Genomic DNA, 48,608 nt, shown 5'->3' on the forward strand with positions numbered 1-48,608 from the left:
CGTCGGGGCCGACCTCGGCGCGGTGGTGGTCGCCGAGACCTACATCACCCTCGCCGTGCTCGCCGCGCTGGTCAGCACGTTCGCCGTCGTCCGGCACACCCGCCAGAACGAGGAGACCGGGCGTGCGGAGCTGCTCGGCGCCGCCGTCGTCGGCCGGTACGCGCTGCTCACCGCCGCCCTGCTCGTCGTCGTCGGGGCGAACGTGGCATCCGGCGTACTCCTGGGGTTGGCCTTCGCCGCGACCGGCCTGCCGCTCGCCGGGTCGCTCGCCGCCGCCGGGGCGGTCGCCGGGGTCGGTGTCGCCTTCACCGCCGTCGCCGCCGTCACCGCCCAGCTGTCGGTCACCTCGCGGGGCGCCAACGCGCTCGCCGCCGCCACCGTCGGCGTGGCGTTCCTGCTCCGTGCCGCCGGGGACGTCCTCGGCGAGCGGGTCGGGCTGCGGGTGGAGAGCGCCTGGCCGTCCTGGCTGTCCCCGCTCGGCTGGGGCAACCAGGTGCGGGCGTTCGGCGGGGAGCGCTGGTGGGTGCTGGCGCTACCGGTCGCGCTCCTCGTCGCCGGCACGGCGCTCGCCTTCACGCTCGCCAGCCGGCGGGACGTCGGCGCCGGACTGCTCGCCGCCCGCCGGGGGCCGGCTCGCGCCGCCGCCGGGCTGCTCAGCCCCACCGGCCTGCTCTGGCGGCTGCACCGCGGCGCCCTGCTCGGCTGGGCGGTCGCGGTGGTGATCCTCGGGTTCTCGATGGGTGTCGCCGCCGACGAGGTCAACGACATGATCGTCGAGAATGCCGCCGCCGCCGAGGCGATCGCCGCGCTGGGCGGCGGGACCGACCTCGTTGACGCGTTCCTCGCCGCGATGCTCGGGCTGTTCGCACTGACCCTCGGCGCGTACGTCGTGCAGGCGCTGCTGCGGACGCGGGCCGACGAGTCCGACGGGATCCTGGAGGCGGTACTGGCGACCGCCGTCAGCCGGCACCGGTGGCTGCTGACCCAGATCTCCGGTGCGGTGCTCGGCGCGGTGGCGCTCATGCTGCTGGCCGGCGTGTCCACCGGTCTGGGCTACGGGCTCGTGGCCGGCGACGCCCTCGGCCACGCCCTGGAGCTGGGCGGGGCCGCAGTGCTGCGGCTGCCGGCGCTGCTCGTCGTCGCCGGGGTGGTCACCGCGCTGTTCGGGTTGGCGCCCCGCTGGTCGGTGGCGCTGTCCTGGGCGGTGCTGATGGTGTTCCTGCTGCTCGGGCAGCTCGGCGCGGTGCTGGACCTGCCGCAGGCGGTGCTCAACCTGTCCCCGTACACGCATGTGCCGTCGGTGCCGGCGGTGGATCCGGCGGTACTGCCCCTGGTGCTGCTCACCGGCGTCGGTGCGGTGCTGCTCGCCGCCGGCCTGGCCGGCTTCCGCCACCGGGACGTCCCGAGCTGAGGGGAAAGGAAGGGCCCCCTGTTAACGCCTCCGGTAGGCAAGGGGGCCCCTCTTAACGCGGGTGGCACGCGGGCGGCGCGCCCCTACCGCTGCTCGGCGGCTAGGTCAGGGCGGGCGGGAGCTGGCCGGGGCGGGCGAGCGGGTCGACACCGGTGACGGGTGAGCCGGTGCCTGCGAGGGCGGCGGCCAGGTCGCGGCCGAGGTGCTCGTCGAGGCGGCTCGCCTGGCCGCGCAGCGAGTACCAGGACTCGGCGGCGGCCAGCCAGAGCAACTGCGGCACCAGGTCGGTGCAGCGGTCCCGCACCCACCGGGTGCCCTTCACGGCCAGCCAGGTGAGCTGGGCCGCCCGGGTCGGCGGCGGGTTGCCCGGTCGCGGGTCGGGGCGGCGGTGCACCGGCAGGCCCCGATCCCGCAGCAGATCCGCGTACGCGCCGGCGAGCAGGCGGTGCCCCCGCTCGCTCGGGTGCAGGCGGTCGACGCTCCACATGTCGCGGCGGTACGTGTCCGGGTGGTTCGCCGCGTCGAAGTGGACGGTGTCGTACAGCGCCGCCGCGTGGTCGGCGACCGCGTTCACCGCGGCGACCCGCCGCGCCAGGGGCCGGGCCAGCCCCGACGGCAGCCCGAACATCCGGCCCGGCTCCGGCAGCCGGGCGGTCAGCACCACGGCTCCGGCCCGGCGCAGCGCGCCGACCGTCCCCAGCAGCGCCGCGCTGACCGCCGGCACGTCGAAGCGGGCACGCAGCGTGTCGTTGACCCCGACGACCACAGCGGCGACCGTCGGGCGCAGCGCGAGGGCGGCCGGGAGCTGGTCGCGGAACACGTCGCCGGTGAGCGCGCCGGGGCGGCCGAGATTGTGGAACTGGAGGTGGGGCCCCGGCGGGGCCAGACTCTCGGCGAGCAGCGCGGCCCACCCGCGCCACGTCCCATCGGGCATCGGGTCGCCGAGGCCCACGGTGATCGAGTCACCGAGCGCCACGAAGCGCACCGGTGTCAGACCATCCGGAGTACGCACGCTCGTACCGTCGGGGCCTGTCGTACCGGACAGGCCACCACCAGCCGACGCGCGAGCGAACAACGGCCGAAGATCCACGCAGGGCCGGCAGCTCCGGTGCCGCGAGACCGTAGCGTGGTGCCGTGGGCGCGACTCCGGCGTGCCACGCGGCTTCGGGCTCACGCGGTGTGGCGGCAGTGCACGTCCGGCGGCTCCCGCTCGGCAGTGTGTGGCCCGCAGTGTACGTCCGGCATGGGCCGGCTCGGGGCGGTGCGTGGTAGGGGAGTGGATCGACGGGAGCAGTGGCTGGTGGGAGGGTCGGCGGACATCCGGGGTGCCCCGCGAGGCGCCGCTGATCTGGGTCGCGGTGGTCGTGCTGTACCCGCTGGTCTCCGTCTACCCGCAGGAGCTGATCTTGCGGGTGTTCCTGTTCCACCGGTACGCGCCGCTGCTGTCCGCCGGCTCCCTCGCGGTGGCCGCGAGTGCCGCCGCCTTTGGCTTCGCGCACGTGATCTTCGGCAGTGTCTGGTCGGTGCTGCTCACCCTGCTCGGGGGCGGGCTGTTCGCGTGGCGCTACCGGCGTACCCGGTCATTGCTGGCCGCCTCGGTCGAGCACGCTCTGTATGGCGTTCTCGCCTTCACGATCGGCCTCGGCGACCTCTTCTACCACGGCGCAACCGCCGGCTGAGGGCTCCTCCCAGCGGTTATCAAAGATCCAGTACGTCTCACCGACTCGACACGCCGGGCCCCTGCCGCTCACCCGTATCCGATCTTGCATACCACGGACGGCCCAGCGCGTGGCTGTTGTCCACAGAGGAGGCCAGTCCACAGAAGCGGGGTTGGGGCGGTTGCTCGGTCATGGTCGGGGCGGCAGGGTTCGGGCGCGTGGGCGGAGTGTTGCGGGGGCTGGTCGAGGCCCACGACGGGGTGATCACTAGTGCGCTGGCTAGACAGGTCGTGCCTGAGTGGACGCTGCGGCGAGCATGCCGGTCGGGGTACCTCGTTCGCGCCCTGCCCCAGGTCTACGTGGGGCCGGTGGCCAGTCCCCGGACCAGCAGGATGGCCGTCCCGCGATCGCACACGTCCCCCCGGCCCTGGCCCGCCGCGCCGCGTTGGCCTGGGCCGACGGACGCGCGGCGCTGAGTCACCTGACCGCCCTCGACGTGTGGGGCCTGCACCAGCAGGTTGCAGGAGACGTCCTTCACCTGACCGTGCCGACCGCATCGAGCCTCCGCAGCCGGCCCGGCATCGTCGTCCACCAGCGCCAAGGCTTTCGCCTCGGTCCTCCGCACGTTCGGATTCGTCACGACCTCCCGGTGGCGCGGCTGGAGGCGGCGCTGGTCGGCTCGTGGCCGCTGCTGCCGCTCGCCGAGCGGCACGGGCCGGTGATCCGGGCGGTCAACGATCGGCTCACCACGCCCGACCGGCTGCGCGCCGCGCTCGCGCCGGTGCCGCGGCTGCCCGGCCGGACCGCGTTGCGTACCCTGCTCACCCGCCTCGCAGACGGCTGCCGCAGTCCATTGGAGATCTGGGGGCACGAGCACGTCTTCGTCGGTCCAGGCATGCCGGAGTTCCACCGGCAGTTCCGGCTGCGGCTTGACCGACGCACTGTGTATCTCGACCTGTACGCCGAGCGCGAGCGGGTCGACATCGAACTCGACGGGGCGACCGCTCACGGGAACCCGCGACAGCGCGAGATAGACCTGCGGCGGGACGCCCTGCTCGCCACCGCCGGCATCCTGACCGTCCGTTTCTCCCACCGCCGCCTGGTTCACGAACCCGACGAGGTTCGCCGGGAAACCCTCGCCATCCTCGCCAGCCGCCGCTGACTGGATGCGAACGAGCGCTGTTGCAGCGACGACGCTGCGGGGCAAGGGGCACACCGACCAACTGGGCCGTGCTCGCTAGCTGGGGTCGGAGGTCTGTTCGCTCGTGCCCGGTCGCGCGGGCTGCTCCGCGGCGCCGGTCGGCGGGGCGGATCTGGGCTTCGGCGTCAGGTCGATCTCGGTGAACGGTTCGAACAGGTTCTCCTGGCGGCGGCGTTGACGGAGGAGGTCGCCCGTCCACCGCGCGGCGGCCCGCTGCTCGGCCATCATGTGCTCGCGGGCGCGGGCCAGCTTCTCGCGCAGGTCCTCGGGCACGTCGGCGCCAGCGAGGTCGTCCAGGATCGCCGCCCACCGCCGGTTGATCCGTTCGGCGTACTGCGCGCGCCGCGTCTGCTCCTCGTACTCGCAGTCGAGGGAGATCAAGCGTTCCCAGTACGGCTGGAGCGCCCGCCGGACCCGCTCGTCGAGGCGTACCCATGCCTCGGGGCGGCAGGTGACGGTCTTCCCGCCGCGTTCGAACGCCCACGGCTCCTGCCGGCCGAGCACCCGCTGCAACCGTTCCTCCAGCTCGCCCGCCCGGTGCGGTGGGACGGCACGGGCCAGGTCACCCGCGATCCGGGTCAGCCGCTGGGTCGCCTGGGGCATGAAGTAGTGCGCGTACCAGGCCAACTGCTCCGGCCGCAGGCCCTGTGCGGACCAGGTGAACGCGGCGCGGACGCTGAAGGCGAACACGTACCCCCGCGCCGGCACGGTGAACGGGCCGACCGACTCGCGCCGCTCGATCGGCTCCTCCGGAGGGGGAGGCGGCGGGCCTTCCTTCGCCGCCGCATCCACCTTGCGGGCGACGGAGAGCGACCACCCCCAGAGGCGTCGTGCAGCCGGCACCAGCCGTGCCGCGAGCCGCTGGGCCCAAGGGGCCAGCTGTGCACGGAGACGCCGGGACGTCCCGACCAGCCGTTCCGCGAGACGCCGGCACATCCTGACCAGTCGGGCCGAGGATCGCCCCGGGCCGGTGGCCGTGTCAGTCGACGCGTGGTCCCGATCCTGGTCGACCTGGAGTTGCCGGTCCGGCGGGGTCGCCTCCGCAGGTGGACCCTCGGTCATGTCCCCCTCCCTCGTCCGCGGACCGGTCCGCAGCCCGATGGTGCAGGGCCGGGCGGCGGTGCGGTCGGTGCCGGGTACGAGGGGGACGCCCGACAGGTGCGGCAGCGTTGCGTGCTCACGTTAACAGGGACTCTGCCGCCGGACCGGCAGCGGCTCGCGGTCCGGGGTCTTCGTCCACCCGTGGGACGTAACGGGCTGGCCACGCTGGACCGGGGTCGATTCGCTCGATCAGTCCGCCGCGCCGCCAGCCCTCCGCTGTGTCCGCATGGCCGCGCTCGCTCCGGCGGCGAAGTCGGGAGGCCGGGCCGGTCCGCCCGTCCGGGCGTCGTGGTGCCGCCGGCCCTGAGCCAGTCGGTGAACTCGCGTCGCCTTCCACGGCTGACCACGGCCTCGGGAGCGGCGTTGAACGTCGCCGTCGTGCGTGTCGCGGCTTGCGGTCGCACCGGTGCGTTACGGCAGACTGTGCGGGTGAGCCCAGTGAGTCGCAACCGTCGGCGCAACGGCAAGAAGCGATCAGTTCGTGGCGGAGCGCCGCTCGCCGTCGTGCGCGCGCCGGAGGAGTGCGACTGCCCGTACTGTGCTGGGGCGCAGGGAACGCCGGGGGAGGCCGATGACCTGCTCCCACAGGCGGTCGACGCCTTGCAGGATGCGGTAGAGGTGGAGATCGCCGCCTCGATGTTGCTGGCGACCGGGGCGGCGATGGGCGATGATTTCGACCGCGCGTTGCTGGACCTGTTCGTGCCGGCATTCGAGGCGAAGGCCACCCCGGAGTCGCGGGCGATGCTCGCGGCGATCGCGGCAATCGCCCACGGTGAGGTCGGTCGAGCGGCGGCGGAGGCTGCCCGCCGGCTCGCCGATGCCGGCGTCACCGCACCACCCTGGCTCGCCGACCTGGACGCCCCGGTCACGGTCGAGGACTCCTGTCGCCTGGTAGGTCCATGGGCGGAGACATTCCTGCTGGCCGGCAGGTTCCAGCGGGCCGGTCAATCGCACGCCGTCTTCGTCACCGTGGACGACCAGGACTGCGGCGCCGCTGGTGAAGTCCTGTTGATCGACCCGGACCGGTGGGACGAGGCGCGCGAAGGGCTCCTGTCCGACCTGCGCGCCGACGGTGCCGACGTCACGCAGGAGAAGCTTCGGCCGGCGGACTTCCGCCGAGCCGTGGAGGATGCGCTGGACGCCCGCGCCGAACACGACGAGGGCGACCCCGGGGTGCTCGACGACCTCCGCGAGGAGGACGGCCCGGGCTACCAGGCTCTGGCGCTGCTGCTGCGGAGCTGGATCCGGTGGCTGCCTGAGTCCCGGCGTCGCAGGCGCACGCCCCGCCACGACGGCGAGCTGGACGTCGCCTCGATGTCCGCCCTGCTCGGCATCCTGGCGCCGCGCCAGGGTGGCGGCCTCCCCGGACCGGCCCAGCGCCGGCTCGCCAGCCTGCCTGCGAAGCGCAAGAAGTCCGACGGTCCGGCGCCGATCTACCAGATCAAGGTGGGCCTGCGGGGAGCCCGCCCGCCGATCTGGCGGCGACTCGAGGTGCCCGCCGACATCACCCTCGCCCGGCTGCACGAGCTGATCCAGATTGCCTTCGGCTGGACCGACAGCCACCTGCATGTCTTCGAGACCCCGTACGGGAGCTTCGGCCGTCCCGACGCCGAACTCGGCCACCGCGCCGCCTCCCGAGTCAGCCTGGAGCAGGTCGCCGCCGCTGCCGGGGACAAGCTGCGGTACACGTACGACTTCGGGGACAACTGGGAACACGACATCCTGGTGGAGAAGGTCCTCGACCGGGACGCGTCTGTGGCTTACCCGCGCTGTGTCGGCGGACGGCGGGCCGCGCCGCCGGAGGACTGCGGCGGTGTGTGGGGCTACGCCGACCTGGTGGACGTTCTCGGCGACCCTGCCCATCCGGAGCACCGCGAGCGGCTGGACTGGCTGGACCTGGACAAGTCGACCGACTTCGACCCGGCCTGCTTCGACGCCAAGGCGGTGACCGCGGCCCTGCAGCAGCGGGGATAGAGTCGCCGTGGAGCCCGCGTCAGTCCGCCGAGCCGGCCGGCACCACCCACGTCATCGGTTGACCGGTGATAGCCGTGATCATGTCGAAGTCACCATCATAGTGCAGCACCGTGGCACCGTGGCGTTCGGCAGTAGCGGCTATCAGCAGGTCTGCCATGGATAGGGCCCGGTGATTGCCCTTGTGGATCGCCTGGACCTGGACGTCGATCGCCCGATCCCAGATCTCGTCGAGCATGGCGAGCCACTGGAAGCCGCCGAGCAGCCAACGCACGCGCTGCGCGTCCTTGGCCGTGCGGGCACTGTGGATCACCTCGATCTCCACCGCTCCGCATACCGCCAGCAGCCCTCTGTCGGACAGTTCGTCAAGCACTGGGGCTACCGTGGGCTTGGGCCAGCGCGCGAGCGCCGACTTGTCGAGGAGGTAAAGCTCGCGACTCACGCCGCGTCCGGCTTGGCCGCGCCGGCTCCGCCGGTCAGATCCGGAAGCCCACCCGTCTTCAGCCAGTCGGCAAACTCGCGCCGCTTCTCCCGGTTGACCACGGCCTCAAGAGCGGCGTTGACGGTCGCCTTCTTGGTGGTGGTACCGAGGATCTTCGCCGCTTCCGCGAGCAGGTCGTCGTCAACGTCCAGGATCGTTCGTGACATCATGAGACCTCTCTGCCAACAGCCATCGGTACCGATGATATCAGAATCGTCCGTCCTTGATATCAATCAGGGCTTCCTCGACGACCACGGCGGCGGTACCTTGACACCGTGTTCACCGCCGCGTGACAACGCGGCGGTGCTGACCTTCGCGGCCCTGCACAGCGGCTGACCGTGAGTGCCGTCAGGCCCGTACGCCGGGGCGTACGGGCCTGAGTGGTGAACGTGGCGGTCAGCTCTCCGTCACGGTCAGGTCAGAGCTTGCTGAAGTCGATCACGTCCTGCGCGTCGGGCTTCTTGATCTCGGGGAACGAGTCCCCGAACCCGCTGAACACGAGCTTGCCCTGTTTGTCGGGGTCCTCGGTGAGCAGCGGGTACGGCTCGCCGGTCGTCGCGACGTACAGCTTGCTCTGGTCGGACTTGTCGATCAGCGTGATCACCGGGCCGGCGTCGATGGACGTGCTCGCCCCCTTGCTGACCTTGCCGTCGGGCTTGAGGATCTCGTCCGGGTCACCGAGCTTGAAGACGTTGGCGAAGTCCTCGTCCTTCGGCGACACCTTCACCCACCGGTCGCCGACGAGCTGGGCGAGGCCCGCGCCCTGCGGGCCGCCGTTCTCCTTCCAGAAGGCTTCGTCCGCCTTGAAGTACGGTTGGCCGCCCACCAGCAGCGTCTGGATGGTGCTGCTACCCATGTCGATCGTGCCCACGAGGTCCTTGCCCTGGACCTTCAGGTCGACGGACATGGTGGTGCCGTCCTCCCGCGCCTGGCCCTTGATCTGGAACGACCCGGCCTTGTCCAGGGCCGCGGTCGCCTTCGCCAGGATCTCGTCCGCGGTCAGGTCCGCGACGCCGTTGCCGGCCGGTGCCGACGGAGCGGACCAGGTGGCGCCGCCGGCCGTGCGGTCACCGCAGCCGGCGAGCACCATGCCCGCGACGGCCAATGGCACGAGTACGCGTGCCACACGCATGATTGAGCCTCTCTCTCGTCCCCAGCCCCCATGATCAGGGGAAACCTCGCAGAGCATAGGCGGCTCCACCGATGGTGTGGGGCCCCGAGCCGGCCGGGCCGGGCCACGCGGCAGGGCGGACGGCGCGGCTCAGTTCGGGTACGCCGGGGCGTCGAGGATCGCGCTGAAGCGCTCCTCGGCGAGGTCGAGCTGGTCGAGGATGTGCCGCTTCACCGGTGGCGCCAGCGGCGTGTCCGGACGGGTCACCAGTTCCCGGAGCACCGGCACCAGCGGCCGGTACTTCGCGGCCCAGGTCGGCACCTTCGGCCCCACCGAGTGGATCACGCCCACCCCGTTGTCGGTGAAGTCGGAGACCTTGATGACCCGCGCCCACGGCTCCCGGTCGAGGCTCGCCGCGACGTGCTCCCGGTACTGGACGTGGCGGTCGCGGTCGGGGTCGTACACCGGGTTGGTGACGGCGGCGACGAGGCGCGCGACGCGCGGGCCGAACCGGCCGGCGAGGGTGGCCAGCGCGGCCTCGCGGACGTCGGCGCCGGCCCGGCCGTCGCCCAGGGCGGCCAGGTCGGCCGGGTGGTCCTCGACGGTGTCGTGCAGCAGGCCGGCGACGATGACGTCGACGTCGCGGACCCGGTAGTGGTGCAGCATCCGGATCGCGACCCGCAGCAGGTGGTTGAGGTACGGCTCGCGGACCCGCCGGTCGTCGCGGTGCAGGTGGGCGGCGAGGTCGAGGGCCTCGGTGAGGCGCGCCCGCTCGGCCTCGGCGAAGTCACGGATCTCGAGCCGGAACCGGGCGAGCAGGCCGGGCTCGCCGTGGATCTCGGTGATCGCGTGCATCGGCATCGTGGCGAGGTGCGCGGGGAACTCCATGACCCACTTCTACCCGACCCGCGCCACGAGGCTCAGCGGGGTGGCCGGCCCTGGACGCGGTACGCGTGCGCCTCGTGCCACACGTGCGGGTAGACGCCCACCTCGAAGTACCGGCGGATCCGGTCGATCGGGGCGCCCGCGTGGTCGTGCCAGAGCCACCAGACCGGCAGGACGGTGAACAGCACGTAGTTGGCGGCGACCAGGGGCAGGTAGAGCGGGCCGAGCAGGCGCGCCTGGAGGATGTGGGTGTCCTCGTGGCGCTGGATGCGCGGGTTGCTGCCGGCGCAGACCGTGCCGAGGGTGGTGGCGTACCGGGGCCAGACGCCCTCGACGACGCTGACCCGGCAGGCGTGCCGGGAGCCGGGCGCGTCGAGGGTGTGCCCGGCGGCCAGGTGCAGGGCCAGGTACACCGCGCCGAGCGCGGTGTTGGGCAGGCTCCACGTGTGGTCGACCAGGAACAGGGCGACGCCGCGCGGCCCACGGGGGTAGACCCCGGTGGCGGCGACCGCCCCGCCGAACACGGCACCCGGGACGAGGCCCGCGACCGTCCCGGCGAGCAGCCCGACCGGGCCGGCGGCCAGCCCGCCCAGCGTGGCGCCCGCGACGACGTGCACGACCGCGCTGACGATTCCGGCGACCATGGGCCCGCTCCTCGCCTCGGGAACCTGAGTCCATGGTGGCACCGGAACGGGGAGACAGCGCCGTCGGATTCCGGGCACCCCCGCCACGTGAGACCCGCCGTCGGTGGGGCCCGTTACGCTGCCCGGCATGGTTCCGATCTCCTGCGTGCTGCTGGTCGATCCGCACGGCCGACTGCTGATGCAGCTGCGCGACGGCAACGCGCCGTACTACCCGCACACCTGGGGGCTGCCGGGCGGGCACGGTGAGCCCGGGGAGAGCCCCGAGGAGACGGCCCTGCGGGAACTGCACGAGGAGACCGGGCTGTCCCCGGCCGGTCCGCTCCGGCTCTTCGCCCGGCAGGAGCTGCCGGAGCAGGGCCTGGCCAAGCACTACTTCTGCGGCGCCACCTGGGCGCGGCAGGAGGACGTGGTGCTCGGTGAGGGCGCGGCGATCGTGTTCCTCACCGTCGACGAGGTCCGCGACGGCCGCCCGTACACGCCGGGCACCGCCGACATGCTGGCGCGCTTCCTCGACTCACCGGCGTACGCCGACCTGGCCGCCGGCGCTGCGGACCCGGCCGCCCGCTGACCGGCCGCGCGAGCGAGCCGGCCCGCCGACCGGCGGTAGTCCCCGCGACCCGAGCCGCATCGGCGACCGTGTCGCCCTCCAGCGGCGCACGGTCAGCGGGACGCGGCCGGCGGGTGCCAGTCGGCGTACCGGGCCATGTTCCGCAGCGCCAGCCGCGGGGGGACCAGGCGCATCAGCGTGTTCCGCACCGCGATCGCGGCGGGGTTGCGCAGCTGCTGGCCGAGCCGCCCCATCCCGTACGAGGCGCGAGCGATCGCCTGGCTGCGGGGCCGGCGCTGCCGGTCGTACGCGCGCAACGCCTCCGGGACCCCGGCGGCGGGCACGCCGGCGCAGACCGCGCCGAGCACCACCGCGTCCTCGATGGCCTGGCCGGCGCCCTGCCCGAGGTTCGGGGTCATCGCGTGGGCGGCGTCGCCGAGCAGCGCCACCCGCCCGCGCACGTACGACGGCAGTGGCGTGGCGAGGTGGTACAGGTCGGTGCGGATCACCGACTCCGGCGGTGTCGCCGCGAGCAGGGCCGGGATCGGGTCGTGCCAGTCGCCGAACCGTTCCCGTACGGCGGCCAGCTCGTCGGGGACCGTCAGGCCCGGCGGGGCGGTGACCGCCCCGAACCAGTAGATCCGGTCGCCGCCGATCGGCACCATTCCGAACTCGGTGCCGCGACCCCAGCTGATCGCGGTCGGCACCGGCCCGGCGACGGTGGTCACCGCGCGCCAGGCGGTGCTGCCCGCGTACACCGGGGGCGGGGTGTCGGGCCAGAGCCGGTCGCGGAGGACGCTGCGCAGCCCGTCGGCGCCGACCACCAGGTCGGCCCGGACGCCGGCCGAGCCGCGCAGGCGTACCTCGCCGGTGTCCGGGTCGACGTATCCGTCATGCCGGTCAGCCTTCCACGGCGGCGAGGCGGTGGTCGCGGGGGCTCACCCCGCGGACCCGCCGGAAGGCGGTACTCAGCGCGAACGGGCTGCCGTAGCCGACCCGGCGGGCCACCGCGCCGAGCGTGGCGTACGGCTCGCGGAGCAGGTCGGCGGCGAGCGCGAGCCGCCAGCCGGTCAGGTACGTCATCGGCGGCTCGCCGACGAGGTCGGTGAAGCGGCGGGCCAGGGCGGCCCGGGATACCCCCACCTCGGCGGCGAGGGTGGCCACCGTCCAGGGCCGGGCCGGGTCGTTCTGGAGCAGCCGCAGGGCGGGGCCGACCACCGGGTCGGCGGCGGCCACGTACCAGGCGGGTGCCGCGCCGGGCCGCGCGAACCAGTGCCGCAGCGCGGCGATCAGCAGCAGGTCGAGCAGCCGGTCGAGGACGGCCGCCTGACCCGGTGCGTCGCGGGTGACCTCCTCGGCGAGCAGCGGCACGAGGGGGGTGCGCCAGTCGTCGCCGCTCACCGTGACCAGCGGCGGCAGGGCGGTGAGCAGCCGCCGGCCGGGTTCGCCGGGGAGCTGGTAGGTGCCGGTCAGCAGCACGGTCGCGCCGGTCGGGCTGGTGCCCCACGTCCGTACGCCGAGCGCCATGCTCTCGGTGAGCGGTTCGCCGTGGATCGTGGTGCACCGCTGCCCGGAATGGATCACCACCTGCGGCGGGGTGGCCGGGTCGTCGGCCACCAGGTAGCCGTCGGGGCCGCGCAGCACGGCCACGTCGCCGGGGTGCAGCCGCACCGCCGGCCCGTCGTCCGGCACCACCCACCCGTCGCCCCGGACCAGCGCCACCACGGTCAGCGGGGCGCGGTCCTCGATGCGCAGCGAGAACGGCGGGTCGAGCATCGACCGCAGCAGGAATGCGCCGCGCGCGCGGGGCCCGTCGAGCAGTCCGGTGAGCGGATCCACGCCCTCACTGTAGACGCTCGCGTATGACTGCACGATCCTCGGCCATTCATCGTCTCGCCGCCGGCGGCTTGACTGTCCTCAGTGCCCGAACCGTTCGTCGACGCCGACGACATCGCCGACGTCGCGGTCGCCGCGCTCACCGGGGACGGGCACGCCGGCCAGCTCTACGAGCTCACCGGCCCGCGCGTGCTGACCTTCGCCGAGGCGGTCGCCGAGATCGCCGCCGCGACCGGCCGCGACGTCCGCTTCACCACGGTCACCACCCAGGCGTACGCGGCGGCGCTCGCCGCCGTGGGCGTCCCCGCCGAGGTGGCGGGTTTGCTCACGTACCTGTTCACCGAGGTCCTCGACGGCAACGCGCACGTGGCCGACGGCGTCGAACGGGTCCTCGGCCGGCCCGCCCGCGACTCCGCCGGCTACGCGGCCGCGACCGCGGCGACCGGGGTGTGGAAGCCCTGACCGGCACCCGCCGTTACGCTCGCCGCCGGGGGTGAGGAGGCGGCGATGATCCGGTGGGGGTGGGCTCGGACGGCCGCCGGTCGGCTGCGGCACGGATGGCGGCCGGTGGTCGAGGCGACCCTGGCCGCGACCGTCGCCTGGTTCCTCGCCGCCGACCTGGTCGGCGACCCGCAGCCGTTCTTCGCGCCCGCCGCCGCCCTCATCGTGCTCGGGCAGGCGCGCGGGCAGCGGATCCGCCGGGCGGTGGAGGTGGTGCTGGGGGTCACCGCCGGCGTGCTGGTCGCCGACCTCGTGCTGCAGGCGCTCGGCCCGCGCACCACCGGGACGGTGTTCACGGTCATCCTGCTCACCGTCGCCCTGGCGGTGACCGTCGGCGCCACCGGCGTGACCCTCGTGCAGGCGGCCGTCTCCGCCCTGTACCTGGTGGCGGTCCCGCCGCCCGGCGACTCGCTGGTGCCGTTCCGGTTCGTCGACGCCCTCATCGGCGGGGCGGTCGCGATCGTCGTCAGCCAATTCGTGGGCGCCCGCCGGCCGCTCGCCCGTCTCGCCGGCGAGGTCCGGGACACCTTCGACGCGCTGGCCGCACTGGTCACCGAGGTCGCGGACGCGCTCGACCGCCGCGACTCCGGGGCCGCCCTCGCGGTCCTGGAGCGGGCCCGCGGGATGGACGCCGCCGTGGACCGGCTCCGCGACGAGGTCCGGGCCGCGGGGGAGGCGCTGCGCCTGCACGTCCGCCGTCGCCGCCACCTCGGGCGGCTGGAGTCGGTCGACGCGGCGCTGCACCAGATCGACTACGTGGTCCGCAACGTCCGCGTCCTGGCCCGGGCCGGGGTCACCCTGAGCCGCCTGCCCACCCCGCCGCCGGCCGCCGTGGGCGACGTCCTGCGTCGCCTCGCCGGGGCCGTCCAGGCGGCCGGCGCGGCGCTCGCCGCCGACCTCGACGGCGCCGGCGTCGAGGCCGACCGGCACGCCGAGCGGGCCGAGCAGGAGGCCCTGGCGGCGGTCCGGTCCGCCGGCCGGCTGTACACGCCGGGCGGCACCCTGCCGCTCGCCATGATCGTCGGACAGGTCCGGGCCACGGCCATCGACCTGCTGCGGGGCGTGGGTGCCGACGACGACGCCGCCGTGCTCACCCGGGTCGACGAGGCGCTCGGGCTGCCCGGCCGCTGAGTGCCCGCGCGGGACCGGTCCGGGTACGGCGCGGACCGGCCGGGTGCGGCGCGGGGCCGGTCGGGGTGCGGCGCGGGGCCGGTCGGGGTGCGGCGCGGACCGGCCGGGGTGCGGCGCGGACCGGCCGGGGTGCGGCGCGGGCCGGTCGGGGTGCGGCGCGGGGCCGCCGGCCCCGGTCAGGTGCCGGTGAGCCAGCTCGCGGCCTCGGCGCGGATGTCGGCGGGCACCTCGTGCCCGTCCGGGAACTCGTGGTAGGTCACGTCGTAGCCGAGCGAGCGCAGCCGGGGCACCAACCGCCGGCTGCACGCGTCGACCGGCAGGACCGGGTCGGCGACGCCGTGCGAGACGTACACCCGCGGCCGGCCGTGCGTGACCAGGGGCGCGGCGAAGCCGGGGGAGAAGGCCACCACCGCGTCGACCAGGTCGCCGTTGGTCAGGCCCAGGGACAGGGCGTACGAGGCGCCGTCGGAGAACCCGCCGAACGCCACCCGGTCGACGGGGTGGCCGGCGAACACGCTGGTGAGCAGCGTGTCGATGCGACGGACGTCGACGCCGAAGCCCTCCACGATCAGGTCCCAGCTGCTGGCGGCGGCCTGCGGGGCGACCAGCAGGAGGCGGTGCGTGTCGGCGATCGGGAGCAGCAGGTCGAGGCCCTGCCGGGCCGAGCCGCCGGCGCCGTGCAGCAGCAGGACCAGGCGGTACGGCCGGCCGTCCGCCGGCTCCGGGGCGTACACCATCGCGAGGGGGTCGCCCGCGGCGTCGGTCAACGGGACCAGCCCGGCGGCGGCCCGGACCGACGGCGGGCCCGGACGCGCGGTGAGCCGGCCGTGCCGGGGGTTCTCCTCCGGCGCCCGGTGCGGCGGCGCGGGTTCGGCCACGGGCTCACGGTCCTTCGGTCGGCGAAGCGGACGGCCGGCGCTTACCCGCCGGCGGGGCGGCTAACCCCGCCCGGTCAGGCGCTCAGCCGGCGGACCAGCCGGGACGGGAAGACCGTCGGCGGTCGGACCGCGCCACCCGACAGGGCCGCGTTCGCCGCGGCGGCGGCGATCTCCGCCACCGGGTGCGTCGCGGTGGTGAGCGCGGGGGTGGCCACCGCGGCCAGCGGGATGTCGTCGAAACCCGTCACCGCGACGTCCCCGGGCACCTGCACGCCGTCGCCGCGCAGCCGGTCCATCACGCCCAGCGCGGTCGCGTCGCTGATGCCGACGATGGCGTCGGTGTCCGGCCAGCGGGCCAGGACCTCGCGCGCCGCCATCCGGGCCCGGTGCACGGTGAAGTCGCCCCGGACCAGCCGGGCCGGCAACCCGGCCTCCCGCATCACCTGCCGGTACGCGTGCACCGACCGGCCGGCGCAGGCGAGCCAGCGGGGGCCGGTGACCATGGCGACGCGGCGGCGGCCGGTCGCGTACAGGTGCCGGACCATCGCCGCCGTGCCGCCACCGTTGTCCACGTCGAAGGAGGGGACCACCGGGGAGCCGACGCCGATCGAGGCCACCCGCCCCCGCAGCGTACGGGGCACCGCGGCCAGCACCGCCGCGGTCGTGTTGAGCAGGATCAGCCCGCTGACCCCGCGATCCTCGGCGAGGCGGCGCAGCCGGGCCGGATCGCGGGTCGGCAGCCAGTGCAGGGTGACGCCGAGCCCGTGCGGGGCGCAGAACCGGGCGGCGGCGCCGACCACCCGGTCGACGTACGGGTCGTCGAGGACCGCCGGGGACGTGCCGCAGACGACCGTCACCAGACGGACGCCGGTGCCGCGCACGAGCGCGCGGGCGGCCGGGTCCGGCGTGTAGCCCAGCCGGCCGGCAGCGGCGGAGACCCGGTCCCGGGTGACGGGGGAGGCGTACCCGGTGCCGGCGAGCACGCGGGAGGCGGTGGCCCGGGAGACGCCGGCGGCCCGGGCGACATCCTCCAGGGTCGGTGCGCGGCGTGGCGTCGTCATGGCTCGTCCTCCCCCGTGGTCGCCGCCCGCCCGGACGGCACGTGTCGGCAACCAGATCATCGCGCGCTCACGGGTCGAGGGGTAAGGGGCGAGGCCGGCTTGTGGTGAGAGCGTTTCCAGGTGTGCGATCGTGCAGCAGACCCCCGTCCCCAGGAGAGGACCCCGCCGCGTGAGCAGCGTCACCGCCCCGGCCCCCCCGACCATCACGCCCCGGTCGGTGCTGGCCGCCCGCACCGGCGTAGCGGTGGTCTTCGCCCTCAACGGCCTCGCCGTCGCCTCCTGGTTCGCCCGGGTGCCGGCGGTCCGCGACGCGCTCGACCTGAGCGCCGGCCGCCTCGGGCTGCTGCTGCTCGCCATGTCGGCGGGGGCGATCCTGGCGATGCCCACGTCCGGTCTGGTCGCCCAGCGCCTCGGCACCGCCCGGACGGTGGTGCTGGCGACCCTGCTCGTCGCGTCCGGCCTGACGGTCGCCGGCGTCGCCGCCTGGTCGGCCGGCTCGCTGGCCGGCGTGGCACTGGGCCTGTTCGCCCTCGGCTACGGCTCCGGCACCTGTGACGTGGCCATGAACATCGAGGGTGCCGCCGTCGAGCGGCGGCTCGGCCGCACGATCATGCCCCGGTTCCACGCCGCGTGGAGCCTCGGCTCGGTGGCCGGGGCGGGGCTCGGCGCGGGCGCCGCCCGCCTCGGTCTGCCGGTGGCCGTCCACCTCGCCCTGACGGCGGCGGTGGTGCTGGGCGGCACGGTGCTCGGCGCCCGGGCCTTCCTCCCGGCCGCCGAGACGACGCCGACCGCCGACGGCGTCTCCCCGGCGACCCGCCGCCGCGCGCTGCTCGCCGCCTGGCGCGAGCCCCGGACCCTGCTCATCGGGCTGTTCGTGCTGGTCATGGCGTTCGCCGAGGGCAGCGCCAACGACTGGGTCGCGGTCGCCTTCGTCGACGGGTACGACCTCAGCGAGGCGGCCGGCGCCGCCGTGTTCGGGGTGTTCGTCGTGGGCATGACGCTCGGCCGCACCCTCGGCACCCTCGCCCTGGACCGGTGGGGCCGGGTGCGCGTGCTGACCGCGACGATCCTGCTCGCCGTGCTCGGCGCGGGTGTGGCGGTGCTCGCCGGTTCCGGGCCGGTGGCCGTCGTGGGCGTGGCGCTCTGGGGGCTCGGCGCGTCCCTCGGCTTCCCGGTGGGGATGAGCGCGGCGGCCGACGAGGAGGACCGCGCCCCGGCCCGGGTGAGCGTCGTCGCCGTGATCGGCTACACCGCCTTCCTCGCCGGCCCGCCGCTGCTGGGGCTGCTCGGTGACCGGGTCGGCACGCTGCACGCCCTGCTCGTCGTGCCGATCCTGCTGCTGCCGACCCTCGCGCTGGTCCCCGCCACCCGCCCACCGGCGCACTGAGGCGGCGCCCCGTGGCGTCCGGTCAGTCGCGGAGCCAGACCCGCAGCGGGCCGGCGCGGCGGAAGCCGGCCTCCACCGCGATCGCCAGGTCGTCGCCGGACTCGTAACCCACCAGCGGGGCGGTGGCCGGTAGCGCCGCCCAGATCTCCTCCGGTGGGACGGTGCGGGCGAAGACGTTGGAGACACCGACGGTCAGTTCCCAGCGGTGCAGGATCGCCCCGCCGGCGACCACGCCCCCGTCGAGGCGGGCCAGGACGGTGACCCGGGGCTCGGTGAGCAGGGCGGGGCGGAACAGCTCGCCACCGCCGTGCGCCGCCGCCCACGCGGCGAGCGCCTCGGGCGTGGTGACCGGGGTCAGGGACGGCGCCGCGTCGGGCGGCGTCATGGTCGCCGCGTCGGGGTCGGGCGGGCGGCGGATCCAGTCCGCGTCGACCAGGATCCGGAAGCCGTACGGCGACAGGTCGAGGTCGGCGTAGCTGTCCTTGACCGAAGCGCCGGGCCCGGCGTCGATGCGGTCGAGCAGGGCGGCCGGGTCCACGTCCCGGCGCAGCGTCACGGCGTCCGGATACCAGGTCGGCGAGCGGCGCGGCACCGACCAGGCGTCCTCGTCGGCGGCGCCGGTCAGCCCGTGGGTGCGGCACACCAGGTCGCACCAGGCGGCGTTGTCCTGGATCGCGTCCTCGGCCGTCACGTGCACGCCGGGAGCGTAGCCCGCGACGAGGTGATCATGTGCCGGGCCGGCACCTGTCCAGCGCGCTCCCACCCGGCTCGCAGGGGACTGCCGGGTCGTGGCCGGCCGGACCGGGGTGGAGTTCTACCTGGAACCGGAGACCACCGCGACGGACACGACGGTCGTGGCGATCGCCCACGACGGCGAGTGGATCCGTCGCCGGACCGGGTCGCCCCGGGTGGCGGCGGCCCTCGCGAACCGGCTCGGGTTGCCGCTGTACGTGGCCGCGAAGACCGGGTACCCGGAGCGCATGCGGGCCTGGAACCGGGCCCACCCGGAGCGCCGCGCCCGCTAAGAGGCTCACTTCGCGACGGCCGCCCGCGCCTCGTCGAGGGTCATCGTCGGGCTGTGGCTGGAGACGTACCAGCCGATGTCGTCGGTGAGCAGGCGGCGGACCAGGGCCAGGTCCGGCCCGTCGTCGGGCGGGCGAAGGTGCAGCGGCGGCGGGTACCAGCTGTCGCCGAGGAGCAGCACGCCCGAGGCCGGGTCGACCACCACGGTCGAGTCGGGGGCGTGGTGGCCGCCGACGTGCCGGACCACGACGCCGGTGGGCAGCTCCAGCTCGTCGGTGAACGTCCGCGTCGGCGGCCGGACCGTGAAGTCGTCCCAGGAGTCCACGGCGAGCGCCCGGGCCCGGAAGCTCGGCCCGAGCCGCGGGTCGGCGCGGACCTGCTCGCGCAGGTAGCGGGTGCTCCACGGTCGGGCCGCCTCGGCGCGCAGCAGGTCGGCGCCGCTGACGTGGCCGACGATCTCCACGCCCGGCCAGGCGCAGGCGCCCCACACGTGGTCCCAGTGGTGGTGGGTGTAGACCAGCCAGCGTGGCTCCGGCAGGCCGGCGGCCCGCAGCGCCGCCTGGATCTCGGCGGCGTGCGCCGGGCTCTGGCCCGCGTCGACCAGCACGCTGCCGCGCTCGTCGGCGACCAGGGCGACGGAGGGCTGGATCCAGGCCGGGTCCGGGTGGAAGGGGGTCACCCACACCCGGCCGGTGAGGTGATGGAACTCGATGGCGGGGGTCGCCGCCGCGTCGTTGTCCGCCATCCCGCGATCCTAGGTGGACCGCTCGGGCACGTGGGGTCGCGTTGACCGGGCCGCCGCGGGTGTGGCAGCATTCGCGGCCGGACGGCAGTGAAGGAAGCCGGTGCGATTCCGGCGCGGTCCCGCCACTGTCACCGGGGAGCGATCCCCCCTCGTGAGTCACGGCCGTGCGTGCGCGGTTGGAAGGCCGGGGGTGAGCGTCGATCCGGGAGCCAGGATACTTCGGCCGTCGGTGCACCCCAGGGCGTGGACACCCGAGGAGGACCCGATGACGCGCAGCATCCCCGCCATCGACGACAATCGTCGTATCCGTTCCGCGCGCGCCGACGCGTTCGCCGCCGGCCCCGCCGCTGCTCCGCCCGGACGCCCCGCCGCGCCGGCCGCTCGACACGCGCCGCCGACGGGCCGAGCAGCTCGCTCCCTCACACCGGCCGGCGCAGGTCGCGCCGTGACCGGCCGCGCTGGTCGCTCCGCCGTGACCCGGCGGGCCGGTCGCCGCGTGCCGTCCGCCTGACGCATCCGCTCGCCGCCGGCTTCGGCGCATCGTCGCGCCGCGCGCCGGCCCACCGCACCCGCTGACCGAGCAGCCACCCCTCGCCCCCCCGCCCGACCGGCCCTCGTGCCGGCGCGGGCGTCACTCTCCGGAGCCCCCGTGCGCATCCTGCTGCTGTCCACCGCCGACACCGACCTGCTCGCCGCCCGGGCGAGCGGCGCCGACTACCGCCTGGCCAACCCGGCCCGGGTCGCGGCCGACGCCGTACCGGCGCTGGTCGACGGCGCCGACCTGGCCGTCGTACGCCTGCTCGGCGGCCGGGCGGCGTGGCCGGACGGGCTGGCCGCGGTGCTCGCCTCCGGCGTGCCGACGGTCGTGCTGGGCGGCGAGAGCGTGCCGGACGCGGAGCTGATGGCGGCCTCCACGGTGCCGTCCGGAGTGGCCACCGAGGCCGTGTCCTACCTGGTCGAAGGCGGTCCGGAGAACCTAACGCAGCTCGCCCGCTTCCTGTCCGACACGGTGCTGCTCACCGGCGAGGGCTTCGCCCCGCCCGCGCCCACCGCGGCGTACGGCATCCACGGTGACCGGCCGGCCGACCCGGGCCGACCCACCGTCGGGATCGTCTTCTACCGGGCGCACGCCCTGGCCGGCAACACCGCGTTCGTCGACACGCTCGCCGACGCCGTGGAGGCGGCGGGCGGCAACGCCCTGCCGATCTTCTGCGGCTCGCTGCGCGGGCTGACCGCCGGCGCGGGACCGCTGGGGCTGTTCGCCCGCTGCGACGCGCTGCTGGTCACGGTCCTCGCCGCCGGTGGCACCGTCGCCGCCGACGCCTCCGGCGGCGGCGACGAGGACGCCTGGGACGTGGGCGCGCTCGCCGCCCTCGACGTGCCGGTGATCCAGGCGCTCTGCCTCACCAGCACGCGCGCGCAGTGGGCCGGCAGCGACGCCGGGCTGTCCCCGCTGGACGCGGCCATGCAGGTGGCGATCCCCGAGTTCGACGGGCGGATCGTCACCGTGCCGTTCTCGTTCAAGCGGATCGACGCCGACGGGCTGTCGGTGTACGAACCGGACCCGGAGCGGGCCGCCCGGGTGGCCGGCATCGCCGTGCGGCACGCCCGGCTGCGGCACGTGCCCAACGCCGACAAGCGGCTCGCGGTGGTGCTCAGCTCGTACCCGACGAAGCACTCCCGGGTCGGCAACGCGGTCGGCCTGGACACCCCGGCGAGCGCGGTCCGGCTGCTCGCCGCACTGGCCGACGCCGGGTACGACCTGGGCGGCGCGCCCGCCCCCGACGACGGGGACGCGCTCATCCACGCCCTCATCGCCGCGGGTGGCCACGACGTCGAGTGGCTCACCCCGGAGCAGCTCGCCGCCGCGTCGGCGCGGGTGCCGGGCGAGACGTACCGGCGCTGGTTCGAGGAGGTGCCGGCGGAGCTGCGCGAGGCGATGCGGGAGCACTGGGGTGAGCCGCCCGGCGAGCTGTACACCGACGGCGGCGACATCGTGCTCGCCGGGCTGCGCTTCGGCAACGTGGTACTGCTGATCCAGCCGCCCCGCGGCTTCGGGGAGAACCCGATCGCCATCTACCACGACCCGGACCTGCCGCCGAGCCACCACTACCTGGCCGCGTACCGCTGGCTGTCGGCGCCGGTCGCGGACGGCGGCTTCGGCGCGGACGCCGTGGTGCACCTGGGCAAGCACGGCACCCTCGAATGGCTGCCCGGCAAGGGCCTCGGGCTGGCGGCCGACTGCGCCCCGGACGCCGTGCTCGGCGACCTGCCGCTGGTCTACCCGTTCATCGTCAACGACCCCGGGGAGGGTACGCAGGCCAAGCGCCGCGCCCACGCCGTCGTCGTCGACCACCTGGTGCCGCCGATGGCCCGCGCCGAGACGTACGGGGACCTGGCGAAACTCGAACAGCTTCTCGACGAGTACGCGACCGTGCAGGCCCTGGACCCGGCGAAGGTGCCGGTGGTCCAGGGGCAGATCTGGGAGCTGGTGCGGGCCGCCGAGCTGCACCACGACCTGCACCAGGCCGACATGCCGGCCGCCGACGACTTCGACGACTTCGTGCTGCACCTCGACGGGTACCTGTGCGAGGTCAAGGACGTGCAGATCCGCGACGGCCTGCACGTGCTGGCCGCCGCGCCCACCGGCGAGGCGCGGGTCAACCTGGTGCTCGCCGTGCTGCGCGCCCCGCAGGTGTGGGGTGGCGCCCGCGCCCTGCCCGGGTTGCGCCAGGCACTCGCCGCGAGCTACGGCCTGGACGAACAGGCGCTGCTCGCGTCGCCGGGGGAGCGGGTGGCGCTGCCCGGGGCGCTCACGGAGGCGGTCGACGGGCCCGCCGCCACCGCCGCCACCGCCGCCGACGCCGTCGACCTGATCGAGGGCCTGGCCCGCCGGCTCGTGCTCGGCATGGAGACGCTCGGCTGGGACGCCGGCAAGGCCGACGCGGTCGTCGAGGAGGTCACCGGCCGGTCGGTCCCGGACGCCGCCGCCGTGCTGCGGTTCGCAGCCACCGAACTGGTGCCCCGGCTGGACCGCACCACCGACGAGATCGACCGGGTGCTGGGCGCGCTCGACGGTGGTTTCGTACCGCCCGGACCGTCCGGCTCGCCCACCCGCGGCCTGGTCAACGTGCTGCCCACCGGACGCAACTTCTACTCCGTCGACCCGAAGGCCATCCCGAGCCGCAACGCCTGGGACGTGGGCGTGGCCCTGGCCGACTCGCTGCTCGCCCGGCACCTCGCCGACACCGGCGCGTACCCGCGCTCGGTCGGCCTCACCGTGTGGGGCACCAGCGCGATGCGGACCCAGGGCGACGACATCGCCGAGGTGCTCGCGCTGCTCGGCTGCCGGCCCGTCTGGGACGACCGGTCCCGCCGCGTCACCGGCGTCGAGGTGGTGCCCCTCGCCGAGCTGGGCCGGCCCCGCGTCGACGTCACCGTCCGCATCTCCGGCTTCTTCCGGGACGCGTTCCCGCACGTCGTGGCGCTCATCGACGACGCGGTGCGGCGGGTGGCCGCGCTGGACGAGCCCGCATCCGACAACTACGTCAAGGCCCACGTGGACGCCGACGTCGCCGAGCACGGCGACGAGCGCCGGGCCACCGCGCGCATCTTCGGGTCCAAGCCCGGGGCGTACGGGGCCGGGCTGCTGCCGCTCATCGACGCCCGGAACTGGCGCAGCGACGCCGACCTCGCCGAGGTGTACGCGGTCTGGGGCGGCTACGCGTACGGGCGCGGGCTCGACGGGCGGGAGGCGCGCGCCGACATGGAACGCTCCTTCGCCCGCATCGCCGTGGCGGTGAAGAACCAGGACACCCGCGAGCACGACATCGTCGACTCCGACGACTACTTCCAGTACCACGGCGGGATGGTGGCGATGGTCCGCCACCTCACCGGCGCCGCGCCGGCCGCGTACGTCGGGGACTCGGCGATGCCGCACGACGTCCGTACCCGCACGCTCGGCGAGGAGACCCGGCGGGTGTTCCGCGCCCGGGTGGTCAACCCGCGCTGGATCGCCGCGATGCGCCGCCACGGTTACAAGGGCGCGTTCGAGCTGGCGGCCACCGTGGACTACCTGTTCGGCTACGACGCCACCGCCGGCGTCGTGGACGACTGGATGTACGAGCGCCTCGCCGAGGCGTACCTGTTCGACGACGAGACCCGCGCGTTCCTGGAGACGTCGAACCCGTGGGCGCTGCGCGGCATCACCGAGCGGCTCCTGGAGGCCGCCGACCGGGGCCTGTGGGCCGAGCCGGACCCGGACACCCTGGACCGGCTCCGGGAGACGTACCTGGCCAGCGAGGGCGACCTGGAGGACAAGCGGTGAGCACCTACCCGTTCTCGGCGGTCCTCGGCATGGACGACATGCGCCTCGCCCTGCTGCTCAACGCGGTCAGCCCGGCCATCGGCGGGGTGCTGGTCCGGGGCGAGAAGGGCACCGCCAAGTCCACCGCCGTGCGCGCCCTCGCCGCGCTGCTGCCACCGGTGGACCGGGTGGTGGGCTGCCGCTTCGCCTGCGACCCGGCCGCACCCGACCCCCGTTGCCCGGACGGGCCGCACCCCGCCGAGCCGGTCGTCGAGCGCCGCCCGGCCGCGCTGGTCGAGCTGCCGGTCGGCGCCGCCGAGGACCGGGTCGTCGGGTCGCTCGACCTGGAGAAGGCGCTCGCCGAGGGGGTACGCGCGTACGAGCCAGGCCTGCTCGCCGCCGCCCACCGCGGCCTGCTCTACGTCGACGAGGTGAACCTGCTCCACGACCACCTCGTGGACCTGCTGCTGGACGCCGCCGCGATGGGCCGCTGCCACGTCGAGCGGGAGGGCGTCTCGGTCAGCCACGCCGCCCGCTTCCTCCTCGTCGGCACCATGAACCCGGAGGAGGGGGAGCTTCGACCCCAGCTGCTCGACCGGTTCGGGCTCACGGTGGAGGTGGCCGCCAGCCGCGACCCGGCCGTCCGGGTGGAGGTGGTCCGCCGCCGGCTCGCCGCGGACGCCGATCCGGCCGGCTTCGCCGCCCGCTGGGCCGACGCGGACGCCGCCGTCGCCCGCCGGGTGGCCGACGCCCGCGCCCGGCTCGGCCGGGTGGTGCTGAGCGACGCGGCGCTGCGCCAGATCGCCGAGGTGTGTGCCGCGTTCGACGTGGACGGCATGCGTGCCGACATCGTCACCGCCCGCGCCGCCGTCGCCCACGCCGCCTGGCAGGGGCGGGAGCGGGTCGGCGCGGAGGACGTCCGGGTCGCCGCCCGGCTCGCCCTGCCGCACCGGCGGCGCCGCGACCCGTTCGACACTCCGGGGCTGGACGAGAAGCGCCTCGACGAGGCCCTGCGACGGGCCCAGGACGAGCACCCCGACGACCCGGACGAGGGCGACGGCAGCACGGGCGGCCGGGGGCCGGACGGCGGTCCCCGGCCGGACGGCGGTCCGGGAGGCGGTTCCGGTCCCGACGGTTCGACCGTGGACGGCTCCCGCCCCGACGGTGGTGCGGCCCCTGCCGACCGGCCGGACGGTGGCGGGCCGACGGAATCCGGGGCGCACGGCGACCCGGCCAGCCGCAGTGGACGCCGGCCCGAACCGGCCGGGGAACGCCGGTCGGGGCGGCCCGAACCGGCCGGGGAACGCCGGTCGGGGCGGCCCGACGGTCAGCGCCCGGACGAGGGGGCCGGTGCGGTGGCCGTACCCCGGAGTGGGTTGCGGGCGCGGCTGTTCACCGCGCCGGGCATCGGGGAGGGCGTGCCCGGGCGGCGGTCGCGGGCGCGGACCGGGCGCGGCCGGACCACCGGCGCGCGGGTGCCGGCCGGGCGGCCCGGCGCCCTGCACCTGCCGGCGACGGTCCGGGCCGCCGCACCGCACCAGGCCATCCGTGGGCGGCAGCACGGTCCGCTGCGGCTGCGCCCGGCCGACGTCCGGGAGGCGGTCCGCGAGGGGCGCGAGGGCAACCTGGTCCTGTTCGTCGTGGACGCCAGCGGGTCGATGGGCGCCCGGCAGCGGATGAGCGCGGTCAAGGGGGCCGTCCTCGCCCTGCTCACCGACGCGTACCAGCGCCGCGACAAGGTCGCGGTGATCGCCTTCCGGGGCGCCGGCGCGCAGACCCTGCTGCCGGCCACCTCGTCGGTCCTCGCGGCGTCGACGCGGCTGGCCGAGCTGCCCACCGGGGGGCGTACCCCGCTCGCCGAGGGTCTGCTCGCCGCCGCCGACCTGCTGCGGGTGGAACGCCTGCGCGACCCGAAGCGTCGCCCCCTGGTCCTCGTCGTCACCGACGGTCGCGCCACCGCCGGCACGGACCCGCTGTCCCGCGCGGACCGGGCCGCGGCGGTGCTCCGCTCGACCGGCGCCCCCTGCGTCGTCGTCGACTGCGAGTCCGGCCCCGTCCGCCTGAACCTGGCGAAGCGCCTGGCCACCCACCTGAACGCCGCCCACCACCCCCTGGCCCACGTGACGACAACCCCGCTCACGGCCCTCGCCACCACCCCGTCGCCGGGATCACGCGGTTTCCGCGCCGGCGAAACGGAACAAGCAGGGCAGACCACGGGCCAGAACCCCGAGATCGCCGCCGTCGGGGCGACGGCGGGAAGGAGCAGCTGATGCCGCAGGGGAAGCCCACGCACGTGCCCGCGGACGGGTTGACGACCCGGCAGCGGAGGAATCGGCCACTGGTGATCGTCCACACCGGGCAGATGAAGGGGAAGTCCACCGCCGCGTTCGGGTTGGCGCTGCGGGCGTGGACGGCCGGGCTGCCGATCGGGGTGTTCCAGTTCGTCAAGAGCGCCAAGTGGCGGGTGGGGGAGGAGAACGCCTTCCGCGCGCTCGGCGAGGTGCACGAGCGCACCGGCCAGGGCGCCCCGGTCACCTGGCACAAGATGGGCGAGGGCTGGTCGTGGATCCAGCGCGGCGGCGAGGCCGACCACGCCGCCGACGCCCGCGAGGGGTGGCGGCAGATCCAGCGCGACCTGGCCGCCGAGCGGTACGGCCTGTACGTCCTCGACGAGTTCACCTACCCGATGAAGTGGGGCTGGGTGGACGTGGACGAGGTCGTCGACACCCTCGCCGGCCGGCCCGGCTTCCAGCACGTCGTCATCACCGGCCGCGACGCCGACCCGCGCCTGGTGGCCGCCGCCGACCTGGTGGCCGAGCTGACCAAGGTGAAGCACCCGATGGACGCCGGCCAGAAGGGCCAGAAGGGCATCGAGTGGTGAGCGACAACCCGGCGACCCCCTGGGCGCTGCCCCGGATCGTCGTCGCCGCGCCGGCCAGCGGGCACGGCAAGACCACCGTCGCCACCGGGCTGCTCGCCGCGCTGCGCCGTCGGGGCCTCACGGTCAGCCCGCACAAGGTCGGCCCCGACTACATCGACCCCGGCTACCACGCCCTCGCCGCCGGCCGGCCGGGCCGCAACCTCGACCCGTGGCTGGTCGGCGAGGGGCGGATCGCCCCGCTGCTGCGGCACGGCGCGAGCACCCCCACCCCCGCCGACGTCGCTGTGGTCGAGGGCGTGATGGGGCTGCACGACGGCGCGGTCGGCCGCCGGGCGTACGCCTCCACCGCCCACGTCGCCCGCCTCGTCGACGCGCCCGTGCTGCTGGTGCTGGACACCACCGCCCAGGGGCGCAGCGCCGCCGCGCTGGTGCTCGGCATGCGCGCGTTCGACCCGGCCGTGCGGATCGGCGGGGTGATCCTCAACCGGGTCGGCTCGCCCCGCCACGAGACCCTGCTGCGCGACGCGCTGGCCGAGGTCGGCGTACCGGTGCTGGGCGCGGTGACCCGCGCCGCCGAGGTCACCGCCCCGTCGCGGCACCTGGGGCTGGTGCCGGTCGCCGAGCGGGCCCCCGAGTCGCTCGCCGTGGTCGACGCGCTGGCCGCGCTTGTCGAGTCCACCGTGGACCTCGACGCCGTCCTCGACCTGGCCCGCAGCGCCCCGCCGCTGACCGTGCCGGCGTGGGATCCGGCCGCCGCCGTCGGCGGCCCCGCCGGATCGGAGCGCCCGGTGGTCGCGGTAGCCGGCGGGCCGGCCTTCACCTTCGCGTACGCGGAGACCACCGAGCTGCTCGCCGCCGCCGGCGCGGCCGTCGTCCCGTTCGACCCGCTGCGCGACCCGGCGCTGCCGGCCGGCACCCGCGCGGTGGTGATCGGCGGCGGCTTCCCCGAGGTGCACGTCGACGCCCTCGCCGCCAACACCGGGCTGCGCGCCGACCTCGCCGCGTTCGACGGTCCCGTCGTGGCCGAGTGCGCCGGCCTGCTCTACCTGGGGCGTGAGCTGGACGGCGTACCCATGTGCGGCCGGCTCGACCTGACCGCGCGGATGACCGGACGGCTCACCCTCGGCTACCGGGACGCCGTCGCCGCCACCGACTCGCCCGTGCACGCCGCCGGCGACCCGGTACGCGGCCACGAGTTCCACCGCACCGTCACCGACCCCGGCCACGGCGACCGGCCGGCGTGGCGCTGGACCGGCAGCGCCCACGGCTTCGTCGCCGGCCGGGTGCACGCCTCCTACCTGCACACCCACTGGGCGGGCCACCCGGGCGCGGCACGGCGGCTGCTGGCGGCGGCCCGGTGACCGCCACGCTGACCGGGGTCGGGGTGGGCCCGGGGGACCCGGACCTGCTCACCCTGCGTGCCGTACGCGTCCTGCGCGAGGCGGAGCTGGTGTTCGTACCCGTGCTGGACCGGCTCGACGCCGACGGCGCCGCCGCCTCCGGACGGGCCGAGACCACCGTCGCCCCGCACGTCCCGCCGGACCGGCTGCGCCGGCTGCCGTTCGCCCTCGACGACCGGGGCGGCGTGACCGCCCGCCGGGCGCGGGCGTGGGACGGCGCCGCCCGGGCGGTGGTGGCCGCCGTCGACGGTGGCGCCCGGACCCTCGCCTTCGCCACCATCGGCGACCCCAACGTGTACTCCACGTTCAGCTACCTGGCGCAGACCGTCCGGGAGCTGCGGCCGGAGGTAGTGGTGGAGACCGTCCCGGGGATCACCGCGATGCAGGAGCTGGCCGCCCGCAGCGGCGTCCCGCTGTGCGAGGGGCGGGAACCGCTCACGCTGCTGCCGGCCACCGCCGGCCTGGCGCTCTTCGCCGACGCCGTCGCCGGCCCGGGCACCGTCGTCGCCTACAAGGGCTGGCGCCGCCACCCCGAGCTGCTCGCCGAGCTGCGCCGGCAGGGCCGGCTCGCCGACGCCGTGCTGGGCCGTGGGCTGGGCCTGCCCGGCGAACACGTCGGGCCGGCCGCCGAGGCCGACGGCGACGTGCCGTACCTGTCGACACTGCTGGTCCCGGCCCGCCGGGACCGGCGGGGAGGAAAGCTGTGACCACCACCGGCACCGTCTGGTTCGTCGGCGCCGGGCCCGGCGCGGCGGACCTGCTGACCCTGCGCGCCGCCCGGGTGATCGCCACCGCCGACGTGGTGGTGTGGGCGGCCAGCCTGGTGCACGCCGACGTGCTCGCCCACGCCCGCCCGGACGCCGAGATCGTCGACTCCTCGCAGCTCCCGATCGAGGGGGTGCTGCCGCTGTACCGACGGGCCGCGGCCGAGGGGCTGACCGTGGCCCGGATCCACTCCGGCGACCCGGCCCTGTGGGGCGCGATGCAGGAACAGCTCGACCTGTGCCGGGCACTCGGCCTCGCGGTGGAGGTCGTCCCCGGTGTCTCCTCGTTCACCGCCGTCGCCGCGATCGTCGGCCGGGAGCTGACCATTCCCGAGGTGGCCCAGTCGGTGATCCTCACCCGCCTCGAGGGCGGCAAGACGCCGATGCCGCCGGGCGAGCGGGTCCGGGAGTTCGCCCGGCACGGCACCACGATGGCGCTGTTCCTCTCCGCCGCCCGCTCCGGGCAGGTGCAGGCCGAGCTGCTCGCCGGCGGGTATCCGGCGGACACCCCGGCGGTCGTCGCGTACCAGGCCACCTGGCCCGACGAGCTGGTGGTGCGGTGCACCGTCGGCACCCTGGAGACCACGGTCAAGGAGCACCGGCTCTGGAAGCACACCCTCTTCCTGGTCGGGCCGGCGCTGGACGCGACCGGCACCCGCTCGCACCTGTACCACCCGGGGCACTTCCACACCTACCGCCGGGCCGAGCCGGCCGCCCGGGCCGCGCTGCGCCGGGCCCGCACCGACCGCGCCGCGCCGCCGGCCCCGGAGGGACCGTCCTGATGGCGTACGACCTGCCGCCGTTGCGCGAGCCGGACCTGCCGCGTACCGCGAAGGTCCGGCCCACCGCGCTGCGTACCGGCTGGACCACCGGCGCCTGCGCGACGGCCGCGACGAAGGCGGCGCTGACCGCGCTGGTCACCGGCGTCCCGCAGCGCGAGGTGGAGATCGGGCTGCCGGCCGGCCGCCGGGTGCGCTTCCCGGTGGCCCGCTGCGACATCTCGCCGGCCACCGGCACGTCCGGGGCAGGGGAGGCACGGGCCGAGGCGGTGGTGGTCAAGGACGCCGGCGACGACCCGGACGTCACCCACGGCGCGGAGCTGACCGCCACGGTCGCCTGGCGGGAGACCCCCGGGCTGGCCCTGGAGGGCGGGCCGGGGGTGGGCACGGTGACGAAACCCGGGCTAGGGCTGCCGGTCGGCGGGCCGGCCATCAACGACACCCCGCGCCGGATGATCGGCGAGGCCGTCGGCGAGGTGGTCGACCTGGCGACCGTCGGCGTCCGCGTGGTCATCAGCGTCCCGCGCGGCGAGATCATGGCGCGCAAGACCACCAACCGCCGGCTGGGGATCCTCGGCGGCATCTCCATCCTGGGTACGACCGGGATCGTCCGTCCCTTCTCCACCGCCTCCTGGCGGGCGAGCGTCGTGCAGGCGGTGCACGTGATGGCCGCCCAGGGCGAACGGACCGTCGTGCTCTGCACCGGCGGGCGGACCGAGCGGGCCGCCCGCGCGCTGCTGCCCGACCTGCCCGAGGTGTGCTTCGTGGAGGTCGGCGACTTCACCGGCGCGGCGGTCACCGCGGCGGTCGCCGACGGCCTGACCGGGGTGGTCTTCGTCGGGATGGCCGGGAAGCTGGCCAAGCTCGCCGCCGGCGTGCTGATGACCCACTACACGCGCTCCAAGGTGGACCTGTCGCTGCTCGGCGCGGTCACCGCCGAGGCCGGTGGGGACGCCGACCTGGTCGCCGCCGTCACCGCCGCCAACACCGGGCGGCACGCGTACGAGCTGTGGGAGGCCGCCGGCCTGCTCGGCACCGCCGGTGACCTGCTCTGCCGCCGGGTACGGGCGGTGCTGCTGCGCTTCGCGGAGGACGCGCTCGACGTCGACGTGGCCCTGGTCGACTTCACCGGCTCCCGGGTCGTCGCCTCCTCCGGGCGGTGGGTCGCGTGACCGCCGCCGAGGCACGCCCGGCCGCCGCCGGGGCGCCGGTGACCGTGACCGCCGTCCGCGCCGACGCCGCGCCGCGCCGGCCCGCGGCCGGCGATCCGGGCACCGACCCGCCCCACGTGACCGTGGTCGGCGTCGACGCCGCCGGCCACCCGCCGCCGCCCGCCGTGGCCGGGGTACTCGCCCGAGCGGGACTCGTGGTCGGCGCGGCGCGGCACCTCGCCGCCGTGCCGCTGCCGGCCGGTGCGGAGACCGTGGTCCTCGGGCCGCTGGCGCCCGCCCTGGACCGGCTCGCCGTCGCCGTCGCCGCCGCCACACCGGCCGTGGTGCTGGCCAGCGGCGACCCCGGACTCTTCGGGATCGTGCGGCGGCTGCGGGCGGCCGACCTGCCGGTTCGGGTGGTGCCGGCGGTGTCCAGTGTCGCCGCCGCGTTCGCGCGGGCCGGCCTGCCGTGGGACGGCGCGGCCGTGGTCACCGCACACGGGCGCGACCTTCGGCCGGCGCTCAACGCCGCCCGGGCGCTGCCGCTGGTCGCGGTGCTGACCGCGCCCGGCGCCGGCGCCGCCGAACTCGGGGCCGGCCTGGTCGGCTGGTCCCGCCGCCTTGTGGTCGCCGAGCACCTGGGCACCGACGCCGAGCGGGTCACCTGGACCACCCCGGCGGAGGCGGCCGCGCGCTCCTGGTCCGACCCGCACGTCCTGCTGAGCGTCGGCACGCCCCCGGACGGGATGCGCGTCGACAACCAGCCGGCCGCCGCGCCCGGCGGGGGGTGGGCGCTGCCCGAGAGCGCGTACGCCCACCGCGACTCCATGATCACCAAAGCGGAGGTGCGCGCCCTCGTGGTGGCCCGGCTGCGGCCCCGGCTCGGCCGGCTGGTGTGGGACGTCGGCGCCGGCAGCGGCTCGGTGGGCATCGAGTGCGCACTGCTCGGCGCGGCCGTCGTCGCCGTCGACCGGGACCCGGCGGCGGTGGACCTGGTCCGTGCCAACGCCGCCCGGCACGCCGTCGACGTGCGGGTCGTGTGCGGCCGCGCACCCGACGCCCTGGCCGGGCTGCCCGAGCCGGACGCGGTCTTCGTCGGCGGAGGCGGCGGCGACGTGCTCGCCGCCGTCGCGGCCCGCCGCCCGGCGCGGGTCGTCGTCGCGCTCGCCGCGGTGGACCGGGTCGCCCCGGCCCGGGACCTGCTGCGCGACGCTGGCTACGCCGTCGAGGGCGTCCAACTGTCCGCCGCCCGCCTCGCCGACCTGCCCGGCGGGTCGGTCCGCCTCGCCGCCACCAATCCGGTGGTCGTCCTCACCGGGGAGCGCCCGTGACCCACCCTGACCTCGACGCGGCCCGGGCCGGCCACGCCGCTGCCGCCGACCCGGCGGGCGCCGCCCGCCTGTCGCGCCCGCCCTTTGCTCCGCGTCAACCCACGCACCAGATCCGGGCCGGAACCGGTGCGTCCGTTGACGCAGAGCAAAGGGGGCGGGACGGTTCGGTCCCGCGCCGGATCGGCCTCGTCGCCGTCACCGCCGCCGGGCGGCGGCACGCCCGGATCCTCGCCGACGCGTGGCCCGACGCCCGACTGGTCGACGCGGACAGCGCCGCCGACGCGCTGCGGGAGGCCTGGACCCGCTGCGACGGGATCGTGGCGTTCCTCGCCACCGGTGCGGTGGTGCGGATCCTCGCCCCGCTGCTCGGCGACAAGCGCACCGACCCGGCGGTGGTCGTGGTCGACGAGGCGGCCCGGCACGCGGTCGCACTGCTCGGCGGGCACGCCGGCGGCGCCAACGCCCTCGCCGCCGACGTCGGCGCACTGCTCGACGCCGCACCGGTGGTGACCACCGCCACCGACGCGGTCGGCCTGCCCGGGCTCGACACCCTCGGCTGGCCGGTCGAGGGGGCGGTCGCGGCGGTGAGCCGGGCCATCCTCGACGGCGAGCCGGTCGCGCTGATCGCCGACGCCACCTGGCCCCTGCCCGCCCTGCCGGAGAACGTTCGCCCGGCTGACGGGAGCGGTGAAGCCGGGTACCGGTTGCTGGTCACCGACCGCGTCGTGCCGCTGGACGGGCGGACCGCCGTGCTCCGGCCGCCGTCGCTGGTGGCGGGCGTCGGGGCGAGCCGGGGCGTACCGGCCGCGGAGGTACGCGGCCTGCTCGACCGGGTGCTGGCCGAGGCGGGCCTCAGCCCGGCGAGCCTCCGCCACCTGGCCAGCGCCGACGTGAAGGCCGACGAGGCGGGCATCCGCGCGACCGCCGACGCGGTGCGCGTACCCCTGGTGACCTGGTCGGCGGCGGAGCTGGCGGCGGTCGACGTGCCGAACCCCAGCGAGGTGGTCCGCGCCGCCGTCGGCACCCCGAGCGTCGCGGAGGCCGCGGCGCTGCTCGGCGGTGACGCGGAGCTGCTGGTGCCGAAGACCGCGACCGCGATGGCGACCGTCGCGGTCGCCCGGCACACGCCGCGCGGCCGGCTCGCCGTCGTCGGGCTCGGCCCCGGCGCGCCCGACCTGCGCACCCCCCGTGCGGTGGCCGAGCTGCGGCGGGCCGCCGTCGTGGTGGGCCTGGACCAGTACGTCGACCAGGTCCGCGACGTGTTGCGCCCCGGCACCCGGGTGCTCGCCAGTGGGCTCGGCGCGGAGGAGGAACGGGCCCGCGCCGCCGTCGCCGAGGCCGCCGCCGGCCACGCCGTCGCCCTGATCGGGTCCGGCGACGCCGGGGTGTACGCGATGGCGAGCCCCGCCCTGGAGTACGCCGACGAGCGGATCGACGTCGTGGGGGTGCCCGGGGTGACCGCCGCCCTCGCCGCCGGGGCCCTGCTCGGGGCGCCGCTCGGCCACGACCACGCCTACCTCAGCCTGTCCGACCTGCACACCCCGTGGGAGGTCATCGTCCGCCGGGTCACCGCCGCCGCCGAGGGCGACTTCGTGGCGCTGCTCTACAACCCGCGCAGCCGCGCCCGCGACTGGCAGCTGCCGGAGGCGCTGCGGATCCTCGCCGCCCACCGGCCGCCGGACACCCCGGTCGGCGTGGTCCGCAACGCCAGCCGCGACGGCGAGCGGGTGCATCTGGCCACCCTGGCCACCCTCGACCCGGCGATGGTCGACATGTACAGCGTCGTCGTCGTGGGCAGCAGCCGGACCCGGGTCGTCGCCGGCCGGATGGTCACCCCGCGTGGCTACCGGTGGCGCGAATGACCCGCCGCGCGCCGGTGACGGTCGACGCCTGCCAGGGCTGTGGCGCCTGCCTGCTGACCTGCCCCACCCACGCCATCCGGCCGGTGGCCGGCGGTCTCGTCGTCCGCGCCGACCGCTGCACCGGCTGCCTGGAATGCCTGGAGATCTGCCCGGTGGACGCCATCCGCGTCACCGGCCGCGACCACGGTGGAGGAAACCCATGAGTACGACCACGGTCAGCGCCGCGACGGCCCACGCGGCCGTGCCCGGCGCGCGGGAGGGCCGATGAGCCGGGTCGTGCACCCGATCGAGGTGGAGTCCTACCGGATCCTGCGGGAACGCGCCGACCTCGGTCACCTCCCGCCGCTGACCCGGGCCGTCGTCGAGCGGGTGGTGCACGCCAGCGCCGACCTGGACTACGTCACCGACCTGGTGTGCGACGAGGCGGCCCTGGCCGGCGGGCTGGCCGCGCTGCGCGCCGGCGCCCCGGTCGTGACCGACGTGGCGATGGTCGCCGCCGGCATCACCGGCCGGGAGACGGTCTGCCCGGTGGCCGAGGCCGTCACGGCCGACCTGGCCCGCCGGGCCGGGATCACCCGCTCCGCCGCGGCGATGCGGGTCGCCCTGGACCGGGTCGGTGCCGGTGCGGTGTGGGTGGTCGGGTGCGCGCCGACGGCACTGGTGGAACTGCTCACCCTCGACGCGCGGCCGGCGCTGGTGGTCGGCCTGCCGGTCGGGTTCGTCGGCGCCGCCGAGTCCAAGGCCGCGTTGCGGGCCAGCGGCCTGCCCGGGGTCTCCAACCGGGGCGAGAAGGGCGGGTCGGCGGTCGCCGCCGCCGCCCTCAACGCCCTGCTCTACGCGGAGGAGGCGGCATGAGCGAACGGAACGGCCAGGTCCCGGGGCCGGGTATCGGAGGCGGCGACGCGCACCGCGCGCTGGTCATCGTCGGGCACGGTACCCGCAGCGCGGCCGGGGTGGCGCAGTTCGCCGCGCTGGTGGAGCGGGTCCGCCGCCGCGCGGGGGTGGGCGACGTCGAGGGCGGCTTCATCGAGCTGTCCCGCCCGCCGCTCACCGACGCGGTCGGTGCGCTGGCCGCCCGGGGCCACCGGTCGCTGGTCGCGCTGCCACTGGTGCTCACCGCGGCCGGGCACGGCAAGGGCGACATCCCCGCCGCGCTGGCCCGCGAGCAGCAGCGCCACCCCGGTCTCCGGTACGCGTACGGGCGCCCGCTCGGCCCGCACCCGCTGCTGCACAGCGCACTGGAGGAGCGGATCGACGCCGCCCTGGCCGGCGACGACCGGGCCGGCACCTGGGTGGCGCTGATCGGGCGCGGTTCCACCGACCCGGACGCCAACGCCGAGGTCGCCAAGGTGGCGCGCCTGCTGTGGGAGGGACGCGGGTACGCCGGCGTCGAACCGGGCTTCATCTCCCTCGCCGAGCCGTCCGTGCCGGCCGTGCTGGACCGGCTGCGCCGGCTCGGCGCCCGGCGGATCGTCGTCGCCCCGTACTTCCTCTTCGCCGGGGTGCTGCCCGACCGGATCGTCGCGCAGTCCCGGGAGTACGCCGCCGCCCACCCGGAGCTGGACGTACGGGTGGCCGACCTGATCGGGGACTGCGACGCCCTCGCCGACCTGGTCCTCGAACGCCACGCCGAGGCGGTACGCGGCGACATCCGGATGAACTGTGACACCTGCGCGTACCGGGTGCTGATGCCCGGCTTCGCCGACAAGGTGGGCCGGCCGCAGACCCCGCACGACCACCCCGACGACCCGGTCGGCGGGCACGACCACGACCACCATCACCACGGTCACGCCGGCGACCCGGCCGGCGGGCACGGCCACGGGCACCGTCACCCCGGCGAACCCGTGCTGCGTGCCGGTCACGTCGCCATTGTCGGCGGCGGGCCGGGGCCCGACGACCTGATCACCGTCCGCGGCAGGGCGCTGCTCGACGCCGCCGACGTGGTGGTGGTCGACCGGCTCGCCCCGCAGGGGCTGCTCGCCGGGCTGCGCCCCGGCGTGACCGTGGTCGACGCGGCGAAGGTACCCCGGGGACCGTCGGTCGGCCAGGACGCCATCAACGCCGCGCTCGTCACGCACGCCCGCGCCGGCCGGCGGGTGGTCCGGCTCAAGGGCGGCGACCCGTACGTCTTCGGGCGTGGCCACGAGGAGGTCCAGGCCTGCACCGCCGCCGGCGTGCCGGTGACCGTCGTCCCCGGCGTGAGCAGCACGGTCGCCGCGCCGGCCCTGGCCGGCGTACCGGTCACCCACCGCGGTGTGGCGCACGAGTTCACCGTCGTCTCCGGACACCTGCCGCCCGGACACCCGGACTCGCTGGTCGACTGGGCGGCCCTCGGCCGGGCCCGGGGCACCCTGGTGCTGCTGATGGCCGTCGACACCGTCGACGCGATCGCCGCGGTGCTGCTGGCGCACGGCCGGGCCCCGGACACGCCGGTCCTCGCCGTGCAGGACGCCGGACTCCCCGGGCAGCGCTCGCTGACCGCACGGCTGGACGAGATCGGCGTGGTAGCCGCCCGGGAAGGTGTCCGCCCGCCGGCCGTCTTCGTGGTCGGTCCGGTCGTCGCCCTGACCGGCGCGCCCGGAACCCCCACCGTCCGGCGGGAGGGTCAGGGGAGCGCCTGGGCCAGCGCGTAGCCGACGGTGGCGGCCGTGAGGGTCGCCGGCACGCTGAGCAGGGCGTTGCCCAGGGCACGCCCCGGTCGATCCGACCGGGCGAGGCGCAGGGTCTCGTAGCTGAACGTCGAGTACGTGGTCAGCGCGCCGCACAGGCCCGTGCCGAGCAGCGCGCCGACCGCCGGGGAGACCGGGATCCCCACCAGGAACCCCAGCAGAGTCGAGCCGGCCACGTTCACGGTCAGCGTGCCCCAGGGGAACGCCGTACCGAAGCGGGCCTGCACCGCGCGGTCGGTGAGGTAGCGCAGCGGCGCCCCGACCGCCGCGCCGAGCGCGATCAGCAGCATGGTCACCGGCCGGCCCCCGGCGGGCCGGCGTCGCGGCGCTCCGGCGTGGCCGACCCGCCCCCGCCGAGCCGGTCGGCGACGGCGTGACCGGCCCAGACGGCGAGCAGTGCGCCGACCAGGGTCGCCGCCAGGTAGGCGAGGGCGGTCGCCGGTGCCCCGGCGACGACGAGGTGGTGCGCCTCGACCGCGTACGTGGAGAACGTGGTGTAGCCGCCGAGCATCCCGACACCGAGGAACGGCCGGGCCAGGGCCGGACCCCCGTGCCGGGCGAGCACCGCCATCAGGACGCCGATCAGCAGGCACCCGCTCAGGTTGACCGCGAACGTGGCCCAGGGGAAGCCGGTGGGGCCGGGCGGCAGCGCGGCCGACACGCCGGCCCGGGCCAGCGCGCCGAGCGCGCCGCCCGCGGCGACGGCCCCGAGCACCGCCGCCGGGTGGGCGGCCAGTTCGGCCCGGTCGGCGGGTACGCGCAGGTCGACGTCGGGGTCGACGCGCCGCTGCTCCGGACCGGACACCCGCCCTCCCACCCTGCTCCGGCGTCGGACCGGGTCACCCTACCTCTCGATCCACTCCGTGCCGCCGCCATCGCGGCATCCGGACGCGCCGGAAGGGACGATGCCGCCGGCCTGGAGTCGATCATGCTCGGCGGGCCGGGCCGGGCCGGGCCGGGGCGGGGCGGGGCGGCCCGGCCGGGTCAGCGGACTCCGGCGACGGCCGCGTCGGCGCCCCCCCGCCACACCGTGCCGACCTCGGTGAACCCGGCCCCGGTCAGCGCGGCGAGGTGCCAGGAGACCGGCGGGTTCCACTCCGGACTGTGCCCCGTCGGGTAGATCCGCTGCCGCTCCGCCACCAGCGGTGCCAGCGCGGGGTCGGCAGCCGCCAGCTCCCACCACTGTGACCAGGACGGGACGGCGCCGGCGGCGTACCGGGCGTCCCGGCGGGCGCGGGCCCGGTCGAGCAGGCGCTTGGTCAGGTCGGGCAGCGTGTCGTCCGGCATGTGGTCGGCGTTGGCCAGGAGGCCGCCGGGCCGGAGCAGGTCGCGCAACTCGGCGTAGAGGGCCGTGAGGCGCTCCGCCGGCAGCCAGTGCAGCGCGGTGGCGGTGAGGACCGCGTCGTACTCGCGGTGGGGGAGCGCGTCCCGCCACCGGGGCGTGCCGAGGTCGGCGGTGACGATCGTGACCCGGTCACCGAGCGAGGCCCGGGCCAGGGCGAGCAGCGCCGGGTCCAGGTCGACCAGCGTCACCTGCGCGTCGGGGAAGCGTCGCAGGGTCCGCTCCGAGATGCTGCCGGTGCCGCCGGCGAGGTCGAGCAGGCGCAGCGGGCCACCGCCGTCGTGGACGGCGTCGACGGCGTCGAGCATGGCCGTGAAGCGGTGCTCCCGGTCCGGCAGGTACGCCTCCTGCTGGCGGTCCCAGCTCTCCTGCCACGCCGCCGCGTTCGCAATGTAAGGAGTCATGCCCCTGAGGCTAGTTACGTCGCCGGACGGCTGTCCAGACCTTCTTGCCAGTAACTTGCAACTACGTAAGAATGGCGATGCGATGATCCGCGTGGGCCGGGGAGCTGTCCTCCCCGGCCCGACGACCCGCACCCCCAGGCCCTGCCACGGATCGACGCAACTCTGTGTTTCGGTCCGGTCGCGCTGGGGCACCGTTTCGACGCAGTCGCCGGAGGGCATATGCCTGACCTGGGGATTCGTCGAGAGGGGATCGTCATGGCCGACACCAAGACGGCAGCCGATACACGTTCGTCGGGGTCCAACGGTCGGGCGACGCGTGGCCGGGGGAGGAAGGCCGAGGGCCCGCCGTTCCGCAAGCCGAGCTGGCCCAAGGCGTACGCGTTCGCTCTGGTCACCGGCGCCCTGTTCCTGTTCTCCTGGCTGGGCCAGTTCGTCTTCCAGCTGGCGGTGGAGAGCAACGAGGCCAGCCAGCACGGTCAGGCGTTCGCCTGGGTCGACTTCCTGCCGCAGTTCTTCGCCAGCACCTTCGAGAACTGGCAGTCCGAGTTCCTCCAGCTCGTCTGGCAGGCCGCCGGGCTCGCCCTGTTCTACTACTGGGGCTCGTCGCAGAGCCGGGAGTCCGACGAGCGGATCGAGGCCAAGCTGGACGCCCTGCTGCGCGAACGGAACCTGGACCCGGACAACCCGTGACCGTGGCGCGGGTCACCGGTGCGTCCGGTTGACCTCAACCCGACTTGAGCTCCGAGGCTCGACATGTCGAGCAGGCGAGGAGCGACGGGAGGGCGACGTGCGGGTGATCGAGGTGACGCGGTTCGGGGGCCGGAGGTACTCACCCTGACCGAGGCGCCGGAGCCGACGCCGGGCGCGGGTGAGGTGGTCGTCGACGTGGCGGCGGCCGACGTGCTGTGGGTGGAGACGATGATCCGTCGCGGCCGCGGTGCCCCGTACTTCCCCGTCCGGCCGCCGTACCGCTGCTCACGGCGTGACCCCGGGTGGCGCGGGCCGCCGGTGGTGGCCGGCGCGGGGCGGGCGTACGGTACCAAGATCGGCGGAGTGCTGCCTCCGCCGCCCGGCGGCAGGAGTGAGGAGGGCCGCGATGGAGGACCGTACGCCCCGCCCGGAGGAGCTGGAGCCGATCGAGCGGGCGGGCGTCGACGAGCTGCGCGCGGTGCAGCTGGAGCGGCTGCGCCGGTCGCTGCGGCACGCGTACGACCAGGTGCCGCACTACCGCCGGGCCTTCACGGCGGCCGGCGTGCACCCCGACGACTGTCGGGAGCTCGCCGACCTGGCCCGGTTCCCGTTCACCACCAAGGCGGAGCTACGCGACAACTACCCGTACGGGATGTTCGCCGTGCCGCGCGAGCGGGTCGCCCGGCTGCACGCCTCGTCCGGCACCACGGGCCGGCCCACCGTCGTCGGGTACACGGCGGAGGACGTGCGGACCTGGGCGCGGCTGATGGCACGCTCGATCCGGGCCGCCGGGGGCCGCCCCGGCGACCGGGTCCACGTCGCGTACGGGTACGGGCTCTTCACCGGCGGGCTCGGCGCGCACTACGGCGCCGAGGAACTCGGCTGCACGGTCATCCCGGTCTCCGGCGGGATGACCGAGCGGCAGGTGCTGCTGATCCGCGACCTCGAACCCGAGGTCATCATGGTCACCCCCAGCTACCTGCTCGCCATCGTGGACGAGATGGAACGCCAGGGCGTCGACCCGCGCTCCACGTCGCTGCGGGTCGGGATCTTCGGGGCCGAGCCGTGGACCGAGGACATGCGCCGCGAGATGGAGCGGCGTCTCGACATGCACGCCGTCGACATCTACGGGCTGTCCGAGGTCATGGGCCCCGGTGTGGCCGTCGAGTGCGTCGACACGAAGGACGGCCTGCACCTGTGGGAGGACCACTTCTACCCGGAGATCATCGACCCGGTCAGCGGGACGGTCCTGCCCGACGGTGAGCGCGGCGAGCTGGTCCTCACCTCGCTCACCCGGGAGGCGATGCCGGTCGTCCGCTACCGCACGCGGGACCTCACCCGGCTGCTGCCGGGCACCGCCCGGCCGATGCGGCGGATCGAGAAGATCACCGGTCGGACCGACGACATGATGATCGTGCGGGGCGTGAACGTCTTCCCGACCCAGATCGAGGAGCTGATCCTGCGTACGCCCGCCCTGTCCCCGCACTTCCAGTGCGTCCTGGACCGGCAGGGGCGGATGGACACCCTGACCGTCCGGGTCGAGCGACGGGCGGACGCGGACCGGGCGGCGGCCGAGCGGGCCGGCGCGGCGCTGGTCGGCCTGGTCAAGAACACGATCGAGGTGAGCGTGGCGGTCGAGGTGCTCGACCCGGACGGCGTGGAGCGGTCCATGGGCAAGATGCGCCGGATCGTCGACCAGCGGCGGGGCGGGTGACGTGGGGGAGCGCAACGCCGCGTACGACATGTTCGACGCCGACGTCGCCTCGCGCGCGCTCGGCATCGAGCTGGTCGAGGCCGCCGACGGGGCGGCGGTGGCCCGGATGCGGGTCACCGCCGCGATGGTCAACGGGCACGCCATCGCCCACGGCGGGTACGTCTTCCTGCTCGCCGACACCGCGTTCGCGCTGGCCTGCAACAGCCACGGCCCGGTGACGGTGGCCGCCGGCGGTGACATCACGTTCGTCCGGCCGGCGCGCGAGGGGGACCTGCTCGTCGCCCACGCCACCGAACGCACCCGGTACGGCCGCAGCGGCATCTACGACGTCACCGTCACCCGCGACGACGGCGAGGTGGTCGCCGAGTTCCGGGGTCGCAGCCGCACGCTGAACGGGTCCTGAGCCGGACGCGGCGCCCGGCGGCGTCCGGCAGGATGTGCACATGGGACACGTCGCGCTCTTCCACTCCGTGTACGGGCTGCGGCCCGCCGTGCTCGCCGCCGCCGACCGGCTGCGCGCCGCCGGGCACCGGGTGGTCGCCCCCGACCTGTACGGCGTCCCGCCGGCGGAGACCGTCGACGAGGGGATCGCGCTGCTGGACAAGATCGGTTGGGAGGCCGTCGTGGAGCGGGCCCGGGCGGCGGTCCGCGACCTGCCCGACGACGTGGTGCTCCTGGGGTTCTCGATGGGCGCCGGGGTGGCCGGCGCGATGCTGCGCGAGCGTCCCGCCGCCGCGGGGCTGGTGCTGCTGCACGCCGCCAGCGGCGCGCCGGACGGGGTGCGGCCCGGCCTGCCGGTGCACGTGCACCTCGCCGACCCCGACCCCTGGGAGCCGCCGGACGAGTTCGACGCCTGGCAGCGGGAGATGACCACGGCCGGCGCCGACCTCACCGTGCACCGGTACCCGGGCGTCGGCCACCTGTACACCGACCCGGACGTGCCCGACTACGACGGGGCAGCGGCCGAGTGCACCTGGGAGCGGGTCCTCGCCTTCCTCGACCGCCGCTGACCGCCGCGGCCCCCGGGCCGGTGCGCCGGTGGCGCCGAGGGCGGTGGCGCCGCGGCTTTGATCAGCTACACGGCAGCGGCACGACACGCCGCTCGGGGTGCCGCTGCCGTGTATTCGATCATGCGACGCCGTCGTCAGGCCGCCCGGACCGCCGGTGTCGCCGATGTCCGACCGCGCCGGTGCAGGGCAACGGTCGCTGCCTCATGTCGCTCTCCGGGCAGCCGCCGTGGGGCCCCGACCGGTCGCGGCGCCGCGACCCTGGGTGGAGCGGACGACCGGGCGACCTCGTCCCCGGACGTCCGGTCCCGCTCCGGGCCCCCGGGCCGGGGCGACGGGACGCCCGGTTCAGGGGTGGCCGGGAACGCGGACGAGCCAGCTTTCCGGGGCGGGCGGTCGCCGGCGACTGCCGGCGTGGACGTGACGGCCGGAGCGGGGCCGGCCGACGCGGACCTCGTCGTGACGAGGGCCGCTGAACGAGCGATGGTCGTGGTGCGGGGAGAGCCGTCGCGAGGGGCGGCCGGGGTGCGGCCGTCCGGGGACGCTGGCCTGGTCGCGCGGCGGGGAGAACCGTCGTCGGCGGCGTCCCCGGTGTGGGACGGCCGGCCGGGCGTGTGGTCCGGCCCACCGGGAGTGAGCGGCACGGCCGCCCCGGCCGGCAGAGCGCCGGTGCGGTGAGCGGCGATCGGGCCTGGGCGGCCGTCGGCGGGCACCCGGTGCGAACGGCCCTCGGCGGGCTCTGCCGTCGGTGCGGCGGACCGCGTGGGGAGAGCGGACGGTGCCTGCCGCTGGTCCGTCCGGGCGAGCAGCGCGGTCCGGGCGGCGCGGGTCAGCCGGGCGGCGGCGACCGCGGCGACCACGGGGTCGCTCACGGCGTACCCGGCGGGCCGCAGGGTCAGCAGGTCCCGGTCGACCAGCTCGCGCAGCGCCGCGACCGCCCGGCCCGGAACCCAGCCGAACAGGTGGTCCACGGCAGCGGCGTCGACGGGCGTTCCGGCGGCCGCGGCCGCCATGAGCACCGCCCGCTGCGGGCCGTCGAGCCGGTCCAGCCGGGTGTCGACGGTGCGGCGTACCGGGTCGGGCACCGGCAGCCGCGCCGGGTCGGCCCCGCCCGGTGGCAGCGCCGCCACGTACGCGGCGGCCCGCCCCGGGTGCCCGTCGACCAACGGCAGCAGGGCCGCGACCAGCGGCGCCGGTTGGCCGGCCCGGTGCAGCAGGTGGCGCAGCAGCCGGCCGGACTCCACGCTGGACAGCCGGCCCAACGGGACCCGGCACCCCCGGTCGCCGGGCCGGTCGTCGGCCCGGTCCGGACCGTGCAGCGCCACCACGGCGAGCGGCACGGCTCGGGTACGGGCGGCGGCCAGGAGCCGGTGCAGGAAGTGACCCAGCTCCGGCGCGCCCCGGTCGAGGTCGTCGACCGCCACCACCATCGGCTGCCGTTCGGCGAGCGCGAGCAGGCACTCCTGCCAGACCGCCGCGCCCCGCTGCGCGTCCGTGCCGGCGTCCGGCCCGGCCAGCAGCCCTTCGAGGGCGTACACCGCCTCGGTCCGGCGGGGCGCCGGCACCAGGTCGGTCACGGCGGCGGCGAGCTGTCGGCGTACCACCGGGGGTGTGTCCCGCGCGCGGAGGCCGGCGAACGCGCGGACCTGGTCGGCGACGGGCGCCAGGGCCTCCGCCGGGTACGGCGGGCAGTGCGCGACGCACCAGCGGACCGGGATCCCGTCGACCGCCTGAACCGTCCGGACCAGTTCGTGCAGCAGCCGGCTGCGCCCGCTGCCCGCCGGGCCGACCAGCGACACCCAGCGGGGCCGGCGCTCCCGGACCGTCCGGACGAGCTGGTCCCGGACGGTGGCCAACTCCCGTCGCCGCCCGATCAGCGGCCCGGCGTGCCGGCCGGGCGCGGGCCGGGCCACGTCGGTGGCGTGCCACACGTCCAGCGGCAGCGGCTTGCCCGCCACGGCCACCGGCGGCACCGGACGCTGGTCGATCATCCCGTCGGTCGCCCGGTGGGTCGCGGCGCAGCGCGCCACACCGCCCGGCGGGGCGTACTCCTGGAGGCGCGCGGCCAGCGTGATGACAGCGCCGCTCGCCGTGCCGTGCCCCCCGTCCCGGGTGGCGGCCAGGTCCACCACCGCCTCGCCGGTGGCCACCCCGACGCGGACCCGCAGTGCCGGCCCCCCGACCAGCGACCGCCGGTCCAGCGACCGCTGGATCTCCAGCCCGGCGCGCACCGCCCGGTACGCGTCGAACCCGTCGGACTCGCGCGCGCCGAAGAGGGCCATCACCGCGTCCCCGATGTACTTCTCCACCACGCCGTGCCAGCGGCCCAGCACCCCCGCCACAGTGTCGAAGTAGGCGTGCTGCAACGCCCGGACGTCCTCCGGGTCCAGCCGGTCCACCAGCGCCGTGGACCCGACGATGTCGGCGAAGAGGACGGTCACCGTCCGTCTCTCCTCCGGCACCGGCCAGCGGTCCGGCGGATCGGCGGAGCACCGCGTGGGACGCGTCGGGACCGTACCGAGAGCCCGACCGCCGACGCGCCCCGGACCAGCGGCGATGGTGAACATGGGCATCGCACCTGCCCTTCCCCCCGGTTGGTGGCTGACGACGATCGGAGACTGTCACCCCTGGGCCGACCGGGGATCGGCAGAACGACGTATGTCCGCCGGCCGCAACCTTTGGTCGCAATGTCGACGCGATGAGTACGAGAGGGCCGAAAGGCCTGTAGAACGGCCCGGGGACGTGTGACTAGGCTGCGTGCCATGGCCAGCGATGTGGACGGTGCACCGCTCGTCGGCCGGACCGACCTGGTCACGTCGGTACGGTCCGCGCTGCTCGGGACCGTCGCCCAGGGGCACACCGCGGCGGTCTTCCTCTCCGGTGAGAGCGGGGTGGGCAAGAGCCGACTGCTGCGCGAGGTGGGCGCCGGGCTGCGGGACGCGGGCGCCCTCGTGCTCACGGGCGCCTGCCTGGACATCGGCGACGCCTCACCGCTGCATCCGCTGCTGCAGGCGCTGCGCCGCTTCGACGCCGAGCTGACCGCCTCGCACGCCCGCACGGCGTCCGCGGTCCGGGGGCTGCTCGGGATGTTCGCCGAGGAGACCGCCGGGTCGGACGGCGCCGGGGCGCTGCTGGAGCGGGTCTCGCGGGGCCTGCACCTGATCGCCGAGGGGCGGCCGCTCGTGCTCGTCCTCGACGACCTGCAGTGGGTCGACCGGAGCACCCGGCAGCTCCTGCTGTATCTACTCGCCGGCCTGGGCGACCTGCAGGTGTCGGTGCTGGCGGCCGTCCGGGCGGAGTCGCTGCAGGGCGCGCACCCGCTGCGCCGCGTCCTCACCGAGCTGCGTCGCCTGCGGACGGTGCAGGTGATCGACCTGGCCCCGCTGGACCGGGCCGCCACCGAGCAGCTCGCCGCGGCGGTCGTCGGCCGGCCCCTGTCGCCGGACGCCGCCGACCTGGTGTGGCAGCGCAGCGGCGGCAACCCGTTCGTCGTGGAGGAGCTGGCCCGCGACCTGCGCGAGGGCCGGGTCGGCCTCTCCGACACCCTGCGCGAGATCTTCCTGTCCAGGGTGGACGCGCTGCCGCAGCACGCGCACGCGGTGGTGCACGCGGTGGCCGCCGGTGTCGAGCCGGTGGAGCACTGGCTCCTCGCCAAGGTGGTACGCCTGCCGGAGGACGAGCTGATCGAGGCGGTCCGGGCGGCGGTCGCGCACCGGCTGCTGGTCGGCGCCGACGACGGCTACCGGCTGCGGCACCGGCTGGTCGCCGAGGTACTGGAACACGAGCTGCTGCCCGCGGAGCGGGCCGCCCTGCACCGCCGCTACGCCGAGGCGCTGACCGCCGCGCCGGCCGAGCTGCACCAGGCGCGGCTGGCGCACCACTGGCGGCTGGCCGGCGAGCCCGCCCGTGCCCTGCCGGCCGCGGTCGCGGCCGCCGAGGAGGCCGAGCGGCTGCACGGCTACGCCGAGGCGCACCGGCACTGGTCGGCCGCCCTGCACCTGGCCGACGCTCCCGCCGCCGGGCCGGCCGTGGACCGGGTCACCCTGCTGGAACGTGCCGCCGAGGCGGCGCACCACTGCGGCGAGCACGCCCGGGCCCTCGCCCTGCTGGAGGAGCTGGCCGCCTCCGACGCCGGCCGGCCGGCGTGCGAGCTGCACATCCGCCGGGCCCGCTACCTGGCGGCCGCCGGCCGGTCGGCGCTGGCCGAGGCGGAGTACCAGCGGGCCCTCGACAACCCCGACTGCACGCCGCGCGAGCGGGCCACCGCGGCGGCGCACCTGGCCGAGCTGCTGCTGCACCTGGGCCGGTACGCCGACGCCGGCCGGCGCGCCCGGGAGGCGCTGGAGCTGTCCGGCGAGGTGGAGGGCTCCACGTCGGAGGTGGTCCTCGCCAGCGCGGCGCTGGGCTTCTCCGAGGCCTACCTGGAGGACCCGGATTCCGGCCTGGCCGCCGTCCGGCGGGCCCTGGAGATTGCGGAGCGGGCCGGCCAGCCCGAGGACGTGGCGTGCGCGTACCTGCACCTGGCCGAGCTGCTCACCGGCCCGCTGAACATCCTCGAGGAGGGCGTCGTGGTGGCCCGGCGGGGCGCCGAGCGGGTCGCCGAGCTGGGGCTGGGCCGCACGTACGAGACGCGGCTGCTCGCGATCGCCACCAACGGGCTGTTCCGGGTGGGCCAGTGGGCCGAGGCGGAGAAGGTGGTGGCGGCGGCGCTGCGCCACCGCCCGTCCGGCGCGGACGCCGTCGAGCTGCTGCTGGCCCGCTGCCGGCTCTCCGTCGGGTACGGCGACATCGAGGCCGCCGACCGGGACCTGGACGCGGTGGCCACCGTGCTCGCCGGCGGCGGCGCCCGGCACGTGATCCCGCTGCTCACCCTGCGCGCCGGGCTGGCGATGTGGCAGGGCCGGCACGACCTGGCCCGGCAGGCCGTGCAGCGCGGCCTGACCGAGAGCCGCTCCGACGACGTGACCATCCTCGCCGCGCTGGTGTGGCACGGCCTGCGGGCCGAGGCGGAGGCGCACGCGAGCCGCACCGTCGACGTCGACCGGACGGCGGTACGGCGACTGCGTGAGGCCGCCGACCGGGTGGCCCGCAAGAGCGCGTCCGCGCCACCGGCGGTCCGTAGCGTCGTGGACGGCTTCCTGGCTCTGTGCGCCGCCGAGGTGAGTCGGCTCGACGGCAGCGACCCGGAGCTGTGGGCCCGGTCGGTCACCGAGTGGGACCGGCGCAACCATCCGTACCCGGCGGCGTACTCGCGCCTGCGCCAGGCCGAGGCGCTGCTCGCCCGGCGCGGCCGCAGCGCCACCGCGGGAAAGCTGCTGCGGGCGGCGTACCAGGTGGCGCAGGGACTGGGCGCGGTCCCGCTGACCTCGGAGATCCGGACCCTGGCCGGCCGGGCGCGGGTGTCGCTCGAGGAACGGGACACCGCGTCCGGCGCGTCGGCGACGGCCGCCTCGTCCGACGGGGACGAGCTGGCGGTGCTCACGGCCCGGGAGCGGGAGGTGCTCGCGGCGGTGGCCGAGGGGCTGACCAACAAGGAGATCGGCCAGCGGCTGTTCATCAGCGAGCGGACCATCGGCGTGCACGTGTCGCACATCTTCGACAAGCTGCACGTCCGCACCCGGGTCCAGGCAAGCGCGATCTTCCTCCGCAACCGCCCCGCGTAGGGGCGGGCGGCACGTACGTATACGTCGTTCTACTGATCCGGCCGACCGCCGCCGGCTGGAAGGCTGTGCACCGTCACCAGGACCGGTGACGTGGGGGAGCAGGTGGAGGAGAGATGACTGAACCGGTTTGGGGGCCCGTGCACCGGGACATCGTCGACCTGCTCGCCGACCGTCCCGCGGACGTGCCGGCCGTCGTGGACCACCTCACGAAGCTGCAGGATCTGCTGGTCCGGCTCCCTCCGCTGGAGGAGAGCTGCCCTCTCGCGGACTTCAACAAGCTCTACCTGACCATCACCGAGAGCGTGCTGAACGGTCTCTACGACGACTTCTTCGCCGACCCGGTCTTCCTGTCCCGGCTGGACGTCGAGTTCGCCGCGCGCTACTTCGACGCGATGCGGTTCTGGACCGACTCCAGCCCGAACTGCCCGAAGGCGTGGTCGTGCCTGTTCGAGCGGATGCGCGGCCCGGACGCCCGGCCGCTGCCGTCGGCGGCCGCCGGGGTCAACGCGCACATCAACTACGACCTGCCGTTCGCCCTGGTGACGACGTTCGACAGTCTGGAGTCGGAGCCGGTGGACGGCACCGACCAGCACCGCGACTACCTCAAGATCAACGACATCTTCGCGGACAAGATCCCCGGGCTGCGGCGCGGCTACCTGGACCAGTGGCAGTTGATGATCGACATGCTCAACGGCGACATCGACGACTGGTACCAGGGGGAACTGGTCGAGTACACGCGCGACGTCGCCTGGCGTAACGCGCAGAAGATCTGGCGGTGCCGGCACGATCCGACCGCCCACGAGTGCGAGCGGGCGCGGCTGGACGACAACGCCGCCCTGCTCGGCCGGTTGCTGCTGTCGCCCCTCGGGGCGTTCCTGCAGTAGCCGGGACGGGGGGGGTCCCCGCGCTCCGCGGCGGCGCGGAGCGCGGGGACGCGTCCCGCCCGCCAGTGGCGGGGGGGGGGGGGGGGGCGGGGGGCCCGGGGGGGGGGGGGGGGCGGGCGGGGGGGGGGGGCGGGGGGGGGGGGGGGGGGGGGGGCGGCCCCCCCCCCCCCCCCGGGGGCCCCGGGGGGG

At 76.0% G+C, this 48,608-nt stretch carries 41 protein-coding genes, 3 pseudogenes and 1 riboswitch (1 of these 45 cut by a window edge); of the genes and pseudogenes, 27 read left to right on the forward strand and 17 right to left on the reverse strand.

Annotated features, from left to right (window positions below; translation table 11 throughout):
* Positions 1-1,411, forward strand: partial view of an ABC transporter permease gene (locus HCJ94_RS21100; protein WP_168002758.1) — the 3' portion only. It extends 209 nt beyond the left edge of the window; only the last 1,411 of its 1,620 coding nucleotides appear in the window; its start codon lies beyond the left edge, outside the window; the stop codon is at positions 1,409-1,411.
* A 100-nt stretch (positions 1,412-1,511) separates the two neighbouring features.
* Here HCJ94_RS21100 and HCJ94_RS21105 read toward each other — a convergent pair whose 3' ends face one another.
* On the reverse strand, positions 1,512-2,423 hold the full coding sequence (locus tag HCJ94_RS21105) for an SGNH/GDSL hydrolase family protein (protein WP_205801634.1): 912 nt from the start codon (positions 2,421-2,423) through the stop codon (positions 1,512-1,514).
* A 253-nt stretch (positions 2,424-2,676) separates the two neighbouring features.
* On the opposite strand from HCJ94_RS21105, the gene HCJ94_RS30950 reads away from it, so the two are divergent.
* Entirely contained in the window at positions 2,677-3,090 is a 414-nt protein-coding gene (locus HCJ94_RS30950; RefSeq protein ID WP_309227365.1) for a CPBP family glutamic-type intramembrane protease, read from the forward strand.
* 628 nt (positions 3,091-3,718) lie between these two features.
* Positions 3,719-4,231, forward strand: coding sequence for a DUF559 domain-containing protein (locus tag HCJ94_RS21115; protein WP_168002760.1), 513 nt, complete (start codon positions 3,719-3,721; stop codon positions 4,229-4,231).
* A 75-nt stretch (positions 4,232-4,306) separates the two neighbouring features.
* Here the strand turns inward: HCJ94_RS21115 and HCJ94_RS21120 are convergent, their stop codons facing one another.
* Positions 4,307-5,332: a hypothetical protein gene (locus tag HCJ94_RS21120; protein WP_373684380.1), complete on the reverse strand. Its 1,026-nt coding sequence runs from the start codon at positions 5,330-5,332 to the stop codon at positions 4,307-4,309.
* A 468-nt stretch (positions 5,333-5,800) separates the two neighbouring features.
* On the opposite strand from HCJ94_RS21120, the gene HCJ94_RS31245 reads away from it, so the two are divergent.
* A complete protein-coding gene (locus HCJ94_RS31245) occupies positions 5,801-7,345 on the forward strand; it encodes a plasmid pRiA4b ORF-3 family protein (protein WP_168002761.1) in 1,545 nt (514 codons plus the stop codon).
* A 19-nt stretch (positions 7,346-7,364) separates the two neighbouring features.
* Here the strand turns inward: HCJ94_RS31245 and HCJ94_RS21130 are convergent, their stop codons facing one another.
* From HCJ94_RS21130 to HCJ94_RS21150, 5 genes are all read right to left on the reverse strand, one after another.
* Positions 7,365-7,784, reverse strand: a complete 420-nt coding sequence (locus HCJ94_RS21130) for a PIN domain nuclease (RefSeq protein ID WP_168002762.1) — start codon at positions 7,782-7,784, stop codon at positions 7,365-7,367.
* On the reverse strand, positions 7,781-7,990 hold the full coding sequence (locus HCJ94_RS21135) for a type II toxin-antitoxin system VapB family antitoxin (protein WP_168002763.1): 210 nt from the start codon (positions 7,988-7,990) through the stop codon (positions 7,781-7,783). The genes HCJ94_RS21130 and HCJ94_RS21135 overlap by 4 nt, the downstream gene beginning before the upstream one ends.
* Positions 7,991-8,241: 251 nt before the next feature.
* Positions 8,242-8,955: a hypothetical protein gene (locus HCJ94_RS21140; RefSeq protein WP_168002764.1), complete on the reverse strand. Its 714-nt coding sequence runs from the start codon at positions 8,953-8,955 to the stop codon at positions 8,242-8,244.
* A 129-nt stretch (positions 8,956-9,084) separates the two neighbouring features.
* Positions 9,085-9,822, reverse strand: coding sequence for an HD domain-containing protein (locus tag HCJ94_RS21145; RefSeq protein WP_168002765.1), 738 nt, complete (start codon positions 9,820-9,822; stop codon positions 9,085-9,087).
* 32 nt (positions 9,823-9,854) lie between these two features.
* Positions 9,855-10,463 carry a glycine zipper family protein gene (locus tag HCJ94_RS21150; protein ID WP_168002766.1) on the reverse strand — a complete coding sequence of 203 codons (609 nt, stop codon included), beginning with the start codon at positions 10,461-10,463 and terminating at the stop codon, positions 9,855-9,857.
* 127 nt (positions 10,464-10,590) lie between these two features.
* Between HCJ94_RS21150 and HCJ94_RS21155 the strand changes: the two genes are divergently transcribed.
* The gene (locus tag HCJ94_RS21155; RefSeq protein WP_168002767.1) at positions 10,591-11,031 is read left to right on the forward strand and encodes an NUDIX domain-containing protein; all 441 of its coding nucleotides are present in this window, start codon (positions 10,591-10,593) and stop codon (positions 11,029-11,031) included.
* Between the two features lie 92 nt (positions 11,032-11,123).
* Here the strand turns inward: HCJ94_RS21155 and HCJ94_RS21160 are convergent, their stop codons facing one another.
* Both HCJ94_RS21160 and HCJ94_RS21165 read right to left on the reverse strand, forming a co-directional pair.
* Entirely contained in the window at positions 11,124-11,867 is a 744-nt protein-coding gene (locus HCJ94_RS21160; RefSeq protein WP_168002799.1) for an FAD-dependent monooxygenase, read from the reverse strand.
* 43 nt (positions 11,868-11,910) lie between these two features.
* On the reverse strand, positions 11,911-12,849 hold the full coding sequence (locus HCJ94_RS21165; RefSeq protein WP_168002768.1) for an AraC family transcriptional regulator: 939 nt from the start codon (positions 12,847-12,849) through the stop codon (positions 11,911-11,913).
* A 72-nt stretch (positions 12,850-12,921) separates the two neighbouring features.
* Between HCJ94_RS21165 and HCJ94_RS21170 the strand changes: the two are divergent.
* Both HCJ94_RS21170 and HCJ94_RS21175 read left to right on the forward strand, forming a co-directional pair.
* Positions 12,922-13,308: pseudogene (locus HCJ94_RS21170) on the forward strand (Rossmann-fold NAD(P)-binding domain-containing protein); the annotation flags it as partial.
* A gap of 45 nt (positions 13,309-13,353) precedes the next feature.
* A complete protein-coding gene (locus HCJ94_RS21175; RefSeq protein WP_168002769.1) occupies positions 13,354-14,478 on the forward strand; it encodes an FUSC family protein in 1,125 nt (374 codons plus the stop codon).
* 176 nt (positions 14,479-14,654) lie between these two features.
* Here the strand turns inward: HCJ94_RS21175 and HCJ94_RS21180 are convergent, their stop codons facing one another.
* On the reverse strand, positions 14,655-15,356 hold the full coding sequence (locus tag HCJ94_RS21180) for an alpha/beta hydrolase (RefSeq protein ID WP_168002770.1): 702 nt from the start codon (positions 15,354-15,356) through the stop codon (positions 14,655-14,657).
* A gap of 74 nt (positions 15,357-15,430) precedes the next feature.
* Positions 15,431-16,417 (reverse strand): LacI family DNA-binding transcriptional regulator, encoded by a 987-nt coding sequence (locus HCJ94_RS21185; protein WP_168002771.1) that lies wholly within the window; start codon positions 16,415-16,417, stop codon positions 15,431-15,433.
* A gap of 169 nt (positions 16,418-16,586) precedes the next feature.
* Between HCJ94_RS21185 and HCJ94_RS21190 the strand changes: the two genes are divergently transcribed.
* Positions 16,587-17,804: an MFS transporter gene (locus HCJ94_RS21190; RefSeq protein WP_168002772.1), complete on the forward strand. Its 1,218-nt coding sequence runs from the start codon at positions 16,587-16,589 to the stop codon at positions 17,802-17,804.
* Positions 17,805-17,826: 22 nt separating this feature from the next.
* On the opposite strand, the gene HCJ94_RS21195 is transcribed toward HCJ94_RS21190, so the two are convergent.
* Complete coding sequence (locus HCJ94_RS21195; RefSeq protein WP_168002773.1) at positions 17,827-18,501, reverse strand: hypothetical protein; 675 nt, start codon at positions 18,499-18,501, stop codon at positions 17,827-17,829.
* A 91-nt stretch (positions 18,502-18,592) separates the two neighbouring features.
* Between HCJ94_RS21195 and HCJ94_RS21200 the strand changes: the two are divergent.
* Positions 18,593-18,829 (forward strand): annotated as a pseudogene (locus HCJ94_RS21200) (hypothetical protein); the annotation flags it as partial.
* A gap of 5 nt (positions 18,830-18,834) precedes the next feature.
* Here the strand turns inward: HCJ94_RS21200 and HCJ94_RS21205 are convergent.
* Positions 18,835-19,572 (reverse strand): MBL fold metallo-hydrolase, encoded by a 738-nt coding sequence (locus HCJ94_RS21205; protein WP_168002774.1) that lies wholly within the window; start codon positions 19,570-19,572, stop codon positions 18,835-18,837.
* A gap of 90 nt (positions 19,573-19,662) precedes the next feature.
* A riboswitch (cobalamin riboswitch) is annotated at positions 19,663-19,792 on the forward strand.
* A 429-nt stretch (positions 19,793-20,221) separates the two neighbouring features.
* Here HCJ94_RS21205 and cobN point away from each other — a divergent pair.
* From cobN to cobA, 12 genes and pseudogenes are all read left to right on the forward strand, one after another.
* Positions 20,222-23,899: a cobaltochelatase subunit CobN gene (cobN, locus tag HCJ94_RS21210; protein WP_168002775.1), complete on the forward strand. Its 3,678-nt coding sequence runs from the start codon at positions 20,222-20,224 to the stop codon at positions 23,897-23,899.
* Between the two features lie 29 nt (positions 23,900-23,928).
* A pseudogene (locus HCJ94_RS21215) lies at positions 23,929-26,031 on the forward strand (VWA domain-containing protein); the annotation flags it as partial.
* Positions 26,032-26,147: 116 nt separating this feature from the next.
* Positions 26,148-26,759 (forward strand): cob(I)yrinic acid a,c-diamide adenosyltransferase, encoded by a 612-nt coding sequence (gene cobO / locus HCJ94_RS21220; RefSeq protein ID WP_168002776.1) that lies wholly within the window; start codon positions 26,148-26,150, stop codon positions 26,757-26,759.
* A complete protein-coding gene (locus HCJ94_RS21225) occupies positions 26,756-28,120 on the forward strand; it encodes a cobyrinic acid a,c-diamide synthase CobB (RefSeq protein ID WP_168002777.1) in 1,365 nt (454 codons plus the stop codon). The genes cobO and HCJ94_RS21225 overlap by 4 nt, the downstream gene beginning before the upstream one ends.
* The gene (gene cobI, locus HCJ94_RS21230; protein ID WP_168002778.1) at positions 28,117-28,866 is read left to right on the forward strand and encodes a precorrin-2 C(20)-methyltransferase; all 750 of its coding nucleotides are present in this window, start codon (positions 28,117-28,119) and stop codon (positions 28,864-28,866) included. Before HCJ94_RS21225 ends, cobI begins: the two co-directional genes overlap by 4 nt.
* Positions 28,863-29,705, forward strand: coding sequence for a precorrin-4 C(11)-methyltransferase (gene cobM, locus HCJ94_RS21235; RefSeq protein WP_168002779.1), 843 nt, complete (start codon positions 28,863-28,865; stop codon positions 29,703-29,705). Before cobI ends, cobM begins: the two co-directional genes overlap by 4 nt.
* Positions 29,705-30,874: a cobalt-precorrin-5B (C(1))-methyltransferase gene (locus HCJ94_RS21240; protein WP_168002780.1), complete on the forward strand. Its 1,170-nt coding sequence runs from the start codon at positions 29,705-29,707 to the stop codon at positions 30,872-30,874. Before cobM ends, HCJ94_RS21240 begins: the two co-directional genes overlap by 1 nt.
* The gene (gene cbiE, locus HCJ94_RS21245) at positions 30,862-32,184 is read left to right on the forward strand and encodes a precorrin-6y C5,15-methyltransferase (decarboxylating) subunit CbiE (protein WP_373684386.1); all 1,323 of its coding nucleotides are present in this window, start codon (positions 30,862-30,864) and stop codon (positions 32,182-32,184) included. The genes HCJ94_RS21240 and cbiE overlap by 13 nt, the downstream gene beginning before the upstream one ends.
* A gap of 179 nt (positions 32,185-32,363) precedes the next feature.
* Positions 32,364-34,046, forward strand: a complete 1,683-nt coding sequence (cobJ, locus tag HCJ94_RS21250) for a precorrin-3B C(17)-methyltransferase (protein WP_309227367.1) — start codon at positions 32,364-32,366, stop codon at positions 34,044-34,046.
* On the forward strand, positions 34,043-34,249 hold the full coding sequence (locus tag HCJ94_RS21255; protein WP_205801636.1) for a DUF362 domain-containing protein: 207 nt from the start codon (positions 34,043-34,045) through the stop codon (positions 34,247-34,249). The genes cobJ and HCJ94_RS21255 overlap by 4 nt, the downstream gene beginning before the upstream one ends.
* 61 nt (positions 34,250-34,310) lie before the next feature.
* Positions 34,311-34,901, forward strand: coding sequence for a precorrin-8X methylmutase (locus HCJ94_RS21260; protein ID WP_168002782.1), 591 nt, complete (start codon positions 34,311-34,313; stop codon positions 34,899-34,901).
* Entirely contained in the window at positions 34,898-36,679 is a 1,782-nt protein-coding gene (gene cobA / locus HCJ94_RS21265; protein WP_168002783.1) for a uroporphyrinogen-III C-methyltransferase, read from the forward strand. The genes HCJ94_RS21260 and cobA overlap by 4 nt, the downstream gene beginning before the upstream one ends.
* Here the strand turns inward: cobA and crcB are convergent.
* The 3 genes from crcB to HCJ94_RS21280 all read right to left on the reverse strand — a co-directional run bounded on the left by crcB (position 36,652) and on the right by HCJ94_RS21280 (position 38,461).
* Positions 36,652-37,011 (reverse strand): fluoride efflux transporter CrcB, encoded by a 360-nt coding sequence (crcB, locus tag HCJ94_RS21270; RefSeq protein WP_168002784.1) that lies wholly within the window; start codon positions 37,009-37,011, stop codon positions 36,652-36,654. The genes cobA and crcB overlap by 28 nt on opposite strands.
* Positions 37,008-37,532, reverse strand: a complete 525-nt coding sequence (locus HCJ94_RS21275) for a FluC/FEX family fluoride channel (protein WP_168002785.1) — start codon at positions 37,530-37,532, stop codon at positions 37,008-37,010. Before HCJ94_RS21275 ends, crcB begins: the two co-directional genes overlap by 4 nt.
* A gap of 167 nt (positions 37,533-37,699) precedes the next feature.
* Positions 37,700-38,461 carry a class I SAM-dependent methyltransferase gene (locus HCJ94_RS21280; protein ID WP_168002786.1) on the reverse strand — a complete coding sequence of 254 codons (762 nt, stop codon included), beginning with the start codon at positions 38,459-38,461 and terminating at the stop codon, positions 37,700-37,702.
* Between the two features lie 255 nt (positions 38,462-38,716).
* Between HCJ94_RS21280 and HCJ94_RS21285 the strand changes: the two genes are divergently transcribed.
* From HCJ94_RS21285 to HCJ94_RS21300, 4 genes are all read left to right on the forward strand, one after another.
* A complete protein-coding gene (locus HCJ94_RS21285; protein WP_168002787.1) occupies positions 38,717-39,151 on the forward strand; it encodes a DUF6766 family protein in 435 nt (144 codons plus the stop codon).
* A 406-nt stretch (positions 39,152-39,557) separates the two neighbouring features.
* Entirely contained in the window at positions 39,558-40,865 is a 1,308-nt protein-coding gene (gene paaK / locus HCJ94_RS21290; protein ID WP_168002788.1) for a phenylacetate--CoA ligase PaaK, read from the forward strand.
* Positions 40,866-40,893: 28 nt separating this feature from the next.
* Positions 40,894-41,268 (forward strand): hydroxyphenylacetyl-CoA thioesterase PaaI, encoded by a 375-nt coding sequence (gene paaI / locus HCJ94_RS21295; protein WP_168002803.1) that lies wholly within the window; start codon positions 40,894-40,896, stop codon positions 41,266-41,268.
* Positions 41,269-41,308: 40 nt separating this feature from the next.
* A complete protein-coding gene (locus HCJ94_RS21300; protein WP_168002789.1) occupies positions 41,309-41,875 on the forward strand; it encodes a dienelactone hydrolase family protein in 567 nt (188 codons plus the stop codon).
* A gap of 134 nt (positions 41,876-42,009) precedes the next feature.
* On the opposite strand, the gene HCJ94_RS21305 is transcribed toward HCJ94_RS21300, so the two are convergent.
* Positions 42,010-44,313, reverse strand: coding sequence for an AAA family ATPase (locus HCJ94_RS21305; RefSeq protein ID WP_309227366.1), 2,304 nt, complete (start codon positions 44,311-44,313; stop codon positions 42,010-42,012).
* A gap of 321 nt (positions 44,314-44,634) precedes the next feature.
* On the opposite strand from HCJ94_RS21305, the gene HCJ94_RS21310 reads away from it, so the two are divergent.
* Together HCJ94_RS21310 and HCJ94_RS21315 are read left to right on the forward strand one after the other, a co-directional pair.
* On the forward strand, positions 44,635-47,535 hold the full coding sequence (locus tag HCJ94_RS21310; RefSeq protein WP_168002790.1) for a helix-turn-helix transcriptional regulator: 2,901 nt from the start codon (positions 44,635-44,637) through the stop codon (positions 47,533-47,535).
* 113 nt (positions 47,536-47,648) lie between these two features.
* The gene (locus tag HCJ94_RS21315; RefSeq protein WP_168002791.1) at positions 47,649-48,419 is read left to right on the forward strand and encodes a DUF5995 family protein; all 771 of its coding nucleotides are present in this window, start codon (positions 47,649-47,651) and stop codon (positions 48,417-48,419) included.
* Positions 48,420-48,608: the final 189 nt, after the last annotated feature.

The sequence above is a fragment of the Micromonospora thermarum genome (assembly GCF_012034245.1).
In the GTDB taxonomy this organism is placed as follows: Bacteria; Actinomycetota; Actinomycetes; order Mycobacteriales; family Micromonosporaceae; genus Micromonospora; species Micromonospora thermarum.

Bases quoted from the DNA above. Each gene is read 5' to 3' on its own strand.
- HCJ94_RS21240 (WP_168002780.1), top strand. From the start codon at position 29,705: ATGGCGTACGACCTGCCGCCGTTGCGCGAGCCGGACCTGCCGCGTACC.
- HCJ94_RS21300 (WP_168002789.1), top strand. From the start codon at position 41,309: ATGGGACACGTCGCGCTCTTCCACTCCGTGTACGGGCTGCGGCCCGCC.
- HCJ94_RS21255 (WP_205801636.1), top strand. From the start codon at position 34,043: ATGACCCGCCGCGCGCCGGTGACGGTCGACGCCTGCCAGGGCTGTGGC.
- HCJ94_RS21285 (WP_168002787.1), top strand. From the start codon at position 38,717: ATGGCCGACACCAAGACGGCAGCCGATACACGTTCGTCGGGGTCCAAC.
- HCJ94_RS21145 (WP_168002765.1), bottom strand. From the start codon at position 9,822: ATGGAGTTCCCCGCGCACCTCGCCACGATGCCGATGCACGCGATCACC.
- HCJ94_RS21120 (WP_373684380.1), bottom strand. From the start codon at position 5,332: ATGACCGAGGGTCCACCTGCGGAGGCGACCCCGCCGGACCGGCAACTC.
- HCJ94_RS21155 (WP_168002767.1), top strand. From the start codon at position 10,591: ATGGTTCCGATCTCCTGCGTGCTGCTGGTCGATCCGCACGGCCGACTG.
- HCJ94_RS21140 (WP_168002764.1), bottom strand. From the start codon at position 8,955: ATGCGTGTGGCACGCGTACTCGTGCCATTGGCCGTCGCGGGCATGGTG.
- paaI (WP_168002803.1), top strand. From the start codon at position 40,894: ATGTTCGACGCCGACGTCGCCTCGCGCGCGCTCGGCATCGAGCTGGTC.
- HCJ94_RS21150 (WP_168002766.1), bottom strand. From the start codon at position 10,463: ATGGTCGCCGGAATCGTCAGCGCGGTCGTGCACGTCGTCGCGGGCGCC.
- HCJ94_RS21205 (WP_168002774.1), bottom strand. From the start codon at position 19,572: ATGGCGGACAACGACGCGGCGGCGACCCCCGCCATCGAGTTCCATCAC.
- HCJ94_RS21310 (WP_168002790.1), top strand. From the start codon at position 44,635: ATGGCCAGCGATGTGGACGGTGCACCGCTCGTCGGCCGGACCGACCTG.
- cobO (WP_168002776.1), top strand. From the start codon at position 26,148: ATGCCGCAGGGGAAGCCCACGCACGTGCCCGCGGACGGGTTGACGACC.
- HCJ94_RS21315 (WP_168002791.1), top strand. From the start codon at position 47,649: ATGACTGAACCGGTTTGGGGGCCCGTGCACCGGGACATCGTCGACCTG.
- paaK (WP_168002788.1), top strand. From the start codon at position 39,558: ATGGAGGACCGTACGCCCCGCCCGGAGGAGCTGGAGCCGATCGAGCGG.
- HCJ94_RS21175 (WP_168002769.1), top strand. From the start codon at position 13,354: ATGATCCGGTGGGGGTGGGCTCGGACGGCCGCCGGTCGGCTGCGGCAC.
- HCJ94_RS21135 (WP_168002763.1), bottom strand. From the start codon at position 7,990: ATGTCACGAACGATCCTGGACGTTGACGACGACCTGCTCGCGGAAGCG.
- HCJ94_RS21280 (WP_168002786.1), bottom strand. From the start codon at position 38,461: ATGACTCCTTACATTGCGAACGCGGCGGCGTGGCAGGAGAGCTGGGAC.
- HCJ94_RS21260 (WP_168002782.1), top strand. From the start codon at position 34,311: ATGAGCCGGGTCGTGCACCCGATCGAGGTGGAGTCCTACCGGATCCTG.
- cobA (WP_168002783.1), top strand. From the start codon at position 34,898: ATGAGCGAACGGAACGGCCAGGTCCCGGGGCCGGGTATCGGAGGCGGC.
- HCJ94_RS21185 (WP_168002771.1), bottom strand. From the start codon at position 16,417: ATGACGACGCCACGCCGCGCACCGACCCTGGAGGATGTCGCCCGGGCC.